The 57,671-nt window shown below is 38.7% G+C and carries 48 protein-coding genes and 2 pseudogenes (2 of these 50 cut by a window edge); 1 reads left to right on the top strand and 49 read right to left on the bottom strand.

Features of this window, described 5'->3' with window-relative positions; translation table 11 throughout:
• The 22 genes from IC621_RS14655 to IC621_RS14550 form a co-directional block, all read right to left on the bottom strand.
• Positions 1-505: the 5' portion of a PTS transporter subunit EIIC gene (locus IC621_RS14655; protein ID WP_191159067.1), read on the bottom strand. It extends 878 nt beyond the left edge of the window; 505 of the gene's 1,383 nt are visible here — the first part of the coding sequence; the start codon lies at positions 503-505; its stop codon lies off the left edge, out of view.
• A 367-nt stretch (positions 506-872) separates the two neighbouring features.
• Entirely contained in the window at positions 873-1,130 is a 258-nt protein-coding gene (locus IC621_RS14650) for an HPr family phosphocarrier protein (protein ID WP_191159066.1), read from the bottom strand.
• Positions 1,131-1,162: 32 nt separating this feature from the next.
• Positions 1,163-2,113 (bottom strand): DNA-binding protein WhiA, encoded by a 951-nt coding sequence (gene whiA / locus IC621_RS14645; RefSeq protein ID WP_191159065.1) that lies wholly within the window; start codon positions 2,111-2,113, stop codon positions 1,163-1,165.
• 19 nt (positions 2,114-2,132) lie between these two features.
• The gene (locus tag IC621_RS14640; RefSeq protein ID WP_191159064.1) at positions 2,133-3,098 is read right to left on the bottom strand and encodes a gluconeogenesis factor YvcK family protein; all 966 of its coding nucleotides are present in this window, start codon (positions 3,096-3,098) and stop codon (positions 2,133-2,135) included.
• Positions 3,099-3,103: 5 nt separating this feature from the next.
• The gene (rapZ, locus tag IC621_RS14635) at positions 3,104-3,991 is read right to left on the bottom strand and encodes an RNase adapter RapZ (RefSeq protein WP_191159063.1); all 888 of its coding nucleotides are present in this window, start codon (positions 3,989-3,991) and stop codon (positions 3,104-3,106) included.
• A gap of 124 nt (positions 3,992-4,115) precedes the next feature.
• The gene (locus tag IC621_RS14630) at positions 4,116-4,574 is read right to left on the bottom strand and encodes an 8-oxo-dGTP diphosphatase (RefSeq protein WP_191159062.1); all 459 of its coding nucleotides are present in this window, start codon (positions 4,572-4,574) and stop codon (positions 4,116-4,118) included.
• Positions 4,575-4,667: 93 nt separating this feature from the next.
• Positions 4,668-5,909, bottom strand: coding sequence for an ATP-binding protein (locus IC621_RS14625; protein WP_191159061.1), 1,242 nt, complete (start codon positions 5,907-5,909; stop codon positions 4,668-4,670).
• A gap of 383 nt (positions 5,910-6,292) precedes the next feature.
• Entirely contained in the window at positions 6,293-7,255 is a 963-nt protein-coding gene (trxB, locus tag IC621_RS14620) for a thioredoxin-disulfide reductase (RefSeq protein WP_318153046.1), read from the bottom strand.
• A 186-nt stretch (positions 7,256-7,441) separates the two neighbouring features.
• The gene (locus IC621_RS14615) at positions 7,442-7,942 is read right to left on the bottom strand and encodes a GNAT family N-acetyltransferase (RefSeq protein ID WP_191159059.1); all 501 of its coding nucleotides are present in this window, start codon (positions 7,940-7,942) and stop codon (positions 7,442-7,444) included.
• 87 nt (positions 7,943-8,029) lie between these two features.
• Complete coding sequence (locus tag IC621_RS14610) at positions 8,030-9,466, bottom strand: tetratricopeptide repeat protein (RefSeq protein ID WP_191159058.1); 1,437 nt, start codon at positions 9,464-9,466, stop codon at positions 8,030-8,032.
• Positions 9,467-10,016: 550 nt separating this feature from the next.
• Positions 10,017-10,643, bottom strand: a complete 627-nt coding sequence (gene hisIE, locus IC621_RS14605) for a bifunctional phosphoribosyl-AMP cyclohydrolase/phosphoribosyl-ATP diphosphatase HisIE (RefSeq protein ID WP_191159057.1) — start codon at positions 10,641-10,643, stop codon at positions 10,017-10,019.
• Positions 10,640-11,398 (bottom strand): imidazole glycerol phosphate synthase subunit HisF, encoded by a 759-nt coding sequence (hisF, locus tag IC621_RS14600; protein WP_191159056.1) that lies wholly within the window; start codon positions 11,396-11,398, stop codon positions 10,640-10,642. Before hisF ends, hisIE begins: the two co-directional genes overlap by 4 nt.
• Positions 11,395-12,135, bottom strand: coding sequence for a 1-(5-phosphoribosyl)-5-[(5-phosphoribosylamino)methylideneamino]imidazole-4-carboxamide isomerase (gene hisA, locus IC621_RS14595; RefSeq protein WP_191159055.1), 741 nt, complete (start codon positions 12,133-12,135; stop codon positions 11,395-11,397). The genes hisF and hisA overlap by 4 nt, the downstream gene beginning before the upstream one ends.
• Positions 12,132-12,758, bottom strand: coding sequence for an imidazole glycerol phosphate synthase subunit HisH (hisH, locus tag IC621_RS14590; protein ID WP_191159054.1), 627 nt, complete (start codon positions 12,756-12,758; stop codon positions 12,132-12,134). Before hisH ends, hisA begins: the two co-directional genes overlap by 4 nt.
• 2 nt (positions 12,759-12,760) lie before the next feature.
• Positions 12,761-13,348 carry an imidazoleglycerol-phosphate dehydratase HisB gene (hisB, locus tag IC621_RS14585; RefSeq protein WP_191159053.1) on the bottom strand — a complete coding sequence of 196 codons (588 nt, stop codon included), beginning with the start codon at positions 13,346-13,348 and terminating at the stop codon, positions 12,761-12,763.
• 2 nt (positions 13,349-13,350) lie between these two features.
• Complete coding sequence (gene hisD / locus IC621_RS14580) at positions 13,351-14,628, bottom strand: histidinol dehydrogenase (RefSeq protein WP_191159052.1); 1,278 nt, start codon at positions 14,626-14,628, stop codon at positions 13,351-13,353.
• The gene (hisG, locus tag IC621_RS14575) at positions 14,629-15,273 is read right to left on the bottom strand and encodes an ATP phosphoribosyltransferase (protein WP_191159051.1); all 645 of its coding nucleotides are present in this window, start codon (positions 15,271-15,273) and stop codon (positions 14,629-14,631) included.
• The gene (locus tag IC621_RS14570) at positions 15,266-16,441 is read right to left on the bottom strand and encodes an ATP phosphoribosyltransferase regulatory subunit (RefSeq protein WP_191159050.1); all 1,176 of its coding nucleotides are present in this window, start codon (positions 16,439-16,441) and stop codon (positions 15,266-15,268) included. The genes hisG and IC621_RS14570 overlap by 8 nt, the downstream gene beginning before the upstream one ends.
• A 904-nt stretch (positions 16,442-17,345) precedes the next feature.
• Positions 17,346-18,164 carry a carbohydrate ABC transporter permease gene (locus IC621_RS14565; RefSeq protein WP_191159084.1) on the bottom strand — a complete coding sequence of 273 codons (819 nt, stop codon included), beginning with the start codon at positions 18,162-18,164 and terminating at the stop codon, positions 17,346-17,348.
• Positions 18,165-18,166: 2 nt separating this feature from the next.
• Positions 18,167-19,030, bottom strand: a complete 864-nt coding sequence (locus tag IC621_RS14560) for a carbohydrate ABC transporter permease (RefSeq protein ID WP_191159049.1) — start codon at positions 19,028-19,030, stop codon at positions 18,167-18,169.
• Positions 19,031-19,122: 92 nt separating this feature from the next.
• Positions 19,123-20,361: an ABC transporter substrate-binding protein gene (locus tag IC621_RS14555; RefSeq protein WP_191159048.1), complete on the bottom strand. Its 1,239-nt coding sequence runs from the start codon at positions 20,359-20,361 to the stop codon at positions 19,123-19,125.
• Between the two features lie 132 nt (positions 20,362-20,493).
• Positions 20,494-21,519, bottom strand: a complete 1,026-nt coding sequence (locus tag IC621_RS14550) for a LacI family DNA-binding transcriptional regulator (protein WP_224752550.1) — start codon at positions 21,517-21,519, stop codon at positions 20,494-20,496.
• 322 nt (positions 21,520-21,841) lie between these two features.
• Between IC621_RS14550 and IC621_RS14545 the strand changes: the two genes are divergently transcribed.
• Positions 21,842-22,780: a DMT family transporter gene (locus IC621_RS14545; protein WP_224752544.1), complete on the top strand. Its 939-nt coding sequence runs from the start codon at positions 21,842-21,844 to the stop codon at positions 22,778-22,780.
• A 19-nt stretch (positions 22,781-22,799) separates the two neighbouring features.
• Here the strand turns inward: IC621_RS14545 and IC621_RS14540 are convergent, their stop codons facing one another.
• The 27 genes and pseudogenes from IC621_RS14540 to uvrB all read right to left on the bottom strand — a co-directional run.
• Complete coding sequence (locus IC621_RS14540) at positions 22,800-23,321, bottom strand: acyltransferase (protein ID WP_191159046.1); 522 nt, start codon at positions 23,319-23,321, stop codon at positions 22,800-22,802.
• A gap of 1 nt (position 23,322) precedes the next feature.
• Complete coding sequence (gene ppaX, locus IC621_RS14535; RefSeq protein WP_191159045.1) at positions 23,323-23,964, bottom strand: pyrophosphatase PpaX; 642 nt, start codon at positions 23,962-23,964, stop codon at positions 23,323-23,325.
• Complete coding sequence (locus IC621_RS14530; protein ID WP_191159044.1) at positions 23,954-24,898, bottom strand: nucleoside recognition domain-containing protein; 945 nt, start codon at positions 24,896-24,898, stop codon at positions 23,954-23,956. Before IC621_RS14530 ends, ppaX begins: the two co-directional genes overlap by 11 nt.
• Positions 24,899-24,910: 12 nt before the next feature.
• A complete protein-coding gene (gene lgt, locus IC621_RS14525) occupies positions 24,911-25,726 on the bottom strand; it encodes a prolipoprotein diacylglyceryl transferase (RefSeq protein ID WP_191159043.1) in 816 nt (271 codons plus the stop codon).
• Positions 25,727-25,865: 139 nt separating this feature from the next.
• Positions 25,866-26,792, bottom strand: coding sequence for an HPr(Ser) kinase/phosphatase (gene hprK / locus IC621_RS14520; protein ID WP_191159042.1), 927 nt, complete (start codon positions 26,790-26,792; stop codon positions 25,866-25,868).
• 755 nt (positions 26,793-27,547) lie between these two features.
• The gene (locus tag IC621_RS14515; protein ID WP_191159041.1) at positions 27,548-29,056 is read right to left on the bottom strand and encodes a bifunctional metallophosphatase/5'-nucleotidase; all 1,509 of its coding nucleotides are present in this window, start codon (positions 29,054-29,056) and stop codon (positions 27,548-27,550) included.
• A gap of 707 nt (positions 29,057-29,763) precedes the next feature.
• Complete coding sequence (locus tag IC621_RS14510) at positions 29,764-30,780, bottom strand: zinc-binding alcohol dehydrogenase family protein (protein WP_191159040.1); 1,017 nt, start codon at positions 30,778-30,780, stop codon at positions 29,764-29,766.
• A gap of 64 nt (positions 30,781-30,844) precedes the next feature.
• Positions 30,845-32,119, bottom strand: a complete 1,275-nt coding sequence (locus tag IC621_RS14505) for a TRAP transporter large permease (RefSeq protein ID WP_191159039.1) — start codon at positions 32,117-32,119, stop codon at positions 30,845-30,847.
• Positions 32,116-32,619, bottom strand: a complete 504-nt coding sequence (locus IC621_RS14500) for a TRAP transporter small permease (RefSeq protein WP_191159038.1) — start codon at positions 32,617-32,619, stop codon at positions 32,116-32,118. The genes IC621_RS14505 and IC621_RS14500 overlap by 4 nt, the downstream gene beginning before the upstream one ends.
• A gap of 38 nt (positions 32,620-32,657) precedes the next feature.
• On the bottom strand, positions 32,658-33,653 hold the full coding sequence (locus IC621_RS14495) for a TRAP transporter substrate-binding protein (protein WP_191159037.1): 996 nt from the start codon (positions 33,651-33,653) through the stop codon (positions 32,658-32,660).
• Between the two features lie 37 nt (positions 33,654-33,690).
• The gene (locus IC621_RS14490; protein ID WP_191159036.1) at positions 33,691-34,545 is read right to left on the bottom strand and encodes an SDR family oxidoreductase; all 855 of its coding nucleotides are present in this window, start codon (positions 34,543-34,545) and stop codon (positions 33,691-33,693) included.
• Positions 34,520-35,620, bottom strand: coding sequence for a mannonate dehydratase (uxuA, locus tag IC621_RS14485; RefSeq protein WP_191159035.1), 1,101 nt, complete (start codon positions 35,618-35,620; stop codon positions 34,520-34,522). Before uxuA ends, IC621_RS14490 begins: the two co-directional genes overlap by 26 nt.
• A gap of 38 nt (positions 35,621-35,658) precedes the next feature.
• Positions 35,659-36,336 carry a GntR family transcriptional regulator gene (locus IC621_RS14480; protein WP_191159034.1) on the bottom strand — a complete coding sequence of 226 codons (678 nt, stop codon included), beginning with the start codon at positions 36,334-36,336 and terminating at the stop codon, positions 35,659-35,661.
• A gap of 311 nt (positions 36,337-36,647) precedes the next feature.
• Entirely contained in the window at positions 36,648-38,504 is a 1,857-nt protein-coding gene (locus IC621_RS27355) for a GH32 C-terminal domain-containing protein (protein ID WP_449809711.1), read from the bottom strand.
• 225 nt (positions 38,505-38,729) lie between these two features.
• Positions 38,730-39,170, bottom strand: a pseudogene (locus IC621_RS27350) (family 16 glycoside hydrolase); the annotation flags it as partial.
• 51 nt (positions 39,171-39,221) lie between these two features.
• A pseudogene (locus IC621_RS27345) lies at positions 39,222-40,247 on the bottom strand (family 16 glycoside hydrolase); the annotation flags it as partial.
• An 80-nt stretch (positions 40,248-40,327) separates the two neighbouring features.
• The gene (locus tag IC621_RS14470) at positions 40,328-41,314 is read right to left on the bottom strand and encodes an ABC transporter permease (protein WP_191159032.1); all 987 of its coding nucleotides are present in this window, start codon (positions 41,312-41,314) and stop codon (positions 40,328-40,330) included.
• Positions 41,315-41,320: 6 nt separating this feature from the next.
• Positions 41,321-42,877, bottom strand: a complete 1,557-nt coding sequence (locus IC621_RS14465) for a sugar ABC transporter ATP-binding protein (protein WP_224752543.1) — start codon at positions 42,875-42,877, stop codon at positions 41,321-41,323.
• A gap of 236 nt (positions 42,878-43,113) precedes the next feature.
• On the bottom strand, positions 43,114-44,091 hold the full coding sequence (locus IC621_RS14460; protein WP_191159031.1) for an ABC transporter substrate-binding protein: 978 nt from the start codon (positions 44,089-44,091) through the stop codon (positions 43,114-43,116).
• 667 nt (positions 44,092-44,758) lie between these two features.
• The gene (locus tag IC621_RS14455; RefSeq protein ID WP_191159030.1) at positions 44,759-45,514 is read right to left on the bottom strand and encodes a DeoR/GlpR family DNA-binding transcription regulator; all 756 of its coding nucleotides are present in this window, start codon (positions 45,512-45,514) and stop codon (positions 44,759-44,761) included.
• A gap of 347 nt (positions 45,515-45,861) precedes the next feature.
• Positions 45,862-49,950, bottom strand: coding sequence for a metallophosphoesterase (locus IC621_RS14450; RefSeq protein WP_224752542.1), 4,089 nt, complete (start codon positions 49,948-49,950; stop codon positions 45,862-45,864).
• Between the two features lie 121 nt (positions 49,951-50,071).
• The gene (locus IC621_RS14445; RefSeq protein WP_191159029.1) at positions 50,072-50,440 is read right to left on the bottom strand and encodes a phage holin family protein; all 369 of its coding nucleotides are present in this window, start codon (positions 50,438-50,440) and stop codon (positions 50,072-50,074) included.
• A complete protein-coding gene (locus IC621_RS14440; protein ID WP_191159028.1) occupies positions 50,440-50,637 on the bottom strand; it encodes a PspC domain-containing protein in 198 nt (65 codons plus the stop codon). Before IC621_RS14440 ends, IC621_RS14445 begins: the two co-directional genes overlap by 1 nt.
• A gap of 5 nt (positions 50,638-50,642) precedes the next feature.
• Positions 50,643-51,743: a DUF4097 family beta strand repeat-containing protein gene (locus tag IC621_RS14435; protein WP_191159027.1), complete on the bottom strand. Its 1,101-nt coding sequence runs from the start codon at positions 51,741-51,743 to the stop codon at positions 50,643-50,645.
• 187 nt (positions 51,744-51,930) lie between these two features.
• A complete protein-coding gene (locus IC621_RS14430) occupies positions 51,931-52,254 on the bottom strand; it encodes a DUF4870 domain-containing protein (protein WP_191159026.1) in 324 nt (107 codons plus the stop codon).
• Between the two features lie 632 nt (positions 52,255-52,886).
• Positions 52,887-55,754, bottom strand: coding sequence for an excinuclease ABC subunit UvrA (uvrA, locus tag IC621_RS14425; protein ID WP_191159025.1), 2,868 nt, complete (start codon positions 55,752-55,754; stop codon positions 52,887-52,889).
• A gap of 7 nt (positions 55,755-55,761) precedes the next feature.
• Positions 55,762-57,671, bottom strand: the 3' portion of a protein-coding gene (gene uvrB / locus IC621_RS14420) for an excinuclease ABC subunit UvrB (RefSeq protein WP_191159024.1). Its footprint extends 76 nt past the window's final position; the window shows 1,910 of its 1,986 coding nt (coding positions 77-1,986); its start codon lies off the right edge, out of view — the gene reads right to left on this strand; it ends in the stop codon at positions 55,762-55,764.

Genomic DNA, 57,671 nt, shown 5'->3' with positions numbered 1-57,671 from the left:
AGCCAATTAGATCCAAAATCTGAACAAAGGTCGCTTCAGGGTTAGCTCCTGATCGGATGATGATATTAGTAATTCCCGCAATTAACCCTGAAGCAACGATTGCTGGGATCAGCGGGATAAAAATACTAGCAATTTTTCTTAAAAATAATTTAAATGGTGTAGCATTCTTCTGTTTCAGGTCAGACTTTGTTCGCTGTGCTAACTGTTCTAAAGGATTCAACTCATCTTCTTCCTGCACATCCAATGACTTTGCCAAAACTCCTGTCAGATTTTCCATTTCATTCGCTACTTTTGTCACTATTCCGGGTCCTAAGATGATTTGAAGTGTTTCTTCCTCTACTACCCCCATGACCCCATCAATTTGCTTCAATTCTGCCAGATTAACATTAGCGGAGTTAATTGGTGTTATTCTTAATCTGGTCATACAATGGGCTAAGCCGTAAATATTTTCTTTTCCCCCAAGCTTTTCGAGAATTTCATGAGCCAATCTCTGTTCATTGCTCATTTCGTCTCCCTCCCTATGGTCATCATTTTATGAAAACGCTTCCAAAAACTATACCATTTGACAGTATAGTTGTCTATACAACATATTCCTCGCTATCTATAATTATGCTTGTTTTTTTGGAAAAAGCTGCTGACGACTTGGCTGGGATGAGTCCTTGAAATGGGGGAGATTAAAAACAACGAAAACGCAAGGCCTAGAACCAAAAAGCCCAGAGCGCAAGGCCTTCGGCGACAAGCACAAGGCGAGCCGGCATGAAGATTGTTCTTTAACATTCTTGACAGATTGGCTTATGACCTAATGGCCGATGGCGCCTGGAGTATGAAAAGCACCAAGCATTTCAGGACTAAATGCTTGGTGCTTTGTATTTTTATGCTTCCTGCTGAACATATGCCACTAGCGCTTTTAAGGCTTCATTTTCGTCAGGACCGTCGGTTATGAGTGTAATTTCACTGCCTGATCCAACAGCTATGCTCATTAAGCCCATGATGCTTTTTGCGTTTACCTTTTTTCCATCCTTTTCTAAAAAAATGTCAGATGAAAACCGGTTGGCTTCTTGTACAAACAAAGCGGCAGGGCGTGCTTGCAAACCAGTTTTTAACAGTACTTCAACTTTTTGTTCGACCATCTTTTCTCCTCTTTTCTTGTAAGTGTATGAAATTATTTTAATGATACTTGTTGTCCTGATCTTAGTTTTTCAGCGATTTCGTCCAGCTTACGCAGACGATGATTAATTCCTGATTTACTGATTGTGCCGGTGGAGACCATTTCTCCTAATTCTTTTAAGGTTATATCCTGATACTCAACGCGGAGTCTTGCGATTTCTTTTAACTTATCCGGCAGCACGTCTAATCCAATTTTGCCGTCTATGTACCGAATGTTTTCGACTTGGCGAAGGGCGGCACCAATCGTTTTATTTAAATTAGCCGTTTCACAGTTTACTAAACGGTTCACAGAGTTTCTCATATCCCGGACAATTCGCACGTCTTCAAATCTGAGCAAGGATTGATGTGCACCAATAATATTTAGGAATTCAGCTATTTTTTCTGCTTCTTTTAAATACGTGATAAACCCCTTTTTCCTTTCAAGCGTCTTGCTGTTTAACTGGAAAGTGTTCAGCAGCTCACTTAGAGAATCATTATGCTCTTTATAAAGAGAGAAGATTTCTAAATGGTAGGAAGATGTTTCTGGGTTGTTGACAGACCCGCCTGCCAGAAAGGCCCCTCTCATATAGGATCGGCGGCAGCATTTCTTTTTGATTAAGTCCTTCGAAATCTCTCTAACAAACGTAAAGTTCTCACCAAGAATTTTTAAGTCTTCTAGGATTTCTTTTGATTTTTCAACTAGACGAACGATATACACGTTATTTTTCTTTAGACGCATTTTTTTTCTAACTAAAAGCTCTACTGATACATCATATTGCTTTTTTAACAGCGTATAAATTCTGCGGGCAATAGCAGCGTTTTCAGTTTGAATATCCAAGACAAGTTTACGATTAGAAAAAGATAAGGAGCCATTCATGCGGATGAGTGCAGACAATTCCGCTTTTAAACAACAAGGTTTTAATTCAATCGTGGTGAGCTCTTTTTTTGTCTCCGAAGCAAAAGACATTTCTGCACCCCCTTTATATCTACTCTTTCTTCTGGTTCAGAAGTTGATAGAGAAGCTTAGCCACTTTCGCCGTATCATGGCGGATGACATCGTTCTCATATGAAATGATCTCATCAGAGATTACTTCAAGGCCAAGGGCATCTAGTTCCTCGACATCATAGTGAACCGGTTTTGCAAGCTCTTCAGCGTACAACGATTTTATATAATCTGGAATTTCTTCATGATTCACAAGAATCGTGTCAATAAATAAACAATTCATGTGATTATTTAAAGCCTTGACATGATCACTGGCTGAGTAATTCAACGTTTCTCCAGCCTGAGTCATGACATTACAAATATATACTTTCTTTGCCCTTGACCTGCAAACCTCTTCCCCTATTTTAGGGACTAACAAATTCGGCAGAATGCTCGTATAAAGGCTTCCAGGTCCAATTATTATTAAGTCAGCCTGCTGGATGACTTCGATTGCTTCAGGAAGAGGCTCAATTTTTTTTGGAGAAAGAAAAACCCGCTTAATCCGTTTTCCTGAATAAGGAATTTTCGATTCACCTGAAACAACCGTCCCGTCTTCCATTTCGGCATGCAAAACAACACTTCTATTAGCAGCAGGCAATACTTTGCCTCTTACATTTAATACTTTACTCATCTCAGTAATAGCATGGACAAAATCACCAGTAATATTTGTCATCGCAGCTAATATTAGATTACCTAACGAATGACCTGTTAAACTATTTCCTTTGTTAAAACGGTGTTGGAATAATTCTTCTACTAATGGTTCTACATCCGAAAGAGCTGCTAATACATTGCGAATATCTCCAGGAGGAGGGATTTTCAATTCGTTCCGAAGCCTGCCGGAGCTTCCCCCATCATCAGCAACGGTAACAATTGCAGTAATATCAAGAGGATAATGCTTTAAACCTCTTAATAATACCGAAAGTCCTGTTCCGCCGCCAATAATGACTACTTTAGGTTGAGAACTGCTCACCACAGCTATTTCCTGCTCCGCCTTTCAATATCCCGGTGGGAAACATGTGTATTATAGTCTTTTGTAAAATGCTTGGCAATGTATTCAGCAAGTGTAACGGAACGATGCTGACCTCCTGTACATCCGATCGCAATAACAAGCTGACTCTTTCCTTCCCGTTTATAATAAGGAAGCATGAAAGCCAGTAAATCTGTTACTTTCTCTAAAAATTTCTGTGTTTCATTCCATTTGAGAACATACGATGAAACCTCTTCATCTAACCCTGTTTGCGGACGCATATAATCAATATAATGAGGATTTGGTAAGAAACGCACATCATAGACAAGGTCAGCATCAATTGGTAAGCCGTATTTAAAACCAAAGGAGACTACATTTACACTGAAAGTGTGCTCTTCATTTGTGGCAAAGTGCTTTAAAATTTTGTCACGCAATTCTCGTGGTTTTAGTTCTGACGTATCATAAATTAACTGCGCCCTGCCTTTTAACTCCTCAAGCAACTCGCGTTCCATTTTGATCCCTTCGAGGGGCAAACCTGTTGTAGCAAGGGGATGAGACCGACGTGTTTCTTTATAGCGTGTAACGAGTGTAGAATCCTTAGCATCTAAAAATAAGATTCTCGGTGTGATCCAAGCCTTCTCAGAAATATCATCCAATGCTTGAAAAAGACTGTCGAAAAACTCTCGGCCGCGCAGGTCCATAACTAGTGCTACCTTGTTCATTTTTGACCCTGATTCCTTCATGAGCTCCAAAAATTTAGGAAGAAGTGTAGGCGGCAAGTTATCCACACAAAAGTAGCCCAAATCTTCAAAACTTTGAATGGCTACCGTTTTACCTGCACCAGACATCCCTGTAATAATCACCATTTGTGTATCTTGAATGGATTCTGTACTCATTGTTAACCTCCCTTTTCAGGTGGATTCCTTCTAATTAAATTATTACACAAAAGAAGGAAACTTCCTTTATGTTTTATTAGATTTTCAAAATATGTGATAAAGTGTTTATCCACAGACAGAGACTTTACTGTGGATCAAGTCGATAAGAGAGCAACTCGAATTCGGGAGTATAGACAAATGTTCCGTAAATGAGCCCAGACCCTTTTAGCATATAATCTAAAATATGATAATCACCTGGTGCCATAGGGAGGCTCTGAATGTCTTCTTTATTGTGCCATTTAAGTTTCCCTTCCTCTGATTCATTCACGTTTTCACCAGTGAATTCAGACGCAAAAAACGTAAACATCATCCATTCCGATATAATTTTATCCTCATCCCTAATCAGGATTGTAAAAACCCCTTTGATTTCTGGATTTTTCAAATATATGCCTGTTTCCTCTCGATATTCCCGAATGACAGACTCCTTTATCGTTTCGCCTTGTTCCATCTTCCCGCCAGGAGCTACCCACCAGCCTCGCCTAGGCTTTTGGAGTAATAACGCTTGGTCATCTTTTATTAATAAACAGTTTGTGACTCTTTGCACTTATGTTCACCCCGTTCTGGTAACGTCCAATATGTATTCACTTTATTATACTATTAAGGGACAAGGGTCACAAATAGAAGGTGCTATTGGATACTAAGCATGAACTTTGTTGTTTAAGTAAGGCTGATTAATCGTAGGCAATACAATCTCAATTGTGGTTCCTACGTTTAATTCACTTGATATTTTCAGCTCTCCATTGTGACTTTCAACGATTTTGAAGCAAGTCATTAATCCTAGTCCTGTTCCCTTTTCTTTAGTGGTGTAGAAAGGTTCTCCAAGACTAGGTATCCGCTCTTTCGGAATACCTGACCCTTGGTCTATGAAAAAAATAGAGATTTTTCCCGTTTCTGCCTTTACCTTTAGCTCGATGACACCACCATTTGGCATCGCTTCAATTGCATTTTTTAAAATATTGATAAAAACTTGTTTAAGCTGATTCTCTTCACATGATATCATGGGAACGTCTCGTTCAATATCAACAATTATTTGAACATTCGTCATGATCGATTGGGTGTTTATGAGTGTAACGACATCATGAATCAAGCTTCTTACATCTTTTTCCTTAAAAACAGAAGCTGATGGTTTTGCAAGCACAAGAAATTCTTCCACAATTAGATTAATCCTGTCCAATTCTGTTAAAACAATAGTAAAGTACTCTTCCTTTTTAATATTCGCACGAAATAACTGAATAAAGCCTTTTATTGATGTTAATGGATTTCTAATTTCATGTGCAATTCCCGCCGCCATTTGTCCTACAAGAGCCAGTTTATCCGACTTTTGCAGGAGACGATCTGTCTGTTCTCTTCTGTCTGTTATATCTCTTCCAATGGTTAAGGTCGCTTCCTTACCAGAATACATAATCCTCATTGAAGACACTTCAAAAAAGATTATTTTTCCGTCGAGCCGTCTAATTTTATGTTCAATGCTCATAAGTGGCTTTTTTGTTTTTTGGGCTTGCTTTATTCGTTCTGCTGCGCGCTCTTTATATTCTGGAATGATAAACTCATAAACTGAACAATTGATCAGATCATTTTTATCTTGAGCGCACATCATTTCTACTGCAGCCTTGTTAACATATAAAATTTGATGCTGATGATGGATGACGACCGCCTCGGGCAACGACTCGATTAATTGTTTATAGCTTTCTTCACTCTCTTTTCTTTCCTTCCCATAAAACTGAACTTTATCGTATTGCCAGCCAACAATCCATGCGATTGTAGTTGCAATGATAAAGTCAATCCATTCTTTTTGAAAAGGAGAATCAAAAACCAATATTTGGATGGACGTAAAAACAATTGAAATCATGACTAATACAATTTGACCCGTTTTTTTCATTGGAAATCCCTCTTTATTGCTCAATTTTGAGTTCCCTTATTACCTTTGTCCTAGAAAACCATAGTAATTATTTCGATTCCAAGGTAGAAACTCCTTCTTTCCGGACTCATTATAGGAACTAATCAAATAGAATCGAATTAACGAATGGAGACTAATTAAGGAACCAATTCCCGAACTGACGGGTCAACTCTGACAGCAGAGAAAAAACATTTTTGAGCAAAAAAAAGGAGCACGGGAAAGGGCGCCCGTACTCAAAGTAATTCTATTTATAAAAGGGGGTCAATTACTATTCATATAGTACCTCATAATTGTTTCACCCATGTTACAGTGAAGTTAAAACACAATTACGTTTGTGTAAACGAAAATCCGACAAATTTCGGGGATTATTTAACCGCCTTTAACTTTTCCTGCAGTTCTTCTACATAATGCTGTGCGGCTTGTGCGGCAATACTTCCGTCGCCTGTTGCCGTCACAATTTGACGCAATGATTTCTCGCGGATATCTCCCGCTGCAAAAATCCCTGGTACCTTCGTTTCCATGTTTTCATTTGTTTCGATGTATCCATTTACATTTGTTATATTTAATCCCTCAAATGGTTTGGATAACGGCACCATACCAATATAAATAAATGTTCCGTCTGTGTTAAATTCAGTTTCCTCTTCTGTTAAAGTGTCAACAAGGGTTACAGAACCAACTTTTCCGTCTTTTTCATGGATTTCCTTCACAGTATGATTCCAGATAAAATCTATTTTATCATTATCAAAGGCACGTTGTTGAAGGATTTTTTGAGCACGAAGCTCATCACGGCGATGGACAATCGTTACCTTTGAAGCAAAGCGGGTTAGATAAACACCTTCTTCAACGGCAGAGTCTCCTCCGCCAACTACAACTAATTCTTTGCCCTTAAAGAATGCACCGTCACAAACCGCACAATATGATACGCCGCGGCCGCCAAGCTCTTTTTCACCAGGAACATTCAACTTCTTGTATTCAGCGCCAGTAGAAATAATTACAGAACGGCCTTTATATTCTTTTCCGCCTGCTTTTATTGTTTTATATTCTTCTCCATCGATCACTTCTTTTATATCACCGTAAGCATACTCAGCACCAAACTTCTTTGCATGGTCAAACATTTTCGTCGATAGCTCTGGTCCTAAAATATGATCAAATCCCGGATAGTTCTCAACATCTTCTGTATTGGCCATTTGACCGCCTGGTACGCCGCGCTCAATCATCAATGTTGAAAGATTTGCACGGGAAGTATAAACTGCTGCTGTCATTCCTGCAGGTCCGGCTCCTATTATAATCACATCATAAATTTTTTCTTCACTCATTGGTTCAAACACTCCTTTAAGGCAATCTTTCCACTTTCTATCTTTAAGTATTTCTAATAATATAATTCCTTACTCTATCCTATTAAATATAGGACTGATATGCTATTAATTTGCTCATAACCTGGATAATTATCGGTTTTTCTTATGTCCTATTTCACCTGGCATCAGGACGAATCTTGTCTAGTTAATTTCTCCGCCTCAGCTTAAAAGCTTTGCCATATAATATTCATCCGCAAATACTCCATTGATTTTCAAAGAATGATGCTTTATTCCTTCTACTTCAAATCCCATCTTTTGATAAAGTGCTATACCGGCTTGATTTTCGTTTACTACCGTCAGCTCGAGCCGATGCACATTTTGCTCCTTCGCCCATTTTTCCATCTGCATAAACAGATTAGTTCCAATACCTTGCCTGGAAAACTCAGACAAGATGCCAATTGCTATGTAAACACAATGTCTGTTTTTCTTTAATTGGCCTCCGATTGCAAACAAATAGCCAACAATCTTATTATGAATGTCAGCTACGAAAATTTCAGAGTTCTCTTGCTCCTTTATCGACTTAATGCGCTGTTTTAATTGCCTATTTGTCGTCTTTCTTTCATTCGCTTCCAATAGCATATAATCAGATTGCTTTTCAACTTTTTTCATTGTCTGTAATAAAGCTTCTGTATCTTCCATCCTCACTCTTCTAACAGCCACGAACTATCTCCCCTTCAAATATATTTTACAAGGCTCCTTTCGCTATTACAGAGAAAAATGGCGAAACCTCAATGTGGATTTCGCCATTTACATTAAATCTCGAATAATCTTTTCGTATTTCGATAAAGTTGAAGATGAAATTGTGTACATATCAGCGATGCTTGCTTTTGTGACCGAATTACGTTGGTTTTTTTCCCAAATATAATGAACGGCGGCAGCCCATGCCCGGTAATTTTTTAATGGGAACCCTGCTTCTTTCCCTTTTTCGATAACTTGGAAGAAAAACAAATACAATTCCTCTTTTTGAATAGATTGTAGACCATGCTTATATAGGGTTTCAGCTGCAGAATAAGCACATGCACCTTCTGTACGTCCAGATTGAAAGCCAAGCGCATAAGAAATAAATTCTTTTTCAAACATATCTTTTGGTTTAAATTCAGAAATTTTCTCAAGCTTTTTCATTTGAGAAGCAAAAAAGATGGAGGCAAGCCGCTCTTCTATTGTTAACTGATCAAAGAAATCCTGCTCAAGTTCTTGCCATGGTTCAGTCCCTTGTTTTGATGGGTTTAATTCAACAACTTTATTCCAAAGCATTTTTGCAAAGTCTTCGTGCCCTATATAATATGCGGAATGGGAAAGCCAGTAATAAAACGTGTCGTCCCCCTCAAAACCTAATCGGTACAACGATTTAAGCCATTTATAAGCTTGAGGATAACGCCCGACTAATGCAAACGTTGCTCCGAGCTTGTAACGATGCTCAAAAAGAATAGGATGAACAGCTGAAAGATTTTTTGTTAATTCGTCCACCTTGTCGTCCTGTTTTTCATAATAATAAAAAACAATCAGGTTACAAAGTGCATGAAGGTTGCCCGGACTCCTATCCAGAACAATTTCTAAGTAATCCTTCGCTTTTTCCACATCCCCTAAATAAAAATAGGCAAGGGAGAGATTGTTATAAGCAGACCAAAATTCCGGGTATTCTTTTATAATTTTTTGAAGCTGTTCAATCGCCTCATCTAACTTCCCTTTTTCCAATAAGGATTTTGCTTCATCCTGTTTGACAATTAAGTCATCCTGGTCGTAACAGCCATCCTCGTTTTCTTCACCTTCTATTGATAGAAGTTCAAGCAAATCTGCATTGTCCTCAGCGAACTCGCCATTAGGTTCAACCTCCGCATATTTCGTTGCATATTTATATGCTTCATGAAACAGACCTAAATGTGCATAATTATTGGCTATAAAATAATGACAATCTGTCATTTCTGCTTCCACTTGTTCTAGTATATATGTTAAAAGTTCATTGGATTGTTGATATTGACCCATTTCCGTATAAATGACAGCAAGCCCAGAAAGCATCATTGGATTATCTGGTTCAAGAGTAACAGCACGCTGAAGCAGTTTGCTTGCTCTAGTTAAATTCTGTTGTCTATAGGCTTTCAAGCCTCTCTTGTAAAAATATTGGCCGTCTTGAAAAAGGTGGACAACCTGTGCTTTTTGCTGTCTTTCTGATAATTGTTTTCCCACGGAAATCCTCCATTTCTAATTTCACACCGTAAAAGTATAACATAATACCAGCTGTCCTCAATATACTCATGAGCAAAATCCAATTGAAAATTAAAAAAAATCGCAAAAAACACATCTTTTCTACTATGCCTTTTCATGAGAAAAGCGCAAGCGCCTTGGTCAGCCTAGGGCAAGCATAAGACGCAAATGAAATGAAGGTGTTCTTTACCTTCATTTCATTTGTGGCTTATGACCTCAGGCGGGCTAGGCGCTGGAGCTAGACACGAAAACTTGGTACAAAACCTTATACTTTCTTATCTTTTAAGCAAAGAGCAAGGCGCGAGTTCTTCGGCGACAAGCACTCGGGCGAGCTTCACAGAAAGGTGTTTTTCCCTTTCTGTGAAGCTTGGCCCTGAGACCTCAGGCGGGCTAGGCGCTCCAGCTAGACAACAACCATTCTCTTTAACACGTTAATACTTTAACTAACTTAAACCTTCTGAACCTACTAAAAAGGGGTACCAGGTACTCGCAGTTCTTGGAACCGCGGGTACCTGGTACCCTTTTTATAACCCTATTTATGACGTTCTTCAAGCACACTTATGACTTCATCAAGCGGAAGTCTTTGTTCTCTTAATAGGACGAGAAGATGGAACAATAGGTCTGCTGCTTCCCACTTTAATTCTTCTGGGTCGCGGTTTTTTGCAGCGATGATTACTTCTGATGCTTCTTCGCCTACCTTTTTAAGGATCTTGTCGACACCTTTTTCAAATAAATAAGTAACATAAGAGCCTTCTGGGCGTTCTGCTTCACGTTCTGCAATGATCGCTTCAAGCTTAGGAATCATCTCAAATCGGTCTTGCTTTATAGCAGTTTTCATTTCCTGCTCAAAGCCGCTTTCTGCAAAACAACTATAAGAGCCTGTATGGCATGCAGGTCCAGCTGGTTCAACAAGAACTAAAAGGGCATCCTTGTCACAATCAAAGCGGATATTTACTACTTTTTGGGTGTTTCCAGAAGTAGCTCCCTTGTGCCAAAGCTCTTTTCGGGAACGGCTGTAAAACCATGTTTCTTTTGTTTCTATTGTCTTTTGCAATGATTCTTCATTCATGTAAGCAAGAGTCAGCACTTCTTTACTCTGTGCATCTTGAACGATGGCAGGGATTAATCCTTTTTCGTCAAATTTCACTGTTTCAATCATCTCATGTTCACTCCCTGCTCTTTTAAATAATGTTTCACTTCTTTTACAGAGGTTTCTTTATAATGGAAAATAGAAGCTGCAAGGGCCGCATCTGCCTTGCCATCTTGAAATGCATCATAAAAATGCCCAGCATTGCCCGCTCCGCCGGAGGCAATGACAGGGACGGAAACGGCTTCGCTCACTGTGCGAGTTAACCTGTTGTCAAACCCTGCTTTGCTTCCGTCGCCATCCATGCTCGTTAATAATATTTCCCCTGCCCCTCGAAAGACGGCTTCTTTCGCCCAATCTGTTACTTCCCATTCTGTCGGTTTTCTGCCGCCATGTGTATAAACACGCCAACCATGAAGCGTTTCATCATATTTGGCATCAATTGCAACGACGATGCATTGTGTACCAAAGAATGACGCCCCCTCTGTAATAAGCTCTGGGTTCATGACGGCTGCAGTGTTCAGAGAAACCTTGTCAGCACCCGCTCTTAAAATCCTTTTCATATCTTCTAAAGAATTAATTCCTCCGCCTACGGTAAAAGGGATTGCCAAAGCTGCTGCTACTTTCTCTACAACTTCTACCATCGTTTTTCGGCCTTCATGTGAAGCAGATATATCCAAAAACACAAGCTCATCTGCTCCTTCTTTGTCATAAAAGGCTGCAAGCTTCACAGGATCTCCTGCATCTCTCAGTTCAACAAATTGAATACCTTTAACCACTCTGCCTTCTTTCACATCGAGGCATGGAATAATCCGTTTTGTAATCATTGCTTTGCCACCTCTTTAATCGCCTCAGAAAGTTCAAACTGTTTTGTATAAAGAGCTTTTCCAACAATCGCCCCTTGTACTCCTTGCTGTTGATAAGCAGCAAGAGCTTTAAGATCTTCTAAAGAACTGACGCCACCGGAAGCGATCACTTCCTTTCCAGTTGCTTCTGCCATTTGCACAACAGCTTCTACATTTGGTCCTGAAAGCATTCCATCTGTCGCAATATCAGTAAAAATGAAAACTTCTGCGCCTGCAGCTGCAAGCTCCTGACCTAGTTCAGTCGCCTTCACTTCAGAAGTATTTAACCATCCTTCTGTCGAAACATATCCATCTTTAGCATCGATCCCGATCGCGATTTTCTCTTTATAGATTGAAAGCATTTTTTTGACAAAGGATGGATTCGAAATGGCAGAGCTTCCTAAAATGACACGGTCAACGCCATTGTTTAAATAGAAATCCACATCCTCTTCTGACCTTATACCTCCGCCAATTTGGACTTTAGCATCTACTTTTTTTGCCACTTCAAGAACAAATTGATCGTTTACTCTTTTTCCGGCTTTCGCTCCATCAAGGTCAACCATGTGAATCCACTCGGCTCCCGCGTCTGCAAACAGCTTGGCCATTTCAAAAGGAGAATCTCCGTAAATTGTTTCTTTATCATAATCTCCTTGAATGAGACGCACACATTTCCCGTTTCTCATATCAATGGCTGGATAAATGGTAAAAGATTTTGTCATCGGTTTACATTCCCTTCTACGATTGCTGCAAAGTTACGTAAAATATTAATCCCTGTTTCACTGCTCTTTTCCGGATGAAATTGTGTTCCGAAGACATTTTCCCGTCCAACCACAGCAGGAACCTCCACCCCATAAGTTGAGCTTGCTAACAGCTCGCTTCGATCTTCACCATTAACATAATAAGAATGAACAAAGTAGGCATAATCCTCTGTTTTCCCTTCAAAAAGGAAATGCTGCTGATTATAGTTTAGAGAGTTCCAACCCATGTGAGGGACTTTCAGGCTCTCATCCCCTCTTGGAAGGAGTGTCACCTTTCCCTTTAATAATCCAAGACCTTTTGTCAATCCGTTTTCTTCGCTCTCTTCATACAGCAATTGCATTCCAAGACAAATTCCCAATAATGGCTTTCCTGACGCTGCTTGTTCTTTTATAAATGAAGTGAGATTGGTTTCATTTAAACTATTCATCGCATCTTTAAAAGAACCGACTCCAGGTAATATGTACCCGTCTGCTTTTTCCAGTAATGTAACATCCCCAGAAAGAAAATAGTCGATTTCCAGCCGTTCCAATGCCTTACTGACGCTATATAAATTGCCCATACCATAATCAATTATGCCGATCATTTTTATAACATTCCTTTCGTTGAAGGAACTCCCTTCACTCTTGGATCAATTGTTGTCGCTTCATCTAATGCTCTTGCCATTGCTTTAAAAATCGCTTCAATAATATGGTGAGTATTATGTCCGTAGTGGACAATGACATGCAAATTCATCCGTGCTTCTAGAGCAAATTTCCATAAAAACTCGTGGACCAATTCTGTATCGAACGTACCAACCCGTTTACTAGGCAGCTCAGCGCGGAACTCTAAATGAGGACGGTTGCTTAAATCCACGACCACTTGAGCCAGAGCCTCATCCATTGGTACAAAGGCTTGGCCGTATCTTTTTATACCGTGTTTATCGCCAAGTGCACGGATAAACGCTTGACCAAGACAGATTCCCATGTCTTCTGTCGTATGATGATCATCAATTTCCACATCACCTTGTGCCTGAATCTGCAAATCAAACTTTCCGTGTTTCGCAAATAAGTCAAGCATATGGGTCATAAATGGAACCCCAGTTTCTAAATGAGAATTCCCTTCTCCATCAATTCCCAGTTGAAGGGAAATATTTGTTTCATTGGTTACTCGGTTAACTTCCGCCTCTCTTGTCATAACTATGAGTCCTCCTTTAGTCTCTCTTCGATCGCTCGAGCATGAGCTTCTAAGCCTTCTAAACGGGCAAAGCTTGCTATTTTTGCAGCATTTTCTGTAAATGCCTCTTTACTGTATGCAATAATGCTGGATTTTTTTACAAAGTCGTCTAAATTGAGCGGACTTGAAAACCTGGCCGTCCCATTAGTTGGCAGCACATGATTAGGTCCCGCAAAATAATCCCCTACTGGCTCTGAGCTGTATCTACCTAAGAAGATGGCACCTGCATGTTTAACTAATGGCAACACCTCATATGGTGAACTAGTCATAACCTCCAAATGCTCCGGTGCCAGCTCATTCACAGCATTTATGGCTTCCTCTAATCCTTCTGCCACATAAATTTGTCCGAACTGTTCAACCGATGCCTTTGCAATCTCTTTTCTCGGCAATGTTTCAAGCTGTTTCTCAACCTCAGCCTTTACAGCTTCAGCAAGCTGAATAGAAGGCGTAACCAGTACACTTGAAGCAAGCTTGTCATGTTCAGCCTGAGACAGCAAATCGGCTGCTATTTCATTTGGCATGGCTGTTTCGTCTGCTAAAACCACAATTTCACTAGGTCCAGCAATCATATCTATATCGACCGTTCCAAATACCTGGCGCTTAGCTAGAGCTACATAGATATTACCGGGACCTACGATTTTATCAACAGCCTTTATCGATTCAGTCCCATAAGCTAGAGCAGAGATCGCTTGTGCTCCTCCCACTTTGTAAATCTCCTTCACACCAAGCTCATTAGCAGCTATGAGTACTCCTGATGGCAATTTACCATCTTGATTCGGAGGACTTACCAGGACGATCCGCTCTACACCGGCCACTTGAGCAGGAATAACATTCATTAAGACGGATGAAGGATATGCAGCGGTTCCCCCGGGGACATAGACCCCTACTGCATCAAGAGGTGTTATTTTCTGGCCAAGCATTGTTCCATCCTCGCGATGGTAAAACCAAGATTCCTTTTTCTGCTTTGCGTGGTATTCGCGAATGTTATTCGCCGCCTGTTTAATTACAGCTACCAGGCTTTCATCTAATTGTTGATACGCTTCGTCGATTTCTTGCTTCTGGACTACCAATTCTCTTAAAGCGACTCGATCAAATTTTTCAGTATAATGAAAAAGAGCCTGATCTCCTCTTTCCCGAACGTCTTCTACAATGTTATAAACATCAGCCCTCTGCTTGGAGGTTCCCGAATCAAGCGATCGTCTTAAAGATAATTTTTGATCTATTAGCCTGGTAATGTTCATTTACAAGTTCACCTCTTCATTTCCATCTACAACTAGAGAGAGGCGTTCGACAAGCTCGTCGATTTGGAGGTCTTTCATACGGTAGCTGACTGGATTCACAATTAATCTTGAAGTAATATTGCAAATTCTCTCTAATTCCACAAGTCCATTTTCCTTTAGCGTTCTTCCTGTAGAAACGATATCAACTATCCTGTCCGCGAGACCGATTAGAGGCGCAAGCTCGATTGATCCGTTTAATTTGATAATCTCTACCTGCTCGCCTTGCTCTCTGAAATAGCTGGAAGCAACAGAAGGATACTTTGTCGCTACTTTTGGAGCAACATCTGTGATCTTTGCACCAGGAAGGCCTGCAACGGCCAAGTAGCAAGCGCTGATTTTCAGATCCAGCACTTCATAAACATCTCTTTCTTCCTCAAGCATGACGTCTTTTCCAGCAATGCCAATATCCGCCACCCCATGCTCAACATATGTAGTCACATCCATGGGCTTTGCCAAAATAAAGCGGATATTCTCTTCAGGCACATCTAATATAAGCTTTCTTGAATCATCAAATTCAGGAGGAAGCCGATAACCAGCTTGACGAAGGAGATCAGCCGCTTCTTCAAAGATTCTTCCTTTTGGCATCGCAATCGTTAAACTACTCATCCCTCTCCTCCTTTCTGGATCCAATAAAATAATTAACATCCGCGAATTTTTTCGTAAAAGCATCAATGTTTTGGACTCCGCTTATATCCTGCATCACAACATTATTATCTTTCAAACGAAGGTTTGAAGCGAATTCCATAGCCTCCGAACGGCGCTCCTGACTAAATAGGACACAATGAATCATCTTTAACTCTGCTTTGTCATCTAATGCTTCCATTAAGCGGTCCAAATGAATCCCAAAGCCAGTTGCTGGCGCACCCTTTTCAAACTGTGCAAACAGCCTGTCATACCTGCCGCCATTTCCTAATAAAAAGCCAATATTATCAGCATACACTTCAAAAAGAACACCAGTATAGTAGCTCATATGGCTTACCAGATTTAAATCAAGCTTCACATAATCAGAAAGGCCGAAATCATCAAGAATGCCCCATAAGCTTGTAAGCTCTCCAAGCGCTTCAAGCCCAGCCTGTGTCGTTACCAGCTCTTTTGCATCCGCTAATTTTTCAACTCCGCCTCGAAGCTGAAGCAGTTTTAAAAGCCGCTGCCTATCGATAGAAGATAAGGGCAAGGATTTCACATGTTCACGGTAGCCCACATAGTTTTTCTCATAAAGATATCTTCGGAGTACTTCAGCACGATCCTCATTCCCAAGCACTTCTCCAAATAAAGCATTGGCAAACCCAATATGGCCGATCGCAATTTTAAAATTCTTTAATCCTGTATCCTTTAAGGTAGAAATTAATAGTCCAATGACCTCGGCATCTGCACTTGTAGTAGCATCTCCAATTAATTCAATCCCGACTTGCTCAAATTCTGCAGGACGTCCTCCTTCTCTTTGTTGAGCCCGGAAGACATTTGCTTCGTAGGCTAAACGAACAGGATACTGTTCATTATATAATCTTGATGCAGCTACCCGTGCAATCGGTGCAGTCATGTCCGGCCGCAGCACCAGGGTATGTCCTTGTTGATCCAGCAGCTTAAAAAGCTGTTGATCCAAAATAGCTGATTGAACACCAACTGTTTCATAAAATTCTAATGTAGGGGTTTCTAAAAATTGATATCCCCATTTTCCAATCACACCAGTCATCTTTTCACGCACTTGCTTTTTTCGTTCATATAAAGAAGGCAGTGTGTCTCTCATTCCGAGAGGCTTTTCAAACATAAACACGTTAGGGCACCTCCGCACTATATTGTGATTTTTACTATTACCTGAGTTGGTTATTTCTCTAAATGTTGCTGCATTCGTCTCTTAAGTTCAGAGGTTAGATGAGAGTCTAGAAGCGATCGGCGATTTCACCGACCTGTCTTTATTTAAAGTTACTAGCTAAAACCTCTTATTAGAGATTATTTAATAGTTCTGAATCCTTTAGTTCGCTAATATGTTACCATACTACCAAAATAAAGATCTAACTTCAAGTAAAACTTTGTAAATTTTTGATTACATAAATTTCTACTCTATTTAAGTGTTTTCCTTTTTGAGGAAGTTAATCACGCGGTAAAGAAATCAGAAAAAGGTTATGTTTAATGCACGCTTTTAATAGTACAATCTTGCCGTGAAAATAACGAAGTTTCGATGAAGGTGGAGGTGGATTATCCAAATCCTCTTTATACGAGCCAGGTGCAACTTTCTTGCGCGAACAGCTGTATGAACCAATTACCCCTTATATGAGCCAGATACAACTTTTTTGCGCGTAGCCCTCATGCTGGGTGATTTGAGCCAGATTCAATATTTGTAATCCAAGTCACAGAGTTTGGTATCGAGTTCTCAACATACTCTGTCAGGTTTTCAAACAATCAGGTCTTAAAACGAAAAGCGCAGAGCGCCCGCCTATCTGCGACAAGCACCAGGCAAGCAGGCATGAAGGTTGTTCTTTAACCTTCTTGACGGATTAACTTGTGACCTCGAGCCGATGGCGCTCGGAGCTGGACAAAGATAACGTTCTTTATCACGTTAATACTTTAACTAACTTAAACTTCTTAATTGATTAAAAAGACCGCCTATCGGTTGGATAAGCGGTCTGTGTCTGTATTAACTGTATTCAACTAAAACCCAGTCTCTCACTGCTGCATTCTTATTTAATTGAACCCTTCATAACCCCGCTGATAATCCACTTTTGCGCAAAGATATAAACTATAATCATTGGTGCTAAAGCCATTAAATAGGAGGCAAAGGCAAGGTTATAATTTGTGCTAAATTGTGTCTGGAATATATATTGAACTAATGGCAATGTGGCCGCATCTTGATCACTCAATAATACAAGCGGGAGCAAGAAGTCATTCCAGGCACCTAAACAGGTAATAATTGCAACTGTAGCATTCATTGGAGCTAGTAATGGAAAAATTACTCGCCAAAATACGCCCCAGGTACTTGCACCATCCATGATTGCCGCCTCTTCAAGCTCTTTTGGTATCGAACGAATATAACCTACGTAAATAAAAATATTAAACGATAGATTGAACACGATGTAAAGAAAGATTAATCCAACAAGATTATCCATACCCCATAAGCTCGTTTGCTTTACAATTGGCAGCATAATAATAGGAAACGGGATGAACATAGCGCTGACAAAATAGTAAAACATGAATTTATAAAATTTCTTATGCATGTTCCGAGCAATGACATAAGAGACTAGTGAGTTGGTAAGAACAGTAAAGATGACAACAAAAAAAGTAACAAATGCACTATTTTTAAATGCATTAAAGAAGTTAGTCATCTCAATCGCTTTTGCAAAGTTGTCCAGAGACCATGACTGCGGCAGGGCTAACAGGTTACCAGCCATTTCTTGAGGAGTTTTAAAGGCAATCGTAATAGTTAAATACAAGGGCACTAGGATTGCCAAGGAACCTATCATTAATAGAATTGTAACAGGCCAGTTTGTTTGTTTGTTCATCATTAGCTCTCCACCTCTCTCTTCTCTAGAAACCTGAGCTGCATGACTGAAATGACAATGATAACGATAAAATAGATGACGGCATTTGCAGATTGATAGGCGAACTGTCCGCCTTCAAAGCCTCCGCGGTAAATAAGCAATGAAATAGACTCAGTAGAAGTACCAGGCCCTCCTCCTGTTAAGGCTACAATTTGGTCAAATACCATGAGAAAGCCTTTCATAGCTAGCACCATGTTGATAGTGAAAAATGGAGCGATCAACGGGAAGGTGATTTTCCAGAACTTTGTCCACATTCCTGCGCCATCAATGCTTGCTGCTTCATATAAATCCTCGGAGATTGTAACAAGGCCGGCTAAATATAAAATTGTGTTAAAGGCAACCGCTTGCCAAACTGCTACAATAACAATGCCGATCCAGGCAAGGTCAGGATCACCAAGAATATTCCTTGATAATACTTCAATCCCCCATCCGCTACCTACGTCAGGAAGGAAATGTGTAAATATAAAGTTAAAAATAAAGCCAACAATTAAAATGCTTAGAATGTATGGTAAAAAATATACAGCACGAAGCGTCTTATGAAATTTTATTTTTGAGTTTAAGCCTATTGCAATGGCCATGCTGATTACATTCACAATAATTGTAGAAATAATTGCAAATTTAAATGTGAAAATATAAGCATCTAAAGCACGTTCATCTTGAAAAACATTTAAATAATTTTTTAAACCAACAAAATTCCAAGTCCCGTATCCCTTCCAATCCGTGAAGCTATAAAAAACCCCTTGCAAAGCAGGATAGGTGTGAAAAACAAAGAAGAGGACCAATGCAGGAATGGCAACCATCATATACATTCGATTTTTCTTATTCATCTTTTTCCAACTCCTTGTTACCAAATTAATGGCGGACTCATCATTCGTCATTTTTCATACGAAATGGCTTCATGTTTCCAAATGAACCTCTTCTAATAACGATCTTGAATTTTATCCCACTCACGATCCATTTTCTTCAAGAACGGTTTTTTGTCTTTCTGAATAAGAAACGCTTGGACTAGATTTTCAGCACCCATCCCAGCAGGGTAGTAATGATCAGGGAAACTAGTAATCTGATCCTCTTCAAAATATTTCTTGATTCCATCGAAAATAGGATCTTCCTGAAGAACCCCCTCTATTGCTGAGAAAGCCTTTTGTTCCTCAATATAACGCTGTGCGGCTTCCTTCTTCATCATAAATTCAATAAATTTCATGGCTTCTTCTTTATGTTCTGAATCCTTGCTCATCGTTAGTAAAGCATCCACTCCTGATACTAATTTGTTTTCTTCAGGATTATTGGAAACAGGCATCGGGAAAACACCGAGCTCCATTTCCGGGTTTGATTTTAATACTTCAGGAATTGCCCAGTTACCTTGGATATACATAACTCCTTCACCATTTGCAAAAGCGTTGTTTCCATCAAGGTAGGGAATTCCAAAGTTATCCTTGTGACCATAATTGATCAAAGTAAGCATTTTATCTGCCGCTTCATCATAAGACTCGACAAATGTTGTCTCTCCATTATTTTTCTTCTCAGCAAAATCCTCTCCAGCCTCAATAGCTCCCAGTGCATTCCAAGCAATCATTCCTGTCCATGCATCTTTTAAGGTGAAAAAGATAGGGATTTCTCCAGCTTGTTTTGACTTGTCTAGTATGGCTATGAATTCATCCCATGTTTTAGGTACTGTTAAACCGAGCTCTTCAAACTTTTTCTTATTGTAGATCACAGTGTTCGCGTTGGTTGCATAGGGAAGCCCATAAATGCCATCTTTCTCAGGTCCAACCAAACGAGCGATCATATCAAGATAAGAGGGTTGAATTTTTTTCGGCAGCTCCGTTTCTGAAAAATCAGCTAACATATCCACTTTTGCCAATTCCCCGTAAGTAGCATTGCCGGAAATTGACATTAAATCAGGAATATCATTTTTAACCAACCGTGTTTTCAAAACAGTTTCTGCTTGAGGAGGGGCATCAAGTTGAATATTAATGTTTGGATTTTCCTCCTCAAATTCCTTGATTAACCCTTTATAAGTTTCAATACTCTCGGATTTATTAGAAAAAAGGGTTAATGTTACTTTACCTTCATTATCATCGCCTGGAGATGAACACCCCGCTATGATGGAAGCAACAATTAGCAAAGTCAAAATACTAGCAGCTGTTTTTTTAAACATAATTTACCTCCTAAATTTTTAATTTAGTTACCTTTATCGTAAACGTTTACTTTTCGGATTAAATGAATCCTTATTAATACTCAGTTTGTAGAACTTATTTAGTAAACGTTTACGTAATGAACCGAGAGATGACTAGTTGGTCTCTCTTTTGATCACACTTTCTCGGTCAACAATCTGATGGGGCATAATTCTGCTTTCTACTGCCTGGTTATTTTCCAGCATGTTAAAAATCATTTTGACTGCCATTTCTCCCATTTCATATAATGGCTGTGCGACAGAGGTAAGTGGGGGAATGGACATTGCAGCCATTTTTAAATTGTCATAACCAATGATGGACAGCTCTTCAGGAACTTTGATTCCTAACTTGTACGCTTTAAATATGGCGCCGATTGCCATCTCATCACTCGCAGCAAAGACTGCTGTTAAATTTGGTGATTTTTTTATCAACATCTCCAAACCATCAATGCCATCCTGATAACGGAACCCCTTACAATAAGCGATTTGATCTTCTGTAAAAGGGATGTTGTAATCATTTAATGCATTTTTAAATCCAGTTATTCGCAGATAGCCTGCAACTTTATCGTTTTTATTTCCACTAATCATTCCAATTTGGTTATGCCCATGCTTAATTAAGTATTGGGTTGCAGAGTATGCAGCATGAGTATCACTCACTTTTACATAAGGCACAGGATGTGCATATGATTCAGTTGCCAATAGGACGAGAGGGACATTCATTTTCTTAATATATTCGTAATATTCATTTGTTAATATTTCACTCGTAAAAATAATTCCATCTATCCGTTTCTCATTTAAGAGCCTTAAATAATTCATCGTTTTTGATTTAGTATGGCAAACAATGACACTTGAGCCTGCTTCATGAGCGGCATTTTCAACCCCATTCAAGATGTCCGTTACTAGCATACTTGATAATTCCGGAAACAATACTCCGATTGTATGGGTACGTTTATTAATTAAACCTCTCGCGATCGCATTTGGATGATAGCCTAATTCTTCAATTGCTTGGAGAACCTTTTTCTTCGTTTTTTCTGAATAGCCTGTTTGATTATTTACAATCCGTGAAACCGTAGCGATCGAAACATTAGCTTTCTTGGCTACATCTTTGATAGTATAGGTCATTTTCCGCCTACCTTCTTTCAGAAGTTAGATATCAGAGGTGGAAATTGATGAGATCGGCGAAAGGCCGATTTTTTTGTCAAAGACCACTATATTACTTGAAATTTTTAGTAAAGCAAAAGAGAAAACGTTTACGTAATTAGATTATCATAAGGCGAAAGCCCTTTCAACTGTTTTCAGAATTTTTTTGATTGTAAGGAAATCGAAAAGAGAAAATGATCCTGCTCCCCTGCAAAGAAGTCCTTAGAAGATATTTTGGTGGATATTTTTAGAGTTAATCATGTATTGTATTTATATACATACTGATGGAACTAAATTTCTATCAAAGGCTTTCGAGGTGTGGAAGATGCTAAAAGAACGCGACTTTATGCTTTTAAACAACAAATGGATCATATGGTTTTTGATTTTATTGATTACGGTGATATGGGGATATGCATGGGTTCTCATGAAAGCCTCCCTTCAATTTATGGGGCCGTTTACTTTTTCTGCGCTTCGATTTGGAGTCGGCAGCTTAACATTGCTCATCATCCTTTTTGTGATGGGAGGTGGAGTGCCGCCGAAAAAGCAATTGAAACACTTGATCATTGTAGGACTTTTACAAACGACAATTGTCTTTTTACTTGTCATGTATGGCCTTCGCTTTGTAGACGCTGGCAAATCATCTGTTCTTTTATATTCAATGCCGATTTGGAGCAGCCTGCTTGCTGCTAATATCCTTAAAGAAAAGATTTCAAACAGGAAAGTATTAGGCCTGTCATTAGGTATTATTGGACTTTTTGCGATTTTAGGATGGGATGTTTTGATCGACCAAAATCCAGGAAAAATCTTTGGTGAACTGTTAATCGTACTTGCCGCACTTTCCTGGGGTGGCTCAAATGTTTACTATCGTCTTAAGCTTAAAAATGCGAATGGGTTGCAAGTTACCGCCTACCAAATGTTTTTCGGAACAGTCGGGATCATAATTGCTGCTTTTTTCATGGAATGGGGTCAGCCTATACATATAACCCCGCTCAGTATTTATTACATTTTATTCACAGGTGTTTTAGCATCTGCTCTTTGTTTTGCCATTTGGTTTCTACTTCTTCGGGTTATTGACACGGTGACGGCTACATTACCTACTTTACTAGTTCCGGTATTCGGATTATTTTTTGGCTCGCTTCTTTTAAATGAAAAGCTGACGCTCAATATTATCATTGGGTCCGCTCTTATACTGGCCGGTGTCATTATTCCGCTATTTTTTAGGAAAGAGAAAAAAAGACTTCTCGTTCGACAGATGCTAAATTAAGTACTCTTTCAAAAAACCGCTAATCCAATGGATCAGCGGTTTCTCGTGTGGCCATTTCTTCTTTTGTATAAATCACCTTCATCGGGTTACCGCCGACGAAGGTTCCTGCGGGCACGCTTTTATGGACAAGTGTTCCTGCTGAAACAATTGCTCCGTCTCCAATTTCTACACCAGGAAGGATCGTTGTGTTTGCGCCGATTAGTACTTCATCACCAATGACAACATCTCCGAGCCGGTATTCCTGTATTAAATATTCATGCGCTAAAATCGTCGTGTTATACCCGATAACAGAATTCCGCCCGACTTTAATTTTCTCTGGAAACATAATGTCCAGCATAACCATTAGGGCAAAGGAAGTCTTGTCTCCAACTTTCACTCCCAGAAAAGTCCGGTACAGCCAATTTTTCATACCAAGTAATGGTGTGTACCTTGCCATTTGGATAACAATGAAATTTTTAGCAACTTTCCAAAACGGGACCGTTTTGTATATATGCCAAAGGGAATTAGCACTATTAACGGGATAGCGAGTTGTTTTTCTCACATTATTCCACTCCAACGATTTTTAACAAATCACTCATTTTGCCGAGCATATAATCTGGTTTATATCCTGCCAAATACTCCTGTCCTTTGATTGTCCAAGCTACTCCAGCTGTCTGTGTTCCTGCATTTTTGCCTGAAACAATATCATGGTGGTTATCCCCAACCATAATTGCTTCCTCAGGTGAGGAGCCAAGCTGTTTTAAGGCAAGTAAAACAGGTTCAGGGTGGGGTTTAGCGTTCTCAACATCGTCTAGCGTAACAACTACGTCAAAAAATTGATCGAGTTTCGTTAATTTTAATCCCATATTAACGGTATCCCTCAGTTTGGTCGTCACGATTCCTAGTTTGAATCCTTTTTCATGCAGCATTTGAACCGTTTCATATACCGTTTCAAATTCTGTAACAAGGACGTCATGCTGCTCATGATTATATTTTCTATAAGCATCAATCATCTCTTGAACTCTAGTTGCATCAATTCCAGTAAACGTTTCATACAATGGGGGTCCTATAAATGGAAGAACATCCTCCCTTTTGTATCTTTCAGGATAATAAGTATTTAGTGTGTTTAAAAATGATTCAATGATCAGCTCATTTGTATTAATTAATGTTCCATCTAAATCAAAAAGGAGTGTGTTAATTTTCATAAGTTGCTTCCTTTCGTGTTATATGCCTTGGCCTTTTCCAAACAAAAGCTATTGCCATTGTCAACAGGATAGCTGTTACAACCCGGATAATTAATAATGGGATGACTGGAATGCCAAGAGGTATAAAGACAAGAGTATCTTCAACTACAGCATGGCAAGAGACAAGAAAAATAAAGGCCAGCGTTAAATCCTTTTTGCTTACCCCATCCTCTTTCACGGCTTGTATCATAACCCCTGCTCCATAGGCTAAACCGATCGTTAAGCCTGCAACCAATGTCATCGATGTGTTCTCTTTCATTCCAAGTGATCTTGTAACCGGCGCCATCCATCTGGAAAAAACATGAAGCCAGCCTAGATCTTTCATAAATTGAATAATAATCATGAGCGGAATAACAATCGCAGCCAATTGAACGACCCCAAGTCCCGCCTTTGTTACTCCTTCGACCATGATTTCTCCCCAGCCTGATGACTCAGTAGAAGATGAAGAAATAAACCCGTACTGTGCTTGTTCCTGACCGCCTTGCCATACAAGGTTAATAATGATAGCAGAGGTAAACGCTAATCCAATGCGAACAGCAAGGATAACCCATAACTTGATGCCTACCTTTGCGGCAACAGTAGATTCAATAATTAAATTATGAGAAAAAGATAGCATAACAGCTAAAATAAAGACTTCTTTTACCGCTAAATCAAGGGTTAAAATACCAGCTATTCCGGCATATAGATTAAGAAAGTTTCCTAATACTAATGGAATAGCAGCCTCCCCTGGAAGTCCTAGAATTCCCATAAACGGTGTAATGAAATGAACAATCCAATCAAGCACTGGTGTATATCTCAGCAAAGTCACAATCAGAGTGATAGGAAAAATCACTTTTCCAAGCGTCCATGTTGTTTGCAGACCTGCCTTCAGACCCTTTATGAGACTTTCTTTCAATATGATCTCCCCTTAATTACTGCTATCTAAATAGCGTGTTTTTGCTTGACCGCTCATACGTCTATATATGATTAGTGCTAAAGCTATTACTATCAAACCAATGGACATCACTTGAGCAATACGAAGCGACTCCAGCATTAGGCTGTCTGTTCTCATCCCTTCAATAAAGAAACGGCCGATAGAGTACCAGATGACATAAGAAAGAAATAACTCGCCCTGCTTAAGATTCACACGGCGTAATGCCATTAATATGATAAATCCAACTAAATTCCAAAGAGATTCATATAGAAATGTTGGATGATAATATTGCCCGTCGATAAACATTTGATTGATGATAAAATCTGGTAAAAATAACCCCTCTAGAAAATCACGTGTTACAGCTTCGCCGTAAGCTTCCTGATTGATGAAGTTACCCCAGCGGCCAATCGCCTGCCCTAAAATAATGCTTGGTGCTGCGATATCAACTAACTTCCAAAAAGATAGTTTTTTGACCTTTGCAAAAATAAAGCCAGTCAATATAGCTCCAATCAAACCCCCATGGATAGCTAATCCACCATTCCAAATTTTAATAATTTCACCTGGATTTTGTGAATAGTAATCCCATTCAAAAATGACATAATAAGCCCGGGCACAAATAATGGCAATGGGAATTGCGATTAAAACAGCATCCACAAATGTATCTGGATGAAGCCCCCTTCTTTTTCCTTCACGTACTGCAAGCCATAAGCCTAAAAGTGCAGCTAACCCGATAATCACACCATACCAATGAATCTGGATTGGTCCAAGATCAAGAGCAATTGGATTTAAAGGCTGTATGTTTTCTTCCATAGTTTCATCTCCTTTGAACGAATAGTGTATGCGACTTGAATGGCCCATATAGTAATGCTCTACGCAAGTAAGCCGTTATGAGGCAGGCACTTAAGCTAGTTGCTTTCTTCCTTTAATTCAAAATTCAGCGAAATAATGATCAATGTTCCCCATCTTCGATAACATCAGCCAATTTATTTGTAAATTGCTCTGCCGCATTTAATCCCATCCGTTTCAAGCGGAAATTCATAGCTGCAACCTCAATAATAACAGCTAAATTTCGTCCAGGACGAACTGGAACCGTTAATTTTGTCACTTCCGTATCAATAATCTTCATTTTCTCTTCTTCAAGACCGAGACGATCATATTGCTTGCTTTGATCCCACAGCTCAAGATTAATCACAAGTGTAATCCTTTTAAAGCTTCGAACTGCTCCCGCTCCAAATAAAGTCATCACATTGATTATTCCAAGTCCTCTTATTTCGAGGAGATGTTCAATTAATTCTGGAGCATTTCCAATCAATGTATCTTGATCCTCCTGGCGTATCTCAACACAATCATCTGCCACTAATCGGTGACCGCGTTTCACAAGCTCGAGAGCTGTTTCACTTTTTCCCACTCCGCTTTTACCCATGATTAACACGCCGACACCGTATATATCTACCAACACACCGTGAATCGCTGTAGTTGGAGCCAGTTTGCTTTCCAAAAAATTCGTCAAACGGCTCGAAAGTCTTGATGTTTTTAAAGGAGATCGAAAAACTGGAACCCCCTTTTCTTCAGCAGCCAAGGCCAGCTCTTCAGGAACCTCCATCTCACGCGAAATAATAATTGCCGGAGTAACCTCTGTACAAAGCTGGTCCATTCTCGATCTTTTCTCTGCTGGAGAGAGTTTGGAAAAAAAAGATAGTTCTGTTTTTCCAAGCACTTGTACACGATCCTCAGGATAATATGTAAAATAACCCGCCATCTCTAAACCAGGCCTGGATAAATCACTCGTCATTATAGGACGGTCGATTCCTTCCTCCCCAAATAGCAATTCCAAGTTTAACTCTTTCATTAAATCTTTCGTACGTACCTTTGCCACAAAGAGATCCTCCTTTTTTCCATCAAAAACAAAAAATTTCATTCACCCACTATTTTAGCACTTTTCCGTGAGAAGAATAAATAGTTTAGAAAAAGACGAGAAGGACATAAAAGCATGTTCATAGTCACTTTTTATTGATGAGATGGTTATTCCAATTAAATCTAATTACTTTATCCAATTAATGGGATATGAGAACGTGTCGATTACATCACAATCCTTTAAAAGCGTAACATTGTATTCAACCCCTGCCAATACCTTACTTTCTTTCCTTTGGTTTCCACCTATTCAAACAGAAAGATAATTTAATGATATAGGAATAATCAAGCGAAAAATTTACCCTTCAAATCAACAACTCAAGTGTTATATATCATAAGAAATGAAACCACAATTAAAATATTTGAAAAACAGCCGTACTCATAGTAACAAGCTTTTCGGGATAGAAGGGCTGGGAGCGGTGGGAAAAACAGATTAATAAAGAGAGAGTAATACATACATGTTTTTTTAAAAATGGGAGACAATCTTTGTGTTTTACCTCAATTTTTCAGTGGTTATGACTTTGGGAGCTGCGGAAAAGTTCACATTCTATATAATCAGCCTATCTTATGAGGCAGCATCCTCTAGTTTAGAATTGGGTTGCTGCCTTTTTTATTTTATAGTTTTAAAAAATTGTTATCTTTTATAAATTTAAACATCTTTTGGATGTAAATTCCCTTTCTGTTTTAAAAGGAAAAAAGACTTAGTAGTATTAAAAAGAACTACTTAAGCACCGTTATTCTTCCTTCTACATCCGCTTGAATTACCTTAAGAGACTTGGCATACTCGATTAATACCTCTGCATCTGTCCGTGCATTTTCTTCCGCGACGATTGTTTCACTTCCGTTAAAGTTAAATCCATCACCGTTGTTATACATATAACTTGGCATTGCAACGAGATAGTCTTTATTTGGAAGAAGAGGTTCTTGGTTAACTAAGACTTCTGTCACTCGTTCTCCAACAGAATTTTCAGGATGATAGGAATACTTCACTCCTGAAACCTGTAAAAAACCACCGGCTTGATTTTCAACTTTTGAAACACCATTTTCCAGGGCAGCTCGGATCGTTTCGCCTTTTATAGATGCGAGCACGACTTTATTTCGAAAAGGGAGGATTGAATAAGCGTCCCTAAGCGTAAAGTTTCCAGAATCGACGCTTGAACGGATACCGCCGCCCATCATAAATCCTATATCAGCCTTGTAAAATGCGCGGTAGCTGTCAGCCACAAAATTTCCGATATTTGTTTCCTGGTATCTTGATTCGTGATTTTCACCATACAAGAGCGGTGTTTCAAGCTTGGCAATCGTTTTACCTAATTCTTCGTCCAATTTGTTTTGATAATAGTCTGCAAATGCTTTCATCTTTGGATCTTCTGGCACCCTATTGTCTACTTCAAGTACCTCTGGCTGGATATTTATTTCCTTTTTTTGCTTATGGATATCGAGGCGTATAACAGAACCAATGTTTCCTTCAGGAGCTAATATAAAACGGTCTTCGTGAGGATAGATGAAAGATTGATCTTCCGCTTTTTCTTCTGTAAATACAACGTCAATTTCAGGAATAGCATCCAACAGTAATTTGTCTTTTTCAAGTGATTCCTGTGTTAAAGCAACAATGACATCAACCTTTTTTCTTTTCTTCATCTTTTTAACAGCTTTTTTTGCAGAGGAAATCAAATCCTGTTGAATAACACTCCCATCTTGAGTGGTTGTATGCATATCATCTGTCAGGCTGATAAAGCCAATTTTAATTCCCTTTACATTGTAAATTTTATATGTAGGGACTTCAGCAAAAGGATTTCCTTCAGCATCTGTTAAATTGGAGGATATCCATTGAAAATCTGATTTAGATACTAGATCATTGGTAATCTCTGAACCGAAATCAAAATCATGCTGGCCAAAGTTTGCAAGATCAATATTCATTTTGTTGAAAGCTTCAACGATTGGGTAACCCTGAAAAACACCACCGAAGAGAGTTCCTCCACCGAGATCTCCACCAAACGTCACAATCGTTTTTTTATTCTCTGCTCTAACCTTGTCAATAACCGTTTTAAGCCTTGCTACGCCGCCTCGGTCCCCATATGAATTCACAACTGGGCTGATTTCATGGGCGTCATTGAAATAAAGGATAGTTGCTTTTCTTGATTTTTCTTTTGCGCTTGCATCAGTTCCAATCCCTATCATGCTGAGGGTTAAAGCAATGGAAAAAACAATGACAAATATTCGCTTCATCTTACTCCTCCTTTATCACCTGTCAACTTAATTAATCTCGCAGCAAATAAAAATCTCAGATCAGTTTAAGTTTACATGAGGAATGTTAACCGAATATTAAAATAATTATAAAATAATGATCTAAGCCTTAAAAAACCTGGATCTTTCGATTTTATTCATAAAGGACCTCACTGCTGCTTGTAATTATTAAAGTGATGAGAAAGCATATCTTAGTGAACCGATTTCAAAGTATTCAAAAATATTGAGTAGTAGGTTGTTTGGGGAAGGGAAACAAGTACTAATCTATCCATAATTACTTGCCGCAAGGTCCTTTTATTAGCCGCCACTACCCGCTTTCTTTCCCAATCAACAAATTCATTGGCCGATTCTTTAAATTTATTTGCCAGTTGAGCAATTTTATTTTCCATTCCTAGATTTTATTGTCCAGACTAATCCTTTGTTGTCGGTATTGTCCTGATACTTGCCACAAACAACATGGATATAAAACTGTCAAATTATTATTTTACTTTCTTGGAAGATGTATATATTTGTTTTCTTTCGCTGCCCCCATCGTCTCTCCTTCTAACTAGTTTTTTGCATAGCTGCTCCATCCTTATAGCGAATAATAAGGAATCACTACAGAGTATGTAAAAAAACTATCAGAGCCTGTTTTTTTAAACAGGCTCTTTCATTTATTATGGACTTTAGTAAACGAGCGTTTAGACACATTAAAAGCAAATCACTGCTTTTCTTACTTCTTCAGGATAATTTTCAATAAACCGGATCGCTTCCTTCATTTCATCAATAGCAAAGGTATGGGTAATTAATCCGTCAGTGAGCAGCTTTTTGTTATTCATCCATTCTATCACCTTAGGAAACTGATTTGTTTGTAATCTTGACCCTACAATCGTCAATTCTTTTTTCGTAATCGGCAGCTGAGGGATACTTGAAGGACGTGTATCAAAACCAAGAAGGACGATGGTTCCCGCTGCTGAAGCTGCTTCAATGGAGACTTCAAAAGTTTGGGGAATACATACTGCATCAATGACAACATTTACCCCTTCCCCTTCTGTCCACCGCTTAACTTCTTCAATGATGTTTTTGCCTGACACATTTACGATTTCATCTGCACCCCATTTTTGCGCAAACGCAAGTCTTTCTTCATTTAAATCTGTTATCATTACCTTGGCCCCTAATAGCTTAGCGATTTTCAGACAGCATAAACCGATAGGACCGGCTCCGTGAATCAAAACCGTTTCACCTTCTTGCACATTCCCTCTCCAGTTTGCCTGGGCACCGATCGTAAATGGCTCAACTGTAACAGCTTCTTCCCATGCTAAATCAGAATCAACTTTGTGAAGAAGATTTTCAGGAACAACCAAGTATTCTTGCAGGCCGCCCTCTATGTGAACACCAAATACTTGTAATTTTTCACAAACATTTTTTCTGCCTTTGCGGCATGCGTAACATTCCCCGCACGAGATAATTGGTTCTAAAACTGCCTTATCTCCAATTTTAAACGTTTTGACATCATTTCCGGCAGCTTCTATCTCGCCGGTTACCTCATGCCCTATAATTCTTGGGTAGGTTGCAAGCGGATTTGTACCGTGAATAATATGCAAATCTGATCCGCAAATTCCTACCATCTTTATTTTTAGTAGTACTTCATTTGGTCTCTCTATTTCTGGTTTTGTCTCCTCAACAACTTGGAAATCCCCAGGGTTTATTACCTTTACTGCCTTCATTTTTTTCACCTCGTTGACCCGTACTAGGTACTTTGGGTACCTGGTACCGCCAATTTTTTTAAACCTAATTAAACAAGCTAGGTAAATATAATGTTAATTGCGGAATGTAGCTGACTAATAATAGTACAAACAAACTTACTGCTATGAATGGCATTAATTCTTTAACTGTCCGCCCGACGGGAACTTTCCCAATACTTGATGCGACATATAGGCACACTCCCACAGGAGGAGTGGATAAACCAATGATAAGATTTAAAACCATCATGACTCCAAAATGGATGGGATCCATTCCGATATGATCTGCTATCGGTAATAAAACAGGAAATAAGATCACGATTGCTGCAATGGTTTCCATAAACATTCCTACGAATAATAGGAGAAGGTTAATTAAAAGAATGACGATAATTGGATTTGTAGAAATGGAAAGAATCAAATCTGCTACCATCGGTGGGATATGCTCACTAACAAGGATCCACCCGAAAAGGTTGGCAAGACCTACTAAAATCATGATAGAAGCAGTTCCTACCATAGAATCAAGCAATATTTTAGGAATATCTTTAATTTTTAGTTCCTTATATATAAACAGACCTACAACAAAAGCATAGAGAACTGCGACAATAGATGCCTCAGTAGGTGTAAAGATTCCTCCAAGAATTCCATATAAAATCACAAAGGTCATGAACAATGCCCAGAAGGCGCTAAAAAAGGATTTAACGACAACTTTGACTGGCTGCCTAGGTCCTTTAGGATAGTTTCTTTTAACTGAAATGAAATAGGTTACAATAAGCAGCCCTATTCCTAAAATCACACCTGGAATAGCTCCAGCAAGGAACAAATCACCTATTGATAAGCTCGCCATTGTTCCAATAATGATTAACGGTAAAGACGGTGGAATAATCGGTCCCACTGTTGAAGAGGACGAGGTTACGGCTGCAGAAAAGCCTGCGTCATATCCTGCCTTTTTCATAGCCGGAATCATAACTGAGCCGATGCTTGCTGTTTCTGCTAAAGCTGTCCCGGAAATCCCTGCAAACCCCATAGAAGAACCTACTGTAGCTAAACCAAGTCCACCGCGGATATGACCTATAAAATTATTTGCAAACTGAATAATTCGATCTGTTATCCCGCCATAATTCATCAGATTTCCCGCTAATATAAAGCCAGGAATACAAAGCAATACAAATGAATTAATACCTGAGAACATTTTCTGGCTAATAATATTAAGGGGAATATCGGCCATCACAAGATAAACAAGAGACGAGATTCCTAAGCTGAAGGCGATAGGGACACCAAGGAATAGTAAAATAAGAAATGAAAGAAATAAGATTAACGCCATCATATCGTTTTACTCCTTTCTGCCTGTTCCGCAATGGACAACTCTTTTTGTTCTGATTTATTAGAGTACAATTCAAATAGATTGATAATTGTATAAATTCCAGTAAACAGCATTGAGATCCCAATGCTTGCATGGATGAATGACATATCGATTTTCGTAGTGGCAGACGTTTGTCCCTGACCAATTAAAGCAAACTGATATCCCTGGTAAGCTGCTATGAAACAAAATAGGACTACACCTAAATAGATAGCGCTTTCTAAAAAGATTCTGAACTTCTTTGGCAAAGCAGTAATAAGAAAATCCAGTCTCATAAACTCTTTGTTTCTCATTGCCAGCGGAGCAGCAAAAGAAACTGCATAGATAAATAAAAACCTTGTAACCTCTTCTGTCCAGATAAAAGAAAAAGGGAAAAATCTTGAGAATATTTGAATACTAACCACCCCAATAATGGCAGTAAAACATAAGACAGTAAGTACAGCTAACGTCTTATCTAACACATTCATTTTATTCACTCTTTATCCACATCCCCATTTAAGCATAATTATTCGTTAATCATTTCCTTATACAAGTCATATTGCTCTTTTGACAAAGTTTCTTTAATAGCTGGCAGCATGGCTTTCTGGAACGCCTTTTTATCTACCTCTGTATTAATTTCCATACCTTCATCAATTAATTTTTGCTTATATTGAGCAATTTCTTTTTGAAACAATTGATCTCCATAAGCCTGCGCCTCTTTTGCTGCTTCTTGTACCTCAGCTTTTAAATCCTCTGTCAATTCGTTGTATTGATCATTTCCAATAATGACATATATCCATGAATAAACATGCTCGGTTTCATTCGCGTATTTCTGTACTTCATACAACCCGCTGCTGTAAATAAGATCATATGGATTTTCCTGACCTTGAATAACATGCTGCTGCAAGCCAGTAAACACTTCGCTTAAATCCATTACCTGCGGCTTTGCCCCTGCTTTTTCCCATGCATTCATGAAAAGCGGCACATTGGGAACGCGCATACTAAAACCTTTTAAATCTTCAGGTGTTTTAATAGGCTTGTTTGATGTTAAGTTTCTTGGAGCCCGCTGCATGTAAAATAGAGGTGTAGCCCCTAAATTCTCCTTTATATCCTTTTCGATTTCACGGCCAACCTTTCCATTGATCACCCTATTTAAATGTTCTTCATTTTCAATGGCATAAGGCACCGCTAAAAGGGCGGTTTTCGGTGCCCAGTTTTGCATCGTTTCCCCTGTAATCGTTAAGTCAACCGTTCCGCCTTTAATACTGTTCAAAGTATCTGTTTCACCGCCTAATTGACTGTTTGGATACACGTCTATTTCGATTTTCCCGTCTGTCTTTTCTTTAACAAGCTCTGCAAACCTTAACGCTGTTTTATTCCAAATATGATTGGCATCTGATATATGACCCATTTTCCATTTGATTGTCTTCTCTGATTGGCCGGTTGAACTTGTTGAAGACGAGCAGGAAGTTAAAATAAGTAAAAGAACTGCTGCAGGTATAAGCTTATTCCAATATTTCATTCGAATCCTCCCCTTGTTACCGCTTTCATTAATAAGTTTACACTCCTGAATATGCCATAAATCCACCATCAACAGGTATGGTGATTCCTGTTACAAATCCCGATTGGTCTTCATCTGCTAACCAAAGTAAGGTTCCCAGTAAATCTTCAGGCTTTCCAAACCTTCTCATTGGAGTATGGGAAATGATTTTTTGAGACCGTTCAGTCAATTCACCTTTATTATCCAGCAAAAGATTCTTATTTTGCTCTGTCAGAAAAAAACCTGGTGCAATCGCATTCACTCTGATTCCTGCCTCAGCAAAATAAACAGCGAGCCATTTGGTGAAATTTTCAATAGCCGATTTCGCCGCACTATAGGCAGGTACCTTTGTCATCGGAGATGGTGCACTCATCGAGGACATATTAATGATCGTTTTCCCCTCCTTGTTAAGCATTTGTTTTGCAAAGATTTGGGTGGGAATAAATGTCCCAATAAAATTGAGGTCCATTACGTTTTTAAAACCATGCTGCTTGAGATCAAAAAAAGACGTAATGTCTTTATTGTCTATATCTCCAGGGAAAAAAGTTTCATTGGAAGTGATACCATCAGGGTGGTTACCTCCTGCCCCATTTATTAAAATATCAACCTCTCCGAAAGCTTTTACCACTTCATTTTCTGCTTGAAGGACACTTTCTTCATCTAAGACATCACATTGGAAAGCAAGGGCGGTACCGCCCGATTGGCTGATTTTGTCCGCAACCTTTCTACCCTTTTCAAATGTTCGATTGAGGATAGCCACCTTTACCCCTTGCCGTCCGAGCTCAATCGCCATTTGACTGCATAAAACTCCTCCGCCGCCAGTAATAACAGCTACTTTTTCTTTCAAATTAGGATTTAATGGCAAATTCATCATAAGATTGGCTCTCCTTTCTAGACTTCACGAGGGAATCCCATATCCCCCAAAGGTACATAATTCCTAATGCCCGATCATACAAACCATAGCCTGGTCTGCAGCTTTCTCCCCATAAATGCCGGCCATGATCAGGGCGGCAATATCCTTCAAAGCCCATTTCATGATAAGCCTTTACCACTTCACAAATGTCAATAGACCCGTCTTTTGCACGGTGAGAAGTTTCTATGAAATTACCATTTTCATAAACTCTCACATTTCGGATATGGGCAAAGGCAATGCGATCGGAAAATTCACGGATCATATCAGGAACATTATTTTGCAAATTTGCCCCAAGCGAACCGCTGCATAGGGTGAGACAATTTGAGTCACTCTCATTTAGCCCCAAAAACCTCCTTAGGTTTTCCTGACTCGTTATGATTCTCGGCAGTCCGAATACAGACCAAGGCGGATCGTCAGGATGTATCGCCATCTTAATTCCATGTTGTTCGGCAATTGGAATAATTTTTTCAAGGAAGTATTCAAGATTATTCCACAGCTGTTCTTCATCTACATCTTTATAGGCTTTAAAAAGGTTTGTTAAATATTCTAAGCGTTCAGGCTCCCAGCCAGGCATCGTTAAAGCAGAGTCCTTGTTAATCTCATTAACAAGCTCCTCCGGATTAATATTTTCAATTTTATTTTTTTCGTAAAAAAGTGCAGTAGAGCCGTCCTCAAGTTCCTTATGCAAGTCGGTTCTAATCCAGTCAAAAACAGGCATAAAGTTATAACAGATAACTTTCACACCAGCTTGGGCTAATTTTTCGATCGTTCGTTTATAGTTTTCAATGTAGTGATCCCTAGTTGAAAGACCAAGCTTAATATCTTCATGGACATTGACACTTTCTACCACTTCAATATTCAAGCTGCAGGCTTCCGCCTTCTCCTTTACCTCTATAATTTTATCCATTGGCCACTCTTCACCAGCAGGAACATCATGCAATGCCCATACGATTCCTTCTACACCCGGAATTTGCTTAATTTGTTCTAATGTTACGGTGTCATTTCCTTCGCCAAACCATCTGAATACCATTCTCACTACCGGTATCCTCCTTCGCTTAAATGTATACGCTTTCTTCATTTGTAAAAATGTGGATACTGTTTTTGCAACTTATCTTTATCATCCACTGCTAAAGTAAGATGTCTTCTCATGATGTCTTCTGCATTTTCATGATCATTCGTTTTTATAGCAGTTAAAATCGCTTTATGATGTTCGACAATCTCTTGCCAATTATAATCAGTTACCAGTCTTAGCATACGGCTTCTATTCAGATGGACATTCATTAGTTCAATTGCCTGCCAGGTACGCTCTTTCTCGCATCCTTCAAAAATAGTTCGGTGAAACTCTTCGTCAAGCTCAAAAAGTTTTAAATAATTTTTTTCTTCTATACAAAACCCTTGCATTCTAACGTTCATTTCGAGCGCCTGCAGCTTTTCTTTTGCCATCCCATCACAAGCTAACCGGATTACTGCTCTTTCTAAATGCTCTCTCATAAATCTTGCTTCTTCCTGAAGTTCAAGATCAATCAATGAGACCGATGTTCCTTTTTGAGGATAGACATTGAGTAAGCCCTCCTGAGCAAGCCGTAAAAATGCCTCCCTTACCGGTGTTCGGCTAACATTAAATTGGGTTGAAATTTCCTTCTCAGATATACTTGTTCCAGGTTCAAGCTGAAAGCTCAAAATTTGATTTCTTAACTCTTGATAGACAAACTCTCTTGATGACACACTATTTGACTTAATATTTGACCTCATAGCAGCCTCCTTGATTTATAACCATATTACCACACTAGTATGGTAGTATGGTAGATGTTTTTTAAAATTCTTATTATTTTATATTTTTCAAACGACTTCTACATTTGAAAAGCGCAGAGCGCAAGCCTATCGGCGACAAGCACTAAGTGTTAATTCCTTCTCCATGCTTTTACCTTTTGAAATTTCCTACGAATGGTTTCATCTTCCTATTAATCGTAAGACAGATTAGCTGAAATTAAAAATGCCGGGGATGAGTTTGTCAAAAGACTGACAAACTCAGGTCCCCGGCATTATTGCACTTGGGTATAATGTTATTTCTTACTTTTGTAATCACTAGCTTTAACATTATTAAACAAAACAGTCGAATTCCATACATTCAAACCAAAGTACCCTTCTTTATAGGTATCGTCAGTTGTCTCTATAACAAGCTTGTTATCTAAATAAGCTTTTATGTTATCACCGCTCGCTACTACTTTGAGACGATAGGTTTTATTTGTTTGTAGATTTAGGTTTCCTTCATCATTATACGATGCTAGGTCGTAGCCAGTTCCGTTAGAAAATTTAATGAGCTTCACCACATTATTTTTGACATCAACATTTACCGCATACGCGTTTTTTGCTGTTGAATCTGAACGAAAAACCAAGGCACCAGCACCAACTAAGTTTCCAACTGTATCTTTATCCGGATCATTTGGATGTGAATCAGTGTCCAGAACTTTTATGTCAGCTTTATACTTAAAGTCTCTTCCAGACTCTTTTGATAAAATGAAGGCATCTCCTTCACTTTGACCTTGTTTACCACCGATTGTATCTGTCCATTTCCCATTCATTGTCGTCCAGCCTGAAAGGGTTGATTTAAATGGACTTTCTTTCTTCCATATACTTTTCAGAGGGTACATGTGCAAGGATTTTAATTTAACCTCACCGCCTTTGCTATAAAGCTTTATTCCTTTACTTGATGGATCAGGGAAAATTTGATCCGTTATAACCGCTTCACCATTGTTACCAAACACTTCTACAGCAGAGCGGTCTACAAAAACATGCATTTTCACGGTCCCATTTGATGTTTCCAGCGGTCCCTCATGCTTACCTGATAAATTAGGGCCATAATCAAAGCTTCCAGAATTTGTACGATCAACAAATAATTGTTGGTTTTCGACATCATAACCTATAATTGTAGACTCTGCTCCTTCACCTTTACGAACTTCAAAGCCGAATTCTTTTGCGTTCGTATTAGACACATCAAACTCAGCGATCATTTCAAATGTATCTTCAGATCGTTCAGATAGTAAATGACTATCTCCAGATATAACTTTATTTTCAAAGGAAACCTTCTCACTATTAATACGAATGCTTTCTAAAGATATCGGCGTTTGTTTTAAGCGTAACCCCTGCTCTGGTTGAGTGAGCTCCATCTTGCGTGGCAATGATGTTGAGCCCCGCCACGTTGAAGTCGGTGTATGGTTTGCATATTGCCAGTTACTCATCCAGCCCAGCCAGTATTTTTCACCATTCTCACCTTCAATTCCGCTCCAATCTACTGCCGCATAAAAATCTGCTCCATAATCAGCCCAAAGCACATGATCAGAAGGATTTTCATTTTTAAACGTTTTCCCATCAAAGCTGCCAACAAAATATTGCATACCAGATCCACCTGCAGGAGCGCCGTCATTCATGCTTACGTGAAGCACCCATTTTGTTTTAGAAGGATCGCCATCAATTGGTAGTTCAACTAAAGTTGGACATTCCCAAATTCCGCCGTTGCTACCATGAGTAGAAGGTACCCACTCACCAGAGACAGCAGACCAATCTGTCAGAACGCCACTTTGTTTTGCTTCTTCTTTCTCAGGCTCTTTTGCCACTTGATCAACATTCTCAGGGATGGCTCCTTCATTATAGACATGAACATCATCAATGTTTATATGCCCCCAGCCGCCAGTTGCCCGGTCAACAGCTTTTATATATAACACTTCGCCTATATATTTTGATGCATCCCAAACATATTTATTGTATTTTTCATCATTGAATTTCGTATTTGCCTGGCGGATTAATTCTTTATCATCGGAGGCTCTCACTAATGATACATAGCGATTTTTGATATCATTACCCCCGCCTAATAATAAGTTGAGCTCACCATTTCCAGCTAGTTTAAAATAGGAGGAACGCATTTCACCTGTCGCATCATCTCCATTATGGCTATCAGAAAAACCCCATAAATGATAATTTCCTTGATGGCCAAACGAACCACCCCAGTAAGCGCTTTCATTTGACACATGATCATTGGTAAAAGCATCACCATGGATTGGATTCCACCCGGTTAAATCCCCTGTTTCAAAATCATGATTAATTATTTCCTTATCATTTGTCTGAATATTGTTATAAACCATAACATCTTGGAAAATTGTCGAGGAGTTCCATATATTTAGTCCTAAATGTCCTGATGAAAATGTTGGATCATTTATATCATGCACCAGATTACCATCTAAAAATACTTTTATATTTTTGCCGTAAGCATTTACTTTCAAATGATAATTTTTATCTGTATCAAGACTCATCTTTTTTTCAGCTATTACGGCAATATTTCCATTTTCAATTTTCATGAGCTTCATTACATCGTTTAAAGCATCAATATTGGCCATATATCCATTCTTCGCAATAGCATCTGCACGGAAAACAAGCGCGCCAGCTCCTCGGCCGCCTTTAGCCCCTGAAATATTCATATTTGCTTCAAATACAAAGTTATCCTTTGTTTGATCACTCATTATAAAAGCGTCACTTGAAGAAGTCCCGCTTTTTCCATCTAATGTATCCTCCCAAGCTCCATTTACAACCGTCCAATTCCAAAGGTTTGATACAAAATTGGATGTATTATGGAACTCAACATTTCTAAATGAAGCTGTTGAATTCCACGCAGTTAAACCATAATACCCAAAATCAAATTCTTCATCTGTATTTTCAATGACTGGTTTGTCGTTAACAAAGACTTGAATATGATCTCCATCTGCTTCTACCTTCAGATGATAGGTAGTTGATGTTTGAAGACTAAAAGGTTTTCTAACCATTTCTTCTTTTTTTCCATCTACATTTTTACTTAATGTGATGACATCATTTTTTGCATCTAAATTGGCAACATAGCCGTTCTTCGCATCCTTATCAGCACGAAAAACCAGACCACCTGAACCTTCTCGGCCATTTTTTTCGTTAAGAGTAATATCGCCCTCATAGCTAAACGATCCGCCTGTTTGTGAAGACATAGCAAACGAGGTTCTATCAAGACTATTTGCTTGTATTCCCCCATCTGGCCCAAATTCACTTGCATACTCCCACTCTTTTAAATTGGGTGATGTATAAAACATAATCCTATCCTTTGCTGCTAAGGACATAACCCACTGTTTTGAGTCATCGTGCCAAAATACTTTTGGATCACGCCAGTCTGGAATTGGAGGGTTTGGCATAACTGGATTGCCTTCATACTTCTTCCATGTTCTTCCCTTATCCAAGCTGTATGCGATACTTTGAACCTGGCGATTTTCTCCAGAATGCGTAAAGATAGCGATCATGGCTTCTTTTCCAAAGCCTGCTGTGTTGTTCCAATCAATCACTGCGCTTCCTGAGAAAATCTGACCATTCTCATCAGGTGATAACGCAATCGGTAAATGCTCCCAATGAACAAGGTCTTTACTTACTGCATGGCCCCAATGCATCGGTCCCCATGTCATTCCATATGGATGATACTGATAAAACAAATGATATTCACCCTTATAATAAACCATACCATTTGGATCATTCATCCAGTTCGCTTCAGGAGAAAAATGAAACTGATTTCGATATGGCTCATTATAATAACCGGGGTCTTCTGCATATGCACTAGTTATCGGCAGGCAAATAACTATAATACATAAAAGAAAAATGCTGATCCTTGTCTTTACGTACACTTTTCTTCACATCCCTACAAAAGTATTTATCATTTGTGTGATTGTTCTATGGAGAATTAGGAAGCGCTATTTCCTCTGAAACGATCCAATAAAACGGCTGCTACAATAACTCCGCCTTTTACAACTAACTGCCAATAATAGTTCACATCCATAAGTGTTAACCCATTACTTATAACACCCATAATTAATACCCCGATAATTGTTCCTTGAATTCTCCCTTTTCCACCTGTTAAACTTGTTCCACCAAGAATAACAGCAGCGATTGCATCTAATTCATACATTTGTCCAGCAGTAGGCTGCCCAGAATACAACCTTCCCGCTAATACGACTCCACCTATACCGGCAAGCAAGCCACTTATTGAATAAACATTGATTAAAGATTTCTCAACTTTAATTCCAGTTAAGCGAGCTGCCTCTTCATTTCCGCCAATCGCATAAATATGGCGGCCAAACATTGTATATTTTAAGACAAAAAACATGACTATATACACTGAAAGCATGATATAAATAGGTGTTGGTATTCCAAAAATGGCTCCTCCACCAATAAATTTAAATGTTTCATTCTGTAAAACAATGGGATATCCTCCGCTAATGATATAGGCAAGACCTCGAACATAAGTAAAGCTCCCTAATGTAACGATAAACGCCGGTAATTTTGCTTTTGCAGTGAAAAAGCCATTAATTAGACCTACCGTATAACCTACTGCTGCACCAATTAACATAGCAATTATAGGGTTCACACCTGAAGCAGATGCCATAACAGATATTACCCCAGATAAGGCAACAGTGGATCCGACTGATAAATCAATACCGCCTGTTAATATAACAATAGTCATCCCAGCTGCTAAAATAGCAATGATAGAAACCTGTTTTAATACATTTAATAAATTTGCTGTGTCTAAAAAGTTTGGCGCTGTAAAGGAAAGCACTATACACAATAAGAATAAAATCATAATCATACCTAGACGATTCCATAAACCATTGACGATATTGCCTGAAAAAAGACTTTGCGGCTGTGAAGCTGTTTGGGTATTCCCTTTCATGTTCCTTTACTCCCCTCTAGTAGCTAAGTACATTATTTTTTCCTGTGTAGCTTCTTCTCTCGATAACTCACCTGTTATCCTTCCTTCGTTCATAACAAGAATTCGATCGCTCACTCCCAATATTTCCGGAAGCTCAGAAGAAATCATTAAAACTGCTAGTCCTTCCTCCGCAAGCTTTGAGACAATTTTGTGAATCTCAGTTTTTGCACCGATATCAACCCCTCGTGTCGGTTCATCAAGCAGTAATACTTTAGGTGCAATTGATAACCATCTGGCTATAACAACCTTTTGTTGATTCCCTCCGCTTAAGCTCGAGACCTGTTGATTGGGAGAGGCAATTTTTATTCCTAAATCGGAAATATATTTTGCAGCGCTTTCATTTATTTGTCCCCAGTTGACAACTCCTGCTCTGCTATGTTGTTTAAGTTCTGCCATTAAAATATTCTCTTTCACTGACATTGATAAAAACAAACCTTGTTCTTTCCTGCTTTCAGGTACATGGGCAATCCCATTTGAAATAGCATCAATTGGAGTTTTAATTTTTACAGGTTTACCATTAACGAAAATTTTTCCGTTTGTTACCTCAGATACCCCGAATAGGGCTCTCACTAATTCAGTTCTGCCTGCACCAACAAGACCAGCTAAACCAACAATTTCACCAGGGTAAATTTTAAACGAAATATTTTTTACAATGGTGTTGTCAGAAACATTCTTTACTTCAAGCATCGGAAGAACTTCTTTGGAACGGGTTATAACATTTGTATTTGTTCTATTGAATAATTCGTTTATATTTCGACCTACCATTAACCTTACAAGGTGGTCTGGGGATGTATCTTCAATTGGTCCGCTGGATATCCATTCTCCGTCCCGCAGGACAGTATATCGATTCGAGATTTGAAAGATTTCCTCCATCCTATGGGAGATATATACGATTGCAACTCCTTTTTTCTTTAGATCATTTATGATTTGAAAAAGCTTTATGATTTCTTTGTCTGTTAAAGAGGCTGTTGGTTCATCCATAATAAGCACTTCTGCCTCAGTTGATAATGCACGAGCAATCTCTACAATTTGCTGCTGAGCGACACTCAAGGTTGATACTAGTTGCCGCGGGTTAAGATTAGACCCCATTGAATCTAATACCTTTTGAGCTTGTTCATGAACTTCATCCCACTTGACCATTCCTATTCTATTTTTAGGGAATGCTTTACCCATTAAAATATTTTCACTAATGGTGAGATTTGGAGAAAGATTTAACTCTTGATGAATTACACTAATTCCCTTGTTCCTTGCATCGATTGGATCCTTCCAGGAGACTGGCTGACCTTTTAAATACATAGTCCCCCCATTATCATTAGGTTGATAAATACCTGCTAGAATTTTCATAAAGGTTGATTTACCTGCGCCATTCTCACCCATTAAGGCATGAACTTCACCTGGATAAAGTTCAATTCTCACATTGTTTAGTACCGTTACTTTCGAGAAGGTTTTACTAATTCCTTCCATTTTAAAGATAGGTATTTCCACACTGCTTTTCTCCATCTTTGATCGCTCTTTGATGATCATTTCTTCCTCTCCTCTCTTACAATTTGGTATAGCCGATATAGCAGTTACACCGGTCAGCCTATTTATTCGACAATTAAATGGGCAGTACAACCTCCATCTCCAAACATTCGAAAATAAGCGGGTAGATGGGAGATAACTGCCCCAGTTGACTGATTGGTTCAAAGGCATCGCGGTCATCCCTGTTAAAAACTAACCATGAGTAAAACGAAGGATTTCAGGTATTTTAATATAGGAGCTTACCAACCTTTGTAAGATTCTAATTTATCTTGTGTAATAAGCTCAACTGGAACCTTTATTAGCTCTTCAACTTTCTCTCCATCTTTCACTTTGATCCCAACTTCTACTGCTTCTTTAATCATGTTTCTAGGTGATTGAGCAGAAGTAGCAGCAATTGAACTTCCTTCCTTTGCCATTGCTTCTGTCGCTTCAGGAGCACCATCCACCCCAACGATGAAGAATTCATCTTTACGGTCAGCCTGCTCTTGAGCAATTTCGACACCAATTGCTTCTGGATCGTTTATAGCAAATACAGCATCAATTGAACCTGATGGGTTTGCTTGTAAAATACTTTCCATAACAGTTAATGCTTTCTCACGATTTCCTTCTCCATTTTGCTTAGCAACTACTTTAATGTCAGAGTCTTTAATAGCATCTTCAAATCCTTGAATTCGGTCTGTTACCGCTGAAACTGGAGGTCCATCAATAATAGCGATGTTTCCTTTTCCGCCTAATTTTTCAACTACATATTCCCCGGCAAGCTTCCCTGCCTGGTAGTTATCTGAAGTAACCGTTGAGTCAACTCCACCTTCAGCATTCGTATCAACTGCTATCACAGGAATACCTGCCTCTTTCGCCTGCAGAACAGCTGCTGCAATTCCTTTCGTATCTACAGCATTTAATAATATGATATCTACTTTTTTAGTAATGAAGTTTTCAATTTGTGATGTTTGTTTCGCTAGGTCATATTCAGCGCTTTCAACGATCACTTCTGCACCTAATTCTTTTCCTGCTTCTTCAGCACCCTTCCCCATCGCAACAAAGAATGGATTTGCCATAGTCCCAACAGTCAAACCAATTGTTAACTTTCCATTGTCATTTGCTTGTTCACCAGAATTATTTGCATTTGAAGATTCACTTGCAGAGCTGCATGCTGTGATTACAAACATAGAAATCATTAAAACAAGTATTAATAACGTTTTTCCACTCTTTTTCATTATGATCCCCCTTAGTGTTATTAGGTTAAAGAACTAGCTAACAAATAGATTCATTTTGCATGCGCTTTCAAATTTTTTTTGGATTATCACCTCCTTTAGGAGCATCTAGTGGTTAACGCTTTCATTTTTTGAAGTGAAATTGATTATTTATGGTGGACTTCGACGTTAATCATGAGGAAATTTGATTAGTTTTGATTGTTTTTGATTATATTATGGTTCTTTACAGTTGTCAACATATTGTGAAATTTCTGTAAATTATTCTAATAATATTTAATTCTATTAATTTTTTACTATTTCTTTTCCTAAATGATCCAATTATACGAAAAAAGTTATTTTCTGAAAATTTAACTTTTATCATCTCAGTTTCTTAAGAAAAGTTTTTTTTCACAAATAAAAGAGCTGAACTCAATTGTCCGTAGGACTTTAAGTTCAGCTTATCTATTAAAAACGAAAAATCAGGTTGAAATATTCCCCTTTAACCTGTCAGCAAAGCTTAAGGCTCAGGCCCTCAGAGAAAACAAGGAGAATAAAGGTGAAGTTGTCCAATTTGTTTAAGGGCCGCCTGAGGAATCATCGGAATAAATGAAAGACTACTCAGCCCTCAAACGCATGTACAACGCTTTCACAAACATTCTGGGCATGGTCACCTACTAAGCCTCATTTGCCTTTATTCGATTTCAATAATTTTTATATCCGTTTTATTTATGTAGTTTTCTAGTTTAATCGTATTCTCTTCATTGGTAATAATATTGGCTTGATTTAAATCAGCAAATTTAGAGAATGATACTTCTCCAAACTTTGTATGATCTGCAAGAATAAAGGCCTCTTGTGACAAAAAAATAGCTTTTTCTTTTATTTGAGCTTCTTCAGGATCTGGGGTAGTAAATCCCAGTTCATGGTGAATTGCATTGGTTCCCATAAAGCACTTATCAAAGCGATAGTTTTTCATACTTTCAAATGCATTTCGTCCAATTATTGCTTTAGTCGTCTTTTTTAAATATCCACCAATTAAATATGTGGTTATATCACGTTCAAGTAATGATTCCAAATGATCAATCCCGTTGGTTACGACAACAATATCTTTTTGTTTTAAATACTGGATCACCTGATAAGTTGTTGTGCCAGCATCAAGGAATACACAGTCCCCATCCATGATGAGCCCTGCTGCATACTTTGCTATAAGAGCTTTCTCCCTAAGATTTTGGGTTGATTTTTGAATCATACTCGGTTCATCCCTTTTTTTATTTAAAAGAGAAGCCCCGCCATATACACGTTTTAAATACTTCTGTTTTTCTAATTGATCAAGATCGCGCCGCAATGTAGATTCTGATGTATTTGTTAATTCTACAAGCTCATGAACCTTAACATGTTCCTTTTTTTTTAATAAATCTAATATTAACCGATGTCGTTCGGGAATAAGCATGAAAACTCCCCCTTGAATATTTTTATGTTTATAAATTCATTTGCTTTTAAATTTTCTATTAAAAATCATACAATTAAATGCACAAAGGAAGCAACAGACTAGGTTTAATGATGGATAAATTATTAGTTAGCACCTCTTATATAAGATGGGAACGGGTAAATCAGTTGGAAAATGGCCTTTGTGAAAGAATATATCCAGTCACAATTTCACATTTACAGAAATTTTGCTAGTTCTCCCGCTAAGGTGTTCATCCCGCAAATTCCCTGATTTACCCGCAATTTCTGTAAGTTAGTCTTACCAATTGCCCTTTCCTCACACAAACTTCCTAATTGATTTTATGGATCGTCTCATGAACCATTTTTACTGTTTCTTCGCGTATTTTCCCCTGCACGGGTGGTGAATTCCCAAATGGCAGAACGATGCTGTCCTCTGAATTTGTCTTGTGCAATCGTGTACCAATAGTAGGTTTGTTCAGGCTTGAGACGATCCCAAAGTGCTGTGGCGACCTCTCCACTCTTCACATTACTCACCTGCTCAATTAAGGCATCTGTATAGACATTTACTTCAAAATGATCCGTTTCTACTTTTTTCTCTTTTGGTTCAAGGTCAAGCTCCATTGTAAATTCGTCCTTACTAGGATACTTTTTTGGATCATAGAAATTATAATCATTTAAATAAGGTGAGTATGTTTTAATGTAGATCACGTTATTTTCCGGATTTACGTGTAAGAGGCGAATGTACCCTTGTCCGCCTTCAGGGCCTCCTTGATAATCAGCAAGTATTTGATAAACAACCCGATCCGATTTGCCATCCCCATCGTCATCAATCTCGTCAGCAAGCAGCTCGCTATCATGATAGTGGCCGCATAAAACTGCTGCTACATTTTCATTAGGAATGACAACCTTCTCATAGATTTTATTTCCGAATGGGCTGCGATTCCCGCTTACAAGCAAATATTCATGGAAGGATAGGATCGCTTTATGGTTTGGGTGGTCTGATAACACTTTGTTTACCCAATCCAGATCTTCATCTGTCACTCCCCATCCCATATAAATCATAATATAGTCATTGCCTTCTGCTGAAATTAGATCAAAGTGTCCACGATTATTTTTATATGATTCTCCATAATAGGATTTGTCAGCGAAGTGCCTTTCTCCGAAATACTTCGAGAATTGATTATAAGACCCATCCTTGTGACCCACATCATGGTTGCCTGCAAGGACCCCATAAGGAATGTGTGAATCGCCAAGTACTTTCATATTTTGATGAGCCACCTTCCATTGATAAACTTGATCTGCGTCATCCACTAAATCTCCTGTATGAAACACATATTTAATGTTCAGCTCTTCCTTCATTTCCTCGATCCACTGAACCTGTTTCCGATAAATGTGAGGATACCTTTCGGAATAATATTGTGTATCGCTCATCCAAATAAAAGAATAATCATAATCCAAGACTTGAGTCACCTCGTCTTGAACGATGACACTTACTTTATTTCCCTTTACGTATTCTGGGACAGTCACATGTCCTTTTAATGTGAACTTTTTTTCTCCAGCAATGGCAGCATTTATGGGGATCCATTTCTCATTGCTGTAATTCCATGCGTACATTGTGACTTTTCGATCAGGTATGGAGCTTCCCTTCCAAACAAGCTCTACGACATCATTTTCATCGATGCTTGGATTCACCTCTACATCGAAGCGGTGGTAAGGAAACTGTGTGGTTGAACTGGTTTCTATTGTTTGATTATCGTTTTCTTTCAACTTCTCATACTCGTCTTCTGAGAGCTCTCTTTCATTTTTTCGATAAAAGGTTTTTGGCGGTTCAATGTCAGAGGCACTTTTCTTGACCTTTACTGTATCCCGATTGGCGGCAGTATAATGGTAAGCTTTGTAAAAAGAAACATCTAAATGGTCGTCTGTAGGATCTGCAACTTCAACAGACAGCTGAGCAGTTGTGTCATCAAATTTCGTTTTTAAAGGCTCAGGTGACAATGGCTGTTCTGCTGCTACCTTAAATGTTTGCTTCAAGTCTCGTTTGTTGCCAACCTCGTCTGCAGCTGTAATCTTTAATTGTTGATTACCTGCTTCAAGATCTGCGGAAGATGTCTGATAAGGCAGAGAAATAGGAATATTGTTTAATGTCGCTTTGATGTTGGTAATATTGCTCCACCTATCGGTAACGGCAGCATCAATTGTAAACTCCCCTTTATATTCTTTTCCTTCTTCGACGGTTGGTTTTATTGCTGGAGCAGTATTGTCAACTACCACTTCCGTTTGAATTGTTTTTTCAGAGTCTTTCGCTTCAATGACATGCTTTCCTTCTTCAACGTTTCTTGTTTCCCACACAAAGCCTAATGAAGAGAATTTCTCTTCAGGGATTGTGAAAGAAAAATCATAAACAGGCTTTGAAGCTCCTCCCTCACCAACTTCAAGCTCTTTACCTGGGTCTGAATATTCCTTATCATGAATGATCGTTCCATCCGAAAGGACTAATCGTACATTTTTCACATAGAAATTATCACGGTTTTCCTCTGAGTTATCATCAAATGGAGAAACCTTTGAGCCAGACCTTATCGATATAACATTATTATTTCCGGCTTTTAATTTATCAGCAGAGACTGGAACAGTGATCGTTGTATACTTGTCATATGTATCATCAAAAATTTTTAATTCTTCGTTTCCCATAGTCACGCCATTTTTAAAATAGAGATTTGTTTTTCTCACATCAAAGGCAAAATACGCCTCTGATTCAAGGGCAGGGAATGTATTTAACTTCTTTTCACCATCAATTGAAAGTTGCATTTGTTCACTTGATTCAGAAGAGGAAACTTTTATTGTTTTTGTCCTATTTAACACTTCATCCTTTTCTACATTCAATCTCAGTCCTTGCATGAGCTCTTTTTGTTCAATTTGAACCGTTTTCTTTTCCGATTGTGTACGATTTTTCCCATCACTTGCCTCAAAATAATATTCTACCTGCTCCTTCCCAATTAATTCTGGTGAATAAATAATATGATGATACATTTTGTCATCATAGTTTTCATGCAGGTAAATTTGGTTAAACGGTTTATTGTCCTCAGTACGATAATAAAATCTTACCGTTTTTACTAAAAAATTGTCTTGAATGTCTGCCTTTACTTCTAGGTTTTCAGTTGGTTTTATAGATTGAACAGTTGTTTCATTCTGAATGACTGGTCTTTCTTTATCTCTGTTTCCAACAACCTTTACTTTAGGAACCTGTGCTGACCAAACACTTCCAGGTGAACCTTGTAATTTGCCGCTTGATATTTTAAGCAATTCTTTCGTTCCATTTGCAGGAAACCTGTAAAGAATGGATTTGCCTATGGCTGAGTCAACCCTATTCACATCTTCATTATAGGAACCGAAGGAAATATCCTTACCTGTATTAGTAGATATCGATAGTGTTCTTTCAGAACTATTTTCCATCCCACTGCTATAAACTTTTGAAATGTTTCTGTTCTCTTTTAATGATACTCCGTAATGATTATTAAAATCAGAAACCTCAAGCCGGTCATTTTCGCGATTGATAATCCAAAAAACATAGGTTTCACCAGACTTAACTGTGACATCTTCCTTTTCGGGACCCCATATAAGATCGGCCTCTTTCCCTTCCATTGGATAACGATAATGTAATTTATAATCTTTTAAAGGAATGTCTCGGTCAGAATTATTGTAAATTTCAATGAACTCAAAACCATCAAGAGCTCCTGTATTCGAAGTATTTGGCATGATTTCTGTGATTAACAATTCAGGTATAGCTTGATAGTCCCTTTTCTTATGTTGGATATCAATGACATACTCGTTTGTCTTACTTTTATGAACTCCATCTGTTGCTTCGATAAAATAAGTGATTTCATCTGACCAAATCACCTCTTTAGGAATTTTCGCAATGTAGACATGATCCCATGCAGGCACCTTTTCAAAAAAGATGGCTTCATAGTCCATTTCTTTACTTTGTTTGAATTGTAAAACAACATTGGCCATTACTTTATCGTCCGTAACTTCAGCCTCAATGATAATATCTTTATTTTCATTCATTGTAGTAATAGCTTTATGCCCTATTTTCGGACCTCCTCCATTAAAGCCTTGAATAGGTTTAGCAGGAGGTAGGATTTCCTCAATTCTAACTTTTTTTGTAGTTCCTCGAAATAAAGCTTCAGCAACCAAAGGATTGTGGGATCTTGGTTTTTGCTCTCGATAAATAGCTGCATTAAGTTTGTTCAATTTGTTAGGAATTCTTTGTGAAGTTTTTACTGTAGAAGAATGTTTCGAAGCATCGCTCGTTGACGAAAATTGCTTTCCCTCACCTTGTTCTTTCATAACCACTGGTAATTGAATGATGGAAGGGATGACAAAAAAGGTTGAAATGAATACTGTTAGTAATAGGACTATGATCTTCTGATTCTTTCCCATGTTTTTATCATCCCTCCCATAAATTAGTGTGTCTCTGATTAGCCTTTTTATGAGACACTTTCTAATTTATAGGATTGGTTTTTTGGGAAACAAAAAAGCCGCCTGTTTTGTCAGGAAGCTTTTATCTTCGTTTATCTTCATGTAAGGGTTCCACAATCCCTTTTTGAATAAGTAAATGGAGAATGGATATAAAAATAGATGCAATTAAAGCCGTTCCAAACCCTTCGATATGAAAGGAATCACCCATAATTGCCTGAGTCAGCATTAAAGTAATCGCATTTATAACAAATAAAAACAAACCTAGTGTTATAACTGTGACTGGAAGTGTCAAGATGATGAGAATCGGCTTAACAAGGATATTTAAAATGGACAGTAGTAAGCTTGCTATAATAGCAGCTCCAATTCCACTTAAATGAAAAGAGTCAAAAAATCCAGCCACTACGATTAATATTAAGGCATTTACAAAAATGCTGATGATCCATCTGAGCATTAAAGGCTTCCCTCTTCATTTGGGACAAGAAGAATCCAAACAATATAAATTAGCCCTACTGGGAAAAAGCCGGTGACAAAGAATAAAACGACAGTTAAGATCCGCAGGAGGGATGCATCCATGTTTGAATACTCTGCCAGGCCGCCAACTACACCTGCTATTTTCCGATCTTTTTTTGTACGAACAAGCTTTTTCAACGTAATCACCTCTTATTAGATAATGTTACTGAACCGGTTTTAGATTCAGCATAAATCGATACTGCATTAGACTTCATAAGCTCAGATTGAAATTTAAGCTCTTTTTGAATAGTCTCGTTTTTCTCATGAAGAATATTTATGTTTTCAATATGGGAAGCAACATTTCCCAAATTAGATTTTAATTCTCCGCTTACAGCACAATCTACAGGTATGAGAAGCTTTACACTTCCTGTTGTTGTTTTCGCATATACATTTTGGCAGCTGTCTTGGTCTAATTGAACTGAAATATTGCCATTAAAGCTTTGCAGGTCAAGCTTTTTTGGTGTCCCTGTAAGTGAAATCATGCCATTGATTGTTTCTGCTTCAATTGCTGCGGTTGTGTCTGTTACCTTAATTTGACCATTAGCCGTTTCTAAATCTGCTTTTTCCCCATTCAGAGTAGAAAAAGATAGAATGCCATTTGCTGTTTTAGCTTTTAGCTGTCCTATAGTTAAATGTTCCCCTCTTATCGGTCCATTAAACAATTTAATCAATACTTGATCATATTCTTTCGCAGGAACGTAAATGGTTAAATTTGCCTTCATCGCTTTCTTCTCCGAATAGACCCTTAGCTTGCTTCCTTCAGCGTCACACACCAGACTATCAAGGAATACTTTCCTTGCTTCGTCCTGATTTTCTACGCGGTAAACCTTTGCATCACACTCTACCCTAAAATCTTCTTCATTCCATGTCTGAAGAGAAACACTTCCATAATTGATCTTAATATCCAAATCTCTGACTTGATCATCCCTAATTTGAAAAATATGGGTAACATCATAGGATTGACCTAAAGCCATATCAATATCTAATTCCTTTACTTTTTTAACAGCTGTATCAATCCAATCGACCAGCTTAGATGCAATGGTAGACTGTTTCTGTTTAGAGGAAGGTTCCTTTTCCTCTTTCCATTCATCAGAATTGAATAGTACTTCTGTAGTAAGAGCCGTTTCTTTTTGTTGTTTTTGACTTGTATCTTCTTCGAGCAACTCAATTAAAGTTAACGCTTCTTCTGCTGATAATTTCCCCGCTTCTACCAATTTTAAGATCCTCTTTTTTTCTTCCACCATTTTGCTCACCTTTCCCCAATAGATTTTTGAACAAAAAGCTCCGAGGCGATCGTCCTTTAGTAAGGGAATAACACAGGGACATTTGCCTTTTAACCATTTGGTGACATATCACACTAGGAGCAAGACAACAATATGCTCTTTTTAAATAGGTAATCATTCATGATAATTCCAAAAAGCACCTTACAAGTTAGGCTGTCTTTAAAACCTTGATCCCTTTTATTACATTCCAGACAATCACAGCAATATTAATAATAACCACCAAAACATAAACAACTATGATAGATCCAACGATTAATCCTTCTGGCCCATTCAAAAAGCTGGCGATCAGGATAGGAACAACCATTAAAACGATGATAGAAATAATTGGAACGATATGTGAAAGAAAAGAACTTTTCGCATCATTCTTTACCTGTTTTTCATCAACAACAAAGTAAACCACAAGCGGAAACAAAAAAGGTGCAAAAAATACACTAAAATAACATAAAGACGAAATCACTTTATTTGTCGTCATTTTCATCATCTCCTTCTCACAAATATATACGACTAGACTCAGTGAAAGTTTCACATTTTTCTTATATAAACATTTAAATTACTACCTCAGGAATGAAAAGCATAACGCTCTAGTCCTTCGACACCAAGCATAAAACGAGCCGGCAGAAAGGCTGTTCTTTAACTTTTTTGATTGATCGCATATAAACCTGGTGGGTTGAAAGAAAAGCCTAAGTACAAGAAAAGCCTTACGAACAGGCTGCTCAATATTTTTTAGTGCTTTGTCTTGTGATCCTTTACAATCAAATTAAAGTCCAGGAGCTGCTCAAAATTAATTTTTGCTGAATGAACGACAAGCGCAAGGTGATAGTCCTTCGGCGACAAGCATTCGGACGAGCCGGCATGAAGGTTGTTCTTTAACCTTCTTGGCGGCTTAGTTTTTGACCTCGAGCTGATGGCGCCTGCGGCAAAAGCGTCACGGCCTTATGCCTGCCGGCACTAGGACGTCCTGTCCGCCTGCGCTGGACATCGACAATCAACTTTAACACGTTAATATTTTAATTAGCTTTAACTTTTCTGATCTCATAAAAAAGTCTGACTCCAATATCCATAAAATGGAAATGAGTCAGAACTCTCGTTGAAATGGAATACGGATTAAACCGTTTCTTTTTCTTTAATTAAATTTTTCATGCGGTTCCGATCTCGTTCTAAGATCGGCTTTAAATACTTGCCTGTATAAGATTCTTTCACTTTTACAATTTGTTCAGGAGTACCCGCCGCAATGATTTGTCCGCCACCGTCACCGCCTTCGGGACCTAAATCTACAAGATAATCTGCTGCTTTAATGACATCAAGATTGTGTTCGATGACTAAAACTGTGTCTCCGTTCTCAACCAGCCTTTGCAAAACCTTAAGTAGACGAGAAATATCGTCTACATGCAATCCTGTCGTTGGTTCATCCAAAATGTACAACGAGCGTCCTGTGGAACGGCGGTGCAGCTCAGAAGCAAGCTTAACCCTTTGTGCCTCCCCGCCTGATAAGGTTGTGGCCGGTTGTCCTAGGGTAACGTAGCCAAGTCCAACATCAAAGATTGTTTGGAGCTTTCGCTTAATTTTGGGGATATTTTCAAAGAAGCTAAGTGCATCTTCTACAGTCATTTCCAAGATGTCTGCAATATTTTTATCTTTGTATTTAACTTCTAGTGTTTCACGGTTATATCGTTTGCCATGACATACTTCACATGGAACATATACATCAGGTAAGAAGTGCATTTCGATTTTAATAATGCCGTCCCCGCGGCAAGCTTCACAACGGCCGCCTTTTACATTAAAGCTGAATCTGCCTTTCTTGTATCCTCTCACCTTTGCTTCATTTGTCGTAGCAAACACATCACGAATATCATCAAAAACCCCTGTATAGGTAGCAGGATTTGACCGTGGAGTTCTCCCAATTGGTGATTGATCAATATCGATGACCTTATCTAGATGGTCTATTCCTTTGATTTCTTTATGTTCACCAGGCTTGCTTTTTGCGCGATGCAATTTCTGAGCTAAAGATTTATGAAGAATCTCGTTTACAAGCGTACTTTTTCCTGATCCGGAAACACCTGTCACAGCTGTAAATGTCCCCAAAGGAAATTTAACAGAGACGTTCTTTAGATTATTTTCGTTTGCTCCTTTTACTTCAAGGAAACGCTTATCAGGCTTCCTTCTTTCTATTGGCAGCGGGATGAATTTTTTACCTGAAAGGTATTGACCGGTTAAAGATTCTGGATCATTCATAACCTCCTGCGGTGTACCAGCAGAAACGACTTCTCCGCCATGAACTCCAGCTCCTGGGCCAATATCAATCAAATAATCTGCAGCTATCATCGTATCTTCATCATGTTCAACTACAATTAATGTATTCCCTATATCTCTCATATTTTGCAATGTATCAATTAATCGGTCATTGTCCCGTTGATGAAGCCCGATAGAAGGCTCATCTAATATATAAAGCACACCTGTTAAACGTGAGCCAATTTGCGTTGCCAGCCGAATACGCTGGGCTTCTCCACCTGATAAGGTTCCAGCCGCTCGATTTAAAGTTAAATAATCTAAACCGACATTATTTAAAAATCCTAATCGTTCTACAATTTCTCGAAAAATAAGGTTCGCTATTTTCATTTCTTTTTCAGTTAAATTCAAATGCGTAAAGAATTCGTGAGCTTCCTGTACAGATAATTTTGTAATTTCACCAATATGGTTACCGTCAATCAGAACAGCAAGTGTCTCTTTTTTCAGACGATTCCCTTTGCATGTAGGGCATGCATGCTGAGCCATATATTTTTCCATTTGTTCTCTAATATAGTCTGAGCTTGTCTCTTTATATCGGCGCTCTATGTTATGAAGTACTCCCTCAAACTGAATATAATTTTCTCTTATTTGACCAAAATCATTTTCATAGCGGAAGTAAATTTCTTCATTATTGCTGCCGTAAAGAACTTTATCAAACAAGTGTTTTGGCAGCTCTTTAACAGGTAAGTCCATATCAATTCCGTAATGATTACAAACAGCCTCCAGCAGCTGTGGATAGTATTGTGAGCTTTGAGCCTCCCATGGTACAATCGCGTTTTGATTCAATGATAGCTCTTTATTTGGAATAACAAGATCTAAATCCACCTCTAATTTAGAGCCTAATCCATCACAGTCAGGACAAGCTCCAAACGGGCTGTTAAAAGAAAACATTCGCGGCTCAAGTTCGCCAATTGAAAACCCGCAATGGGGACAAGCATGATGTTCACTAAACAGAAGTTCTTCTTCACCGATTACATCGATAATAACTCGACCTTCTCCAAGCCTGAGCGCAGTTTCTAATGAATCTGAAAGACGTGCTTCAACTCCTTCTTTAACGACAATTCGGTCAATTACAACTTCAATTGAATGTTTTTTATTTTTTTCAAGCTCAATTTCATCGGCTACTTCCATCATTTCACCATTTATTCTTATGCGAACGTAGCCTTGTTTTTTGATATCTTCAATTGTTTTGGCATGTGTTCCTTTTCGGCCAGAGACAATTGGAGCCAAAACTTGAAGCTTTGTCCGTTCTGGATATTCTATAATCCGATCTACCATTTGCTCAACTGTTTGAGAGGTAATTTCAATCCCGTGAATCGGACATGTTGGCCGGCCGACACGAGCGAACAACAATCTTAAATAATCATAAATTTCTGTTACAGTTCCAACTGTTGAACGCGGGTTCCGGCTTGTTGTCTTTTGATCGATTGAGATAGCAGGTGATAGACCTTCAATCGCATCAACATCAGGTTTATCCATTTGACCAAGGAACTGGCGTGCATAGGCTGAAAGTGACTCGACATATCTTCTTTGGCCTTCTGCATATATGGTATCGAAAGCTAATGAAGATTTTCCTGATCCGGAAAGACCTGTTAAAACAACCAGCTTGTCTCTTGGAATCGTCACGTCGATGTTCTTCAGGTTATGTGCCCGCGCCCCTTTCACACTAATTTTTTCCATTGCCATTAATTGTTCATCCTTCCGCTTTTAACTCTAAAAGTAAGTCGCGAAGCTCCGCTGCTCTCTCAAAGTTAAGAGCTTTGGCAGCTTCTTTCATTTCTTGTTCCATTTGTTCAATTACTTTGCCGCGTTCTTTTTTCGTTAATTTCTTCATGGCTGGAGCAGCTGTTGTCTCATATTCTTCCTGATCCTCTGCAGCAAATGTAGCTCTTATCGCTTCTCTAATTTCTTTCTTAATTGTTTGAGGTGTAATCCCATGCTCTTCATTATATTTCTCCTGTGTTTCACGTCTTCGTTTCGTTTCATTTATAGCAATTTCCATAGAATTAGTCATTTTATCTGCATACATGATGACCTGCCCATTTGCATTTCGGGCAGCGCGTCCGATCGTTTGGATCAAGGAGCGTTCCGAACGAAGGAAGCCTTCTTTGTCTGCATCCAATATCGCTACAAGGGAAACCTCTGGGATATCAAGACCTTCCCGCAACAGGTTGATTCCAACGATTACATCATGTTTGCCAAGCCGCAATTCACGGATAATCTCAATTCGTTCTAACGTCTTAATTTCTGAATGCAAATAGGTTACCTTTATCCCAATTTCTTTTAAATAAGTAGTTAAATCTTCTGACATTTTTTTAGTCAAGGTGGTGACAAGAACACGTTCATTGCGTTCAACACGAGCATTGATTTCACTGATTAAGTCATCAATTTGGCCTTCAATTGGTCTGACATCTATTGTAGGATCAAGCAATCCTGTTGGCCGAATAATTTGCTCCACCACCTCTGGTGTATGCTCAAGTTCATAAGGGCCCGGTGTAGCCGATACATACAAAACATTTTTCATATGTTTCTCAAATTCTTCAAATCTTAATGGACGGTTATCTTTAGCAGATGGCAGACGAAATCCGTGATCGACCAGTACTTGTTTACGTGCCTGGTCCCCATTAAACATCGCTCTGACTTGCGGAACAGTTACATGGGATTCATCAATCACAATCATAAAGTCATCTGGAAAAAAGTCCAGCAATGTATAGGGTGTTGAACCTGCTGGTCTTAGAGTAAGATGACGGGAATAGTTTTCAATTCCAGAACAAAAGCCCATTTCTCTCATCATTTCTAAATCATACCTGGCTCTTTGCTCTAACCGCTGTGCTTCTAATATTTTTCCCTGATCATTTAATTCCTTAAGCCGCTCTTCAAGCTCTGCTTCAATACTCACGATTGCTTTCATCATCTTTTCTTCTCTTGTGACAAAATGGGATGCAGGAAAGATTGCGACATGTTCCCTATCACCAAGGATTTCCCCTGTTAATGCATCAACCTCTCTAATTCTGTCAATCTCATCTCCGAAGAACTCAACCCGGATGCAATGTTCATCTCGAGAAGCAGGAAATATTTCGACAACATCACCGCGCACGCGAAATGTTCCGCGTTTAAAATCAATATCATTCCGGTTATAAAGTACCTCTACAAGACGTCTTAAAAGCTGGTTTCGTTCAATTTCCATGCCTATTCTTAATGGTACAACCATTTCTCTATATTCCTCAGGCGAACCTAAGCCATAAATGCAGGATACACTTGCTATGATAATGACATCTCTCCGTTCAATTAAAGCTGAGGTAGCTGAATGGCGGAGTTTGTCAATTTCATCGTTAATACTTGCATCTTTTTCAATAAAGGTATCGGTTTGCGGTACATATGCCTCTGGTTGATAATAATCATAATAACTGACAAAATACTCTACTGCGTTATTTGGAAAAAACTCTTTAAACTCACTGTACAATTGGCCAGCCAACGTTTTGTTATGGGCAATAACAAGCGTCGGCTTGTTGACCTCTTTAATAACATTTGAGACAGTAAATGTTTTACCCGTACCTGTAGCACCTAATAATGTTTGATGTTTTTTTCCTTCATAGATGCCCT

The organism is Metabacillus arenae (assembly GCF_014773385.1).
Classification (GTDB): Bacteria; Bacillota; Bacilli; order Bacillales; family Bacillaceae; genus Metabacillus_D; species Metabacillus_D arenae.
This window is presented reverse-complemented; position numbering and strand designations above follow the sequence as displayed.

Excerpts from the sequence above, each read along its gene's own strand:
- IC621_RS14650 (WP_191159066.1), bottom strand. The coding sequence starts at position 1,130 with ATGGTCGAACAAAAAGTTGAAGTACTGTTAAAAACTGGTTTGCAAGCA.
- whiA (WP_191159065.1), bottom strand. The coding sequence starts at position 2,113 with ATGTCTTTTGCTTCGGAGACAAAAAAAGAGCTCACCACGATTGAATTA.
- rapZ (WP_191159063.1), bottom strand. The coding sequence starts at position 3,991 with ATGAGTACAGAATCCATTCAAGATACACAAATGGTGATTATTACAGGG.
- IC621_RS14625 (WP_191159061.1), bottom strand. The coding sequence starts at position 5,909 with ATGAAAAAAACGGGTCAAATTGTATTAGTCATGATTTCAATTGTTTTT.
- hisIE (WP_191159057.1), bottom strand. The coding sequence starts at position 10,643 with ATGATTGAAACAGTGAAATTTGACGAAAAAGGATTAATCCCTGCCATC.
- hisF (WP_191159056.1), bottom strand. The coding sequence starts at position 11,398 with ATGATTACAAAACGGATTATTCCATGCCTCGATGTGAAAGAAGGCAGA.
- hisA (WP_191159055.1), bottom strand. The coding sequence starts at position 12,135 with ATGACAAAATCTTTTACCATTTATCCAGCCATTGATATGAGAAACGGG.
- hisH (WP_191159054.1), bottom strand. The coding sequence starts at position 12,758 with ATGATCGGCATAATTGATTATGGTATGGGCAATTTATATAGCGTCAGT.
- hisB (WP_191159053.1), bottom strand. The coding sequence starts at position 13,348 with ATGACAAGAGAGGCGGAAGTTAACCGAGTAACCAATGAAACAAATATT.
- hisD (WP_191159052.1), bottom strand. The coding sequence starts at position 14,628 with ATGAACATTACCAGGCTAATAGATCAAAAATTATCTTTAAGACGATCG.
- hisG (WP_191159051.1), bottom strand. The coding sequence starts at position 15,273 with ATGAGTAGTTTAACGATTGCGATGCCAAAAGGAAGAATCTTTGAAGAA.
- IC621_RS14565 (WP_191159084.1), bottom strand. The coding sequence starts at position 18,164 with ATGAACAAACAAACAAACTGGCCTGTTACAATTCTATTAATGATAGGT.
- IC621_RS14560 (WP_191159049.1), bottom strand. The coding sequence starts at position 19,030 with ATGAATAAGAAAAATCGAATGTATATGATGGTTGCCATTCCTGCATTG.
- IC621_RS14555 (WP_191159048.1), bottom strand. The coding sequence starts at position 20,361 with ATGTTTAAAAAAACAGCTGCTAGTATTTTGACTTTGCTAATTGTTGCT.
- IC621_RS14545 (WP_224752544.1), top strand. The coding sequence starts at position 21,842 with ATGCTAAAAGAACGCGACTTTATGCTTTTAAACAACAAATGGATCATA.
- ppaX (WP_191159045.1), bottom strand. The coding sequence starts at position 23,964 with ATGAAAATTAACACACTCCTTTTTGATTTAGATGGAACATTAATTAAT.
- lgt (WP_191159043.1), bottom strand. The coding sequence starts at position 25,726 with ATGGAAGAAAACATACAGCCTTTAAATCCAATTGCTCTTGATCTTGGA.
- IC621_RS14515 (WP_191159041.1), bottom strand. The coding sequence starts at position 29,056 with ATGAAGCGAATATTTGTCATTGTTTTTTCCATTGCTTTAACCCTCAGC.
- IC621_RS14510 (WP_191159040.1), bottom strand. The coding sequence starts at position 30,780 with ATGAAGGCAGTAAAGGTAATAAACCCTGGGGATTTCCAAGTTGTTGAG.
- IC621_RS14505 (WP_191159039.1), bottom strand. The coding sequence starts at position 32,119 with ATGATGGCGTTAATCTTATTTCTTTCATTTCTTATTTTACTATTCCTT.
- IC621_RS14500 (WP_191159038.1), bottom strand. The coding sequence starts at position 32,619 with ATGAATGTGTTAGATAAGACGTTAGCTGTACTTACTGTCTTATGTTTT.
- IC621_RS14495 (WP_191159037.1), bottom strand. The coding sequence starts at position 33,653 with ATGAAATATTGGAATAAGCTTATACCTGCAGCAGTTCTTTTACTTATT.
- IC621_RS14490 (WP_191159036.1), bottom strand. The coding sequence starts at position 34,545 with ATGATGAATTTGCCATTAAATCCTAATTTGAAAGAAAAAGTAGCTGTT.
- IC621_RS14480 (WP_191159034.1), bottom strand. The coding sequence starts at position 36,336 with ATGAGGTCAAATATTAAGTCAAATAGTGTGTCATCAAGAGAGTTTGTC.
- IC621_RS27355 (WP_449809711.1), bottom strand. The coding sequence starts at position 38,504 with ATGCGTTCCTCCTATTTTAAACTAGCTGGAAATGGTGAGCTCAACTTA.
- IC621_RS14470 (WP_191159032.1), bottom strand. The coding sequence starts at position 41,314 with ATGAAAGGGAATACCCAAACAGCTTCACAGCCGCAAAGTCTTTTTTCA.
- IC621_RS14465 (WP_224752543.1), bottom strand. The coding sequence starts at position 42,877 with ATGATCATCAAAGAGCGATCAAAGATGGAGAAAAGCAGTGTGGAAATA.
- IC621_RS14460 (WP_191159031.1), bottom strand. The coding sequence starts at position 44,091 with ATGAAAAAGAGTGGAAAAACGTTATTAATACTTGTTTTAATGATTTCT.
- IC621_RS14455 (WP_191159030.1), bottom strand. The coding sequence starts at position 45,514 with ATGCTTATTCCCGAACGACATCGGTTAATATTAGATTTATTAAAAAAA.
- IC621_RS14450 (WP_224752542.1), bottom strand. The coding sequence starts at position 49,950 with ATGGGAAAGAATCAGAAGATCATAGTCCTATTACTAACAGTATTCATT.
- IC621_RS14445 (WP_191159029.1), bottom strand. The coding sequence starts at position 50,440 with ATGCTCAGATGGATCATCAGCATTTTTGTAAATGCCTTAATATTAATC.
- IC621_RS14435 (WP_191159027.1), bottom strand. The coding sequence starts at position 51,743 with ATGGTGGAAGAAAAAAAGAGGATCTTAAAATTGGTAGAAGCGGGGAAA.
- IC621_RS14430 (WP_191159026.1), bottom strand. The coding sequence starts at position 52,254 with ATGACGACAAATAAAGTGATTTCGTCTTTATGTTATTTTAGTGTATTT.
- uvrA (WP_191159025.1), bottom strand. The coding sequence starts at position 55,754 with ATGGCAATGGAAAAAATTAGTGTGAAAGGGGCGCGGGCACATAACCTG.